Consider the following 57,671-nt stretch of genomic DNA (forward strand, 5'->3'; position numbering starts at 1 on the left):
CGGTGTCCGTCACCAGGCTGGTGACCAGACCGGACCGGAGTACGGCCCCGATCGCCGCCGCCTTGCGCAGGCCGCCCGCGATCGCCACCACCTCGGGAATCCGGCGCAGCCGGTCCGCCTCCACGGTGATGCAGCGCTCGCCCAGGTCGCGGCCGACTCTTCGGCCGTCGGAGTCGAAGAGGTGCGCGGACATCTCGGCGGCGACGCCGAGCGAGGCGTAGTGGGCGCGCTCCTCGTCGGAGAGCATGTCGTGGACCGTGGAGATGCCCGGCTCCCAGGAGCCGATGGACACGGCGGCGACCGTCACCTTGTCGAAGTACTCGAAGGCGCGGGCGATGCCCGTCTGCTCGCGGAGCGCGGCGGCCGTCGCCGGGTCGGGCAGCAGCATCGGGGCGTAGATGGGGTGGGCCTCGCCGCCGGAGACCTGGGCGGCCCGGCGGACCGCCTCGACGGAGCCGCGCTCGGCGGTGCCCGCGTCGTAGACCCCGGTCAGCTGGACGACCGTGCAGGGCGGCAGCCGGTCGAGCGCCGCCGCCATGTGGATGGTGGAGCGGCCCCAGGCCAGGCCGAGCACATCGCCCTCGGCCACCAGCTCGCCCAGGAGGTCGGCCGCGACCTCGCCGAGGTTCTCCGGGTCGGGGGCGTCGTCCTGCTCCTCGGCCGGGGACTCGACGACGACCGCGTGGCGCAGCCCGTAGCGGGCCCGGAGCGCGTCGGAGCGTTCGGCGTCCAGCTCGGCCGGCACCCGGATCTCGATCCGTACGAGATCACGCTCGAGGGCCGTCTCCAGGACCCGGGCCACCTTGAAGCGGCTGACGCCGAACTCCTCGGCGATCTGGATCTTGGACTTGCCCTCCAGGTAGAACCGGCGGGCCATGGCCGCCGCCTGCACCAGCTCCGCGGGTCCCATCCGCATGGCTGACCGACCCGCCGAGATGCCAGACACCGCGATCTCCTCACTGCTGTTCACACGCCCGATACGCCTTCATCCTGTCAGATCCGGCGATCCTTGATCAGCCCCGTCGGGCCGCGTTCATCTGCCCTTTGCTCAGTGGCCGCACGCCCAGGGCGCGGCGGCCGTGACCGCCTCCGCCTGGGCCCGCAGACCCCGCACCGCCGCCGCCGGGTCCTCGGCCCCGTACACCGCCGAACCCGCGACGAACACATCCGCGCCCGCCTCGGCGCACCGCTCGATCGTGGCAGTGGAGACCCCGCCGTCGACCTGGAGCCACAGCTCCAGGCCGTGCTTGGCGATCAGCTCCCGGGTGCGGCGGATCTTCGGCAGCATGATGTCCAGGAACGCCTGGCCGCCGAAGCCCGGTTCGACCGTCATGATCAGCAGCATGTCGAGCTCGGGGAGCAGGTCCTCGTACGGCTCGATGGGCGTCGCGGGCTTGAGCGCCATCGACGCCCGCGCCCCCTTCGCCCGGATCTCCCGCGCCAGGCGCACCGGCGCCGCCGCAGCCTCCACATGGAAGGTGACCGAGCCCGCACCGGCCTCGACGTACTGCGGGGCCCAGCGGTCCGGGTCCTCGATCATGAGGTGGCAGTCCAGCGGGGTGTCCGTGGCCTTGCCCAGCGCCTCGACGATCGGCACGCCGAGGGTCAGGTTGGGCACGAAGTGGTTGTCCATCACGTCGACATGGAGCCAGTCCGCGCCTTCGACGGCCTTCGCCTCCTCGGCGAGACGCGCGAAATCGGCGGACAGGATGCTGGGGTTGATCTGCGCCATGACCCAAGCCTGCCACGTTCCGCGCCGGTTCCCCGCCTCGGCGGTCACCAAAGCCTCACCGGGCCATCACAGTTCACGCATTCCCGGCATTTTGCCTGCGCTTTGCCGTTCTTTGCTGTGCGGGAGGCTGAACGGGGAGGCTTCCGCCGAGGCTGTACGCGGCGGTATTCAGCCGGTCCTGCGCAGCAGAGCGAGATACATGGCGTCGGTCCCGTGCAGATGCGGCCACAGCTGGACGTCGGGCCCGTCGCCCAGCGCGGACACCCCCGGCATCAGCGGGCGGGCGTCGACCCACTCGGCCTCCACCGGCTCCCCGCCGCGCCCCTTCAGTACGTCCTCGACGACCACCCGGGTCTCCGCGAGGTGCGGCGAGCAGGTCGCGTAGCCGACGATCCCCCCGACCCGTACGGCCTTCAACGCCTCGCGCAGCAGGCCGCGTTGGAGCGGGGCGAAGTTCTCCAGGTCCTCGGCGCGCCGCCGCCAGCGGGCCTCCGGGCGGCGGCGCAGCGCGCCCAGGCCGGAGCAGGGCACGTCCATCAGGACGCGGTCGAAGGTGCCGGGGAGCCACGGCGGGCGGGTGCCGTCGGCGGTGACCACCTGGTACGGCCCCGGGTTCCCGGCGAGCGCCCGCTCGACCAGCCGGGCCCGGTGCGGCTGCTTCTCGGCGGCCAGCAGGGTCGCGCCCCGCTCGGCGGCGAGCGCGGCCAGCAGGGCGGCCTTGCCGCCGGGGCCCGCGCAGCCGTCCAGCCAGCGGGTGTCCCGGCCCTCCACGGGGGCGGCGGCGAGCGCGGCGGCCACCAGCTGGCTGCCCTCGTCCTGGACGCCCGCCCGGCCCTCCTGGACCGCCGTCAGCGCGCCGGGCTCGCCGCCCTCGGCCATCCGCACGGCATACGGCGACCAGCGGCCCGGCAGCGCGTTCTCGTCGCCGAGCGCCTTGACCAGCTCATCGGTGGTGGAGCGGCCGGGGCGGGCCACCAGCGTCACCTCGGGCCGCTCGTTGTCGGCCTCCAGCAGGTCCTCGATCCCGGCCCGGCCCCCGCCCAGCGCGTCCCAGAGGGCCGAGACGATCCAGCGCGGGTGGGAATGGACGACCGCGAGGTGGTCCTCGGCGTCCTCCTCGTACGAGGGAGCGACCTTCTCCACCCAGCCGTCCAGATCGTGCGCGGAGACCTTGCGCAGCACCGCGTTGACGAACTTCGCCCGCCCCTCGCCCAGCACCACCCGGGCCAGCTCCACACTGGCGGAGACGGCCGCGTGGGTGGGGATGCGGGTGCCCAGCAGCTGGTGGACCCCCATGTTGAGGACGTCGAGCACCGGCGGGTCGACCTCGCGGAGCGGCCGGTCGATGCAGGCCGCGACGATCGCGTCGTACGTGCCCTGGCGGCGCAGCGTCCCGTAGACCAGCTCGGTGGCCAGCGCCGCGTCCCGCCCGTCGAAGTCGCCCTTGGCGCGGGCCTTCTTCAGCAGCGGGGGCAGCACGAGGTTGGCGTACGCGTCCCGCTCGTCGACGGCCCGCAGCGCCTCGAAGGCGAGGAAGCGGACGGGGTCCTTCTTGGGGCGGCGGTGGGGCTTGGCGGGACGGCGACGCGGCTGGTCGTTCACGTGAAAGGTGCTCCGCGGGAAGGTGAGGGGGCGAACCCTCCCAGCGTACGTCGCCGTCATCAGGCCCTCGAACGAGAGGTTCCGCGCGAGGTGCTACGCGCCCAGCAGCTCACCGTGGACGATCCGCACGCCGCGCGCCCAGTCGGCGGCCTTCATCGGCTTCTTGCCCTGCGGCTGGACCCAGAGCAGCTCGACGGCGTGCGAGCCGGTGCCCACGTACACGTTGTTCTTCGCCGCCGACAGTTCGCCGGGCGCCAGGTCGGTGCGGTCCAGGACGGGCGTCGCCTGGACGAGCTTGAGCCGCTCGCCCCGGAACAGGGTCCAGGCGCCGGGCGCGGGGGTGCAGCCGCGCACCACCCGGTCCACGCGCAGGGCGGGGGCCGACCAGTCGACCCGGGCGTCCTCCACCGTGATCTTCGGGGCCAGGGTGACGCCGTCGTGGGGCTGCGGAACGGCGTGCAGGGTGCCGTCCTCGATGCCGTCCATGGTGGCCGCGAGCAGCCCGGCCCCGGCGAAGGCGAGCCGGGTGAGCAGGTCGCCGCTGGTGTCGGTGGGGCGGATCTCCTCGGTGAGGACCCCGTAGACCGGACCGGAGTCGAGCCCCTCCTCGATCAGGAAGGTCGAGGCGCCGGTCACCTCGTCCCCGGCCATCAGGGAGTGCTGTACGGGCGCGGCGCCGCGCCAGGCGGGCAGCAGCGAGAAGTGCAGGTTGACCCAGCCCCGGGCGGGCACGTCGAGGGCCGCCTTGGGCAGCAGGGCGCCGTAGGCGACGACCGGGCAGCAGTCCGGGGCGATCTCGCGCAGCCGGGCGAGGAAGTCCTCGTCACGGGGCTTCACGGGCTTGAGGACCTCGATCCCCGCCTCCGCCGCCCGCTCGGCCACCGGGCTGGCCACCAGCCTGCGGCCGCGCCCGGCGGGGGCGTCGGGCCGGGTCACGACGGCGGCCACCTCGTGGCGGTCGGAGGCGATCAGGGCGTCCAGGGCGGGGACGGCGACCTCGGGGGTACCGGCGAAGACGAGCTTCATGGGTGGCTGACTGCCTCTCGGGCTTCTCGGACTCCTGCGCCTCTCGGCCGGGCCAGGACGTACGGTGACGAGCAGCACACCAGTCTAAGGGGTGGCCTCCGGGGCGCACGGGGGGCTCAGCCGCTGGGAGCGCACCGGTGATCAGGGGACTCGACCGGCGTGGCGCACGGGCGGTCAGGGGGCCGCTCGCCGTGGGCACACTGGTGAGTCAGAGGACTCAACCCCTTTGAGCGCACTGGCGGTCGAAGGGGCGCAGTCCTTCCGCCCGCACGGCGATCAGGGGGCGCGCGTGCGCCGCGCACGCCCCGTGCATATGCACATACGCCCCGATAGCGTGACCACATACCCGGCTCGGGCGTTGGTCAAAGGAGATTGACCGAAGCGGGTCGCCCCGATGCGGCCCGATCCCTTTCAACGCCGGTTCGAGAGGCTTCTTCATGGCCGACCACGCAACCCACGACGCCCAAGCGCGGGCCAGCCTGCATCTCCTGGTGCGGGACATCGAGCGGGTCCGGCGGCAGGTGGACGCGCTGCGCACACTCACCGCCCAGCTGGGCAACGTCTACCGCCCGCGCCGCTCCGGCCCCTCCGCGGGCTTCGTCGTCTACGGCAGGGCCCCGGCCCCCACCGTCCGCCTCGCCCAGGAGCTGCGGGACAGCGTCGAGACCCTGGTCACCGCGGCGGTGGACTTCGACCGCTCACTCGGCTTCTCCTGGGACGCGGTGGGCTCGGCGCTGGGGGTCACCAAGCAGGCGGTGCACCGCCGTTACGGAACGCGCCGGGCCACCGCGCAGAACGCGGCCACCGAGACGAAGACCGAGGCCCCGTCGACGCCCCGCCCCCTCTCCGTGGGCCCCGGCCTGCCGGGATCGCCCGCGGGCTCCCCGGTGCCTTCCGTGCCCGCGGCCCGCTCCATGCCGCCGCAGCCGTCGGCGGCCAAGCAGCCGGTCCGTGAGGAGCTGCGCCCCGGAGCCTTCCCGGGCCCGCGCAACGGCTGACGGTCCGCACACGCCCCCGGAGCGGCGGTCTCCCCGGCCCGCCGCCCCGCTCGCGCCCGAGGCCGACCGGGCACTCGAGCGATACGGGGCAGGCTGTCGGCCCTCAAGCGATACGGGACAGGCCGTCAGCCACCGCAGCCCCGGCAGACCCCCACCCGGATACCCCGGCAGCCGGAGGTCCGGCGGGGCGGTTCACCCGATGTCCGGCGGGTCGATCCTGATCCGCACCTGCTGCTCTCCCCCGCCCTTGGCCGTACGCGCCGCCTGTGCCTTCTTCAGGGCACCCGCCAGCGCCGCCCCGCGTCCCGGCACCACCCGGATCAGGGCCCGCTCCCAGCTCTCGCCGGGCGGGGCGTCCGACGGTCTGCGCGGGCGGCCCGGCGCGGGCGGCGGGACCGGGACCGGGCCCAGGATCTCGGCCTCCGGCGGGAGTCCGGCCGTGGCGAGGAAGGATGCCAGGGCCTCGGCGGGGCCGGTCACCGAGGCCATCCGGGAGACCGGCGGGAAGCGCAGCTCGGCCCGGTCCGCCAGCTCGCGGCGGGCGAAGCCGGCCGGGTCCCAGCGGACCAGTGCCTGCACCGGGCGCAGCGTCGGCTCGGCCACGATCACCACCGTGCCGCCCTCCTCCTGCCCCCGTACGAGTGCGCCCGCCGCCGTCCACCGGCGCAGCGCCTCCTCCCCCGCCCGCAGGTCGGGCCTCCCGAGCATGGCCCAGCCGTCCAGGAGCAGCGCCGCCGCGTACCCGCCCTCGGCGACGGGCTCCGCGCCGGGCGTCGAGACGACCAGTGCGGGGGCGGCCGGGACCGCGTCCAGGATGTGGTCCCGGCCCGAGGTGCGGACGGGCACGGCGGGGAAGGCCCGGCCCAGCTCCTCGGCGGTGCGGCGGGCCCCGACGATCTGCGCGCGGAGCCGGTGGGAGCCGCACTCCGCGCAGTGCCAGGCGCGCTCGGCCTGCCCGCACCAGGCGCAGTTCAGGTCCTGCTGGTCCGGTGCCTCCAGGGGCCCGGCGCAGTGGCGGCAGCGGGCGGGGGTGCGGCAGCGTTCGCAGGCGAGGCGGGGCGCATACCCCCGGCGGGGCACCTGGACCAGCACCGGGCCGCTGCGCAGGCCGTCGCGCACGGTCTGCCAGGCGAGGCTGGGCAGCCGGGCGGAGCGGGCGGCGCCGTCCCGGGCCAGCTCGCCGTCGCCGACCGTACGGATGAGGGGCGCGGCCCGCCGCAGCTGCTCCCGGTCCGCGAGGAGGGGCAGCGCCCAGCCGCTCTCCACGAGCTGGGCGGCCTCGACCGTGCAGCTCGTGGAGCCGAGCAGGAAGGCGCACCGGCCCTGGGCGGCCCGCAGCTCCAGGACCTCGCGGACGTGCGGGAAGGGGGCGTTGGTGTCGCTGTGGCTGGAGTCCCCGTCGTCCCAGACGGCGACCAGGCCGAGGTCCCGGACGGGGGCGAACATGGCGGCCCGGGTCCCGACGACCGCCCGCACCGAGCCCCGGCGCACCGCGAGCCACTGGCGGTAGCGCTTCTCGGGGCCGGATTCGGCGGTGAGCAGGGCGTGCCGCCCCGTACCGAGCACCTCGGTCAGGGCCGCGTCGACCCGTCCGGCCGCCCGACCGTCCGGGACGACGACGAGCGCGCCGCGCCCCGAGGAGAGCGTCGCCGCGACGGCGCGGGCGATCTCGGCGGGCCAGTGGGGTCCCGGGAGGGCCGTCCAGACGGCCCGGGGCGCACCGCCCTCGGCCAGGGCCCGGAGGAAGGCGGGGCCCTGCCCGTACCGCTCCCAGGTGCCCGGCTCGGGGGGCGGGGGCGGGGGCAGCGGCTCCGGGGAGGGCCTGGACTCGGCGCGGCCGTTGCGGGGCGGGACGGCGAGCTGGAGGACGTCGGCGAGGCTGCCCGCGTACCGGTCGGCCACGGCGCGGGAGAGGGCGAGCAGCTCGGGGCCGAGGACCGGCTCCGGGGAGACCACATAGGCGAGGGCGGCCAGCGTGCCCTCGTAGTCGGACTCGGCGCGGCGCCCGACGATGAACCCGTCGATCAGGCCGCCCCCCTCGCGCCGCCCGCCCTGGACGTTGTGGCGCCCGGCGCCGAACCGCACCCGTACCCGGACACCCGGCTGCGCGTCGGCGTCCAGCTCCTCGGGGACCGCGTAGTCGAAGTACTGGTCGAGGTGGAGGACCCCCTTGTTGACCAGGACCCGGGCCACGGGCAGCTCCTTGGCGAGCGGGGCGCCGCGCCAGGTGCGCGGCTTGGCGCGGGGGACCTTGGCCCGGCGCACGGTCTCCCGGATCAGCGCAAGCTGCTCCGGCGCCCCGGCACCGGGCTCGGGCGCCCCCGCACCGGGCTCGGCGGACTGCTCGTTCTCGCTGCTCACAGCCAAATTCCTACCAGACGGCACTGACAGCGTCGGCCCGCGCGAAGAAGCAGAGCAGCGGGGCCCGGCCACCGCGTTCGGTGTCCGGGCCCCGCTGTCGCTCGCTGGTGACGCCTTGCGGTCCTTACAGACCGGCGGCCGCGCGGAGGGCGTCCACGCGGTCGGTGCGCTCCCAGGTGAAGTCGGGGAGCTCGCGGCCGAAGTGTCCGTACGCGGCGGTCTGGGCGTAGATCGGGCGCAGCAGGTCGAGGTCGCGGATGATCGCGGCCGGGCGGAGGTCGAAGACCTCGGCGATCGCGTTCTCGATCTTCTCCGTGTCGATGGCGGCGGTGCCGAAGGTCTCGACGAAGAGTCCGACGGGCTCGGCCTTGCCGATCGCGTAGGCGACCTGGACCTCACAGCGGCTGGCGAGCCCGGCCGCGACGACGTTCTTCGCGACCCAGCGCATCGCGTACGCCGCCGAGCGGTCGACCTTGGACGGGTCCTTGCCCGAGAACGCACCACCACCGTGACGGGCCATCCCGCCGTAGGTGTCGATGATGATCTTGCGGCCGGTCAGCCCGGCGTCACCCATCGGGCCGCCGATCTCGAAACGCCCGGTCGGGTTCACCAGGAGCCGGTAGCCCTCGGTGTCCAGCTTGATCCCGTCCTCGACCAGCTGCCCGAGCACATGCTCGACCACGAACTCCCGGATGTCCGGCGCAAGGAGGGAGTCCAGGTCGATGTCGCTGGCGTGCTGCGAGGAGACGACCACGGTGTCCAGACGGACCGCCTTGTCACCGTCGTACTCGATGGTCACCTGCGTCTTGCCGTCCGGGCGCAGGTAAGGGATCGTCCCGTTCTTCCGGACCTCCGACAGGCGCCGCGAGAGACGGTGCGCGATGTGGATCGGGAGCGGCATCAGCTCCGGCGTCTCGTCGCAGGCATACCCGAACATCAGGCCCTGGTCGCCCGCACCCTGCTTGTCGAGCTCGTCCTCATCACCCTCGACCCGCTTCTCGTACGCGGTGTCGACACCCTGGGCGATGTCCGGCGACTGCGCGCCGATGGAGACCGAGACGCCGCAGGACGCACCGTCGAAGCCCTTCTTCGAGGAGTCGTAGCCGATCTCCAGCACCTTGTTGCGCACGAGGTTGGGAATGTCGGCATACGCCTTGGTCGTCACCTCGCCCGCGACATGCACCAGACCGGTGGTGATCAAGGTCTCGACCGCGACACGCGAGGCCGGGTCCTCACGCAGAAGCGCATCGAGAATCGTGTCGCTGATCTGGTCAGCGATCTTGTCGGGGTGACCCTCGGTGACAGATTCCGAGGTGAACAGACGGCGGGACACATCGCTCCCTGGGGTTGCAGCGGCTGCTGGCTGATCATGGGTGGTACGGCCGAGAGCTGCGCTCGGCGCGTGCCGTGGACCAGTTTATCGGGCGCGCCCGGCGGCCGGGGCATGCGTCTCGCCCTTTGGAGCGCGACAGCCCGTGACACAGCGGACACCTGAAGGAAAATCGACCCCTCAGGAGGGTCATTCTGCCCCGGTACGATCCACTTTGGCTCGCCCGGAGGGTTGATTGTCACATCTCCTGGAACCTGCCCGAAACCAGATCCCAGACCGTGTCGGCCAGGGCTTCCTTGGGCCCGTACGGCACCGGGGTCTCCGTTCCGTCCGCCCCGAGGACGACCGCCTCGTTCTCCTCGGAGCCGAAGGTCCGGCGCTCCCCCACCTCGTTGACCACGAGCAGATCGCACCCCTTGCGGCGGAGCTTGGCCCGGCCGTTGGCGAGGACGTCGTCGGTCTCGGCGGCGAAGCCCACCACGACCTGGCCCTCCCGGGGCCGCTCGGAAGCGACCTCGGCGAGGATGTCGGGGTTCCGGACCAGGGTGACGGCGGGCGCCTCCTCGCCGTCCTTCTTCTTGATCTTGCCCGGCGCGTACGCGGCGGGCCGGAAGTCGGCCACCGCCGCCGCCATCACCACGACGTCCGCGTCGGCGGCCGCCTTCAGGACGGCCTCGCGCAGCTGGACCGCCGTCCCCACCCGTACGACATCGGCCCCGGCCGGGTCGGGCAGCTGGGTGTTGGCCTCGATCAGGGTGACGCGGGCGCCCCGGGCCACGGCGGTGCGCGCGAGCGCGTACCCCTGCTTGCCGGAGGAGCGGTTGCCGAGGTAGCGCACCGGGTCCAGGGGCTCGCGGGTGCCGCCCGCGCTGATCACCACATGGCGGCCCGCGAGATCGGGCTCGGTGACCCCGCGCGCCAGCACCCGGCGGCAGACCTCGAAGATCTCGCCCGGGTCGGGCAGCCGCCCCTTGCCGGTGTCGACGCCGGTGAGCCGCCCCACGGCGGGCTCGATGACGACGGCGCCCCGGCGGCGCAGGGTCGCCACGTTCTCCTGGGTGGCCGGGTGCTCCCACATCTCGGTGTGCATGGCGGGGGCGAAGACCACCGGACAGCGGGCGGTCAGGAGCGTGTTGGTGAGCAGGTCGTCGGCGAGCCCGTGGGCGGCCTTGGCCAGCATGTCGGCGGTGGCCGGGGCGACCACGACGAGGTCGGCGTGCTGCCCGATCCGGACGTGCGGAACCTCGTGGACATCGTCCCAGACCTGGTCGGAGACGGGGTGGCCGGAGAGCGCCGACCAGGTGGCCGCGCCCACGAAGTGCAGCGAGGAGGCGGTCGGGACGACCCGTACATCGTGCCCGGACTCGGTCAGTCGGCGCAGCAGCTCGCACGCCTTGTAGGCGGCGATGCCCCCGCTGACCCCCAGGACGACCTTCGGCTTGTCCACTGCGTCTCCCCGCACTCGGCAACGTAAGAACGTAGCTCCATGCTGCCTCACCGCGCGGAACGTGTTCACCCGGCCCCGGACACACCTCAGGCCCGGCGGACGGGCCGCCGGGCCTGGGAGTGAAGGTGCTTGTCCTGCTTACTGGGCGGGGCCCTCGATGGCCTCGGAGGTCAGCAGGCCCGCGTTGATCTCGCGGAGCGCGATCGACAGCGGCTTCTCGTGCACGTGGGTGTCGACGAGCGGACCGACGTACTCGAGGAGACCCTCGCCGAGCTGCGAGTAGTACGCGTTGATCTGACGCGCGCGCTTGGCGGCGTAGATGACCAGGCTGTACTTCGAGTCGGTGGCCTCGAGGAGCTCATCAATCGGCGGGTTGATGATGCCCTCGGGCGTGGTGATGGAAGAGGACACTCTCTGCCTTCCGAAGGGGGTATAGATCAAAGATCAGGGGATCTGAACGATCACGGAGATCTAAGCCTGAAGCATCAAGGCTAGCAGCTCACGGGCCACGTCCTCGACGGAGGTGTTGACGAGCGTCGTATCGAACTCGGCCTCGGCGGCCAGTTCGACCTTGGCGGCGGCGAGCCGGCGCTCGATGACCTCGGGCGCCTCGGTGCCCCGGCCGGTGAGCCGGCGGACCAGCTCCTCCCAGCTCGGCGGGGCCAGGAAGACCAGGCGCGCGTCGTCCATCGACTGGCGGACCAGCCGGGCGCCCTGGAGGTCGATCTCCAGCAGGACCGGCTCGCCCGCCTCCAGGCGGTCCAGTACGGCGCGGCGCGGTGTGCCGTAGCGGTTGCCCGCGAACTCGGCCCACTCCAGCAGTTCACCGTTGGCGACGAGCTTGTCGAACTCCTCGTCGTCCACGAAGAAGTAGTGGACACCGTTGCGCTCCCCGGGGCGGGGCTTGCGGGTCGTCGCCGACACGGAGAGCCATACCTCGGGGTGCACGGTGCGCATATGGGCGACGACCGTGCTCTTGCCGACCCCGGAGGGGCCGGAGAGCACGGTCAGCCGCGGACGTACGTCCGGGGGTACGGGGGACGTCCCCCGGGATGTTGCAGCCATGGACCGATTATCCAGGTTCTCAGGGGTGCCTGAGAACGCGGGACGGAACGGCGGCCGGAACGTCAGGCGGCGCTGCCGCCGAACTCCCGCTCCAGGGATGCGATCTGGTTGGAGCCGAGCCCGCGGACCCGGCGGCTTTCGGAGATGCCGAGACGCTCCATGATCTGCTTGGCACGGACCTTGCCGACGCCCGGCAGGGACTCCAGGAGGGCGGAGACCTTCATCTTCCCGATGACGTCGTTCTCCTGGCCCTGCTTGATGACCTCGTGGAGGGAGGCTCCGGAGTGCTTGAGTCGATTCTTGACCTCGGCCCGCTCCCGGCGAGCCGCGGCGGCCTTTTCGAGCGCGGCTGCGCGCTGTTCAGGGGTAAGGGGCGGAAGAGCCACGCCTACGTCACCTCGGATGTCGATCTGTCGGATACGGACCGGTGGGAAAGCTGGACGCCCTCCACCAGGTGAGCGACGGGCACGCTGTGCTCGGCTGCTCTCGACGGAGACTAGCGGCCAGGGCCGCTGTAGTCAGCGAGAACAGACGAAAAGTCCTGGTCAGCCTTGGCCGACCAGGACATTTGCCGCATAACCACCGGGTTTCCGGTCAGTAATTCGTCAACGGCCGGGAAACGTGCCAGGGTCAACTGCCGGAGACGGCACCGCGGATCTCGTCCGCGAACCGCTCGGCCGCTTCGCGCAGCCCCGACGCGTCCGGACCGTGGCGCAGCACGCCCCGGCTCACGCTCGGCACGACGTTGCCGACCGCGTCGCCGAAGACCGCCGGAAGATCCGCCGGGGTCGCTCCCTGGGCACCGATGCCGGGCGCGAGGAGCGGTCCGTTGATCGCCAGATCCACGCCCGCGTCGCCGAGCGTCGCGCCGACCACCGCGCCGACCGAGCCGAGCGGGGCGGCCCCCTCGTTCTCCGCCGCCATGTGGTCCAGCATCAGCTGGGCCAGCGAGCGGCCGTCGGCGGCGGTGGCGCGCTGGACCTCGGCGCCCTCCGGGTTGGAGGTGAGCGCGAGGACGAAGACGCCCGCACCGGAGGCGGCGGCCGCGTCCAGCGCCGGGCGCAGCGAGCCGAATCCGAGGTACGGGGAGACGGTCACTGCGTCGGAGAAGAGCGGGGAGTCCTGGTCCAGGTAGGTCGCCGCGTAGGCCCCCATGGTGGAGCCGATGTCACCGCGCTTGGCGTCCATGAGGACCAGCGCCCCGGCGGACCGGGCCTCCTCGACGGCCTTCTCCAGTACGGCGATGCCGCGCGAGCCGAACCGCTCGAAGAACGCCGACTGCGGCTTGAGGACGGCCACCCGGTCGGCCAGCGCCTCCACGGTGGTCCGGGTGAAGCGCTCCAGGCCCGCGATGTCGTCGTCCAACCCCCAGGAGGTGAGCAGAGAGGCGTGCGGGTCGATGCCGACGCAGAGCGGCCCCCGGGTGTCCATGGCGTGGCGCAGCCGGGCGCCGAAGGGTTCGGGGGTCACAGGGCGGCCTTCTTCCGGGTCTCGGCGCCGACGGCCTCGGCGAGGGTGGCGTACGGGGATGCGGCGAGCCGGGCGGCGAGGCCCTTGTGGATGGCCCGGGCGTAGAAGGGGCCCTCGTAGATGAAGGCGCTGTAGCCCTGTACGAGGGTGGCCCCGGCCAGGATGCGCTGCCAGGCGTCCTCGGCGCTCTCGACGCCTCCGACGCCCACCAGGGTGATCCGGTCCCCCACACGGGCGTACAGGCGGCTCAGGACCTCCAGGGAGCGTTCCTTGAGGGGTGCGCCGGAGAGCCCGCCGGTCTCGCCCACCAGTTCGGGGGCGGACTTCAGGCCGAGCCCCTCGCGGGCGATGGTGGTGTTGGTGGCGATGATGCCGTCGAGGCCCAGCTCCACGGCGAGGTCGGCGACCGCGTCCACGTCCTCGTCCGCGAGGTCCGGGGCGATCTTGACGAGCAGCGGTACGCGCCGGGTGGTGACGGTGCGGTCGGCGGCCTCCCGTACGGCGGTCAGCAGGGGGCGCAGCGACTCGGTGGCCTGGAGGTTGCGCAGGCCGGGCGTGTTGGGCGAGGAGACGTTGACGACCAGGTAGTCCGCGTGGGCGGCCAGCCGCTCGGTGGACTTCACGTAGTCGGCGGCTGCCTCGGCCTCCGGGACGACCTTGGTCTTGCCGATGTTGACGCCGACCGTGGTCCGGAAGACCGGGTTACGGGCCGCGAGCCGGGCGGCGACGGCGGCGGAGCCCTCGTTGTTGAAGCCCATGCGGTTGATCAGCGCGCGGTCCGCGACGAGGCGGAAGAGGCGCTGCTTGGGGTTGCCGGGCTGCGGTTCACCGGTGACGGTGCCGATCTCGACGTGGTCGAAGCCGAGCATCGCCATGCCGTCGATTGCGACGGCGTTCTTGTCGAAGCCCGCGGCGAGTCCGAAGGGGCCGTGCATCCGCAGGCCGAGGGCCTCGGTGCGCAGCTCCTTGTAGCGGGGGGCGAGAGCGGCGGCGACGAAGGTGCGCAGGACCGGGACGCGGGCGGCGAGGCGGATCCAGCGGAAGGCGGCGTGGTGGGCCCGCTCGGGGTCCATCCGCTTGAAGACCAGCCGGAAGAAGAACTTGTACATGGGGAGGTGTCCTCAGGTGCTCGGTGGGGCTCGCAGAGAGGGGGACACCGTTTCCGGTGTCCCCCTGCTGGGCTGCTAGCGCGTCGCGGTCAGGTGTTCGGCGTGTTCCTGGAGGGAACGGACGCCGACATCGCCGCCGGTGAGGGCGTCGATGCCCTGGACGGCCGCGGCGAGCGCCTGGACCGTGGTCAGGCAGGGCACCGACCGGGCGACGGCCGCCGTGCGGATCTCGTAGCCGTCGAGCCGGCCGCCGGTGCCGTAGGGGGTGTTGACGATGAGGTCGACCTGACCGTCGTGGATGAGCTGGACGATGGTCTTCTCACCGTTCGGCCCCTCCCCCTCGGACTGCTTACGCACGATCGTGGCGTTGATCCCGTTGCGCTTGAGGACCTCGGCGGTGCCGGAGGTGGCCATCAGCTCGAAGCCGTGGGCGACCAGCTCACGGGCCGGGAAGATCATCGAGCGCTTGTCCCGGTTGGCGACCGAGATGAACGCCCGCCCCGATGTCGGCAGCGGCCCGTAGGCACCCGCCTGCGACTTCGCGTACGCCGTCCCGAAGACGGAGTCGATGCCCATGACCTCGCCCGTGGAGCGCATCTCCGGGCCGAGGACGGTGTCCACGCCCCGGCCGTGGATGTCGCGGAACCGCGACCACGGCATGACGGCCTCCTTGACGGAGATCGGCGCGTCCAGCGGCAGGGTGCCGCCGTCGCCGGTCTTCGGCAGCAGGCCCTCCGCCCGGAGTTCGGCGACGGTGGCGCCCAGCGAGATGCGGGCGGCGGCCTTCGCGAGCGGGACGGCGGTCGCCTTCGAGGTGAAGGGGACCGTGCGGGAGGCGCGCGGGTTGGCCTCCAGGACGTAGAGGATGTCCCCGGAGAGCGCGAACTGGATGTTGATCAGTCCGCGGACGCCGACGCCCTTGGCGATGGCCTCGGTCGAGGTGCGCAGCCGCTTGATGTCGAACCCGCCGAGCGTGATCGGGGGCAGGGCGCAGGCGGAGTCGCCGGAGTGGATACCGGCCTCCTCGATGTGCTCCATGACGCCGCCGAGGTAGAGCTCGGTGCCGTCGTAGAGGGCGTCGACATCGATCTCGATCGCGTCGTCCAGGAAGCGGTCGACCAGGACGGGCCGGGTCGGGCTGATCTCGGTGGACTCCGCGATGTAGGCGGCGAGGCGCGTCTCGTCGTACACGATCTCCATGCCGCGCCCGCCGAGCACGTAGGAGGGGCGGACCAGGACCGGGTAGCCGATCTCGTCCGCGATGGCCTTGGCCCCGGCGAACGTGGTCGCGGTGCCGTGCTTCGGCGCGGGCAGTCCGGCCTCGGCGAGGACCTGGCCGAAGGCGCCACGGTCCTCGGCGGCGTGGATCGCCTCCGGGGACGTACCGACGACGGGGACGCCGTTGTCCTTGAGCGCCTGGGAGAGGCCCAGCGGGGTCTGGCCGCCGAGCTGGACGACGACACCGGCGATCGGGCCCGCCAGCGACTCGGCGTGGACGATCTCCAGGACGTCCTCCAGGGTGAGCGGCTCGAAGTAGAGCCGGTCGGAGGTGTCGTAGTCCGTGGAGACGGTCTCCGGGTTGCAGTTGACCATGACGGTCTCGTACCCCGCGTCGCTCAGCGCGAAGGAGGCGTGCACACAGGAGTAGTCGAACTCGATGCCCTGGCCGATCCGGTTGGGGCCCGAGCCGAGGATGATCACCGCGGGCTTGGTGCGCGGCGCGACCTCGCTCTCCTCGTCGTAGGAGGAGTAGAAGTACGGCGTCTTCGCCGCGAACTCCGCCGCGCACGTGTCAACCGTCTTGTACACCGGCCGGATGCCCAGCGCGTGGCGGACCTCGCGGACGACGTCCTCGCGCAGCCCGCGGATCTCACCGATCTGGGCGTCGGAGAAGCCGTGCCGCTTGGCCTCGGCGATCAGACCGGCGTCCAGGCGCTCGGCGGAGGCCAGCTCGTCGGCGATCTCCTTGATCAGGAAGAGCTGGTCGACGAACCAGGGGTCGATCTTCGTCGCGTCGAAGACCTCCTCCTGGGTGGCTCCGGCGCGGATCGCCCGCATGACGGTGTTGATCCGGCCGTCGGTGGGCCGGACCGCCTCGGCGAGCAGCTCGGCCTTGTCCCCCACCGGGCCGGTGAAGGCGAACTGCGAGCCCTTCTTCTCCAGCGAGCGCAGGGCCTTCTGGAGGGCCTCGGTGAAGTTCCGGCCGATCGCCATGGCCTCGCCCACCGACTTCATGGTGGTGGTGAGGGTGGAGTCGGCGGAGGGGAACTTCTCGAAGGCGAACCGCGGGGCCTTGACCACGACGTAGTCGAGGGTCGGCTCGAAGGACGCCGGGGTCTTCTCCGTGATGTCGTTCGGGATCTCGTCCAGGGTGTAGCCCACGGCCAGCTTGGCGGCGATCTTGGCGATCGGGAAGCCGGTGGCCTTGGAGGCGAGCGCCGAGGAGCGGGAGACGCGGGGGTTCATCTCGATGACGATGACCCGGCCGTCGGTGGGGTCGATCGCGAACTGGATGTTGCAGCCGCCGGTGTCGACGCCGACCTCGCGGATGATCGCGATGCCGATGTCGCGCAGCCGCTGGTACTCGCGGTCGGTCAGCGTCATCGCGGGGGCGACGGTGATCGAGTCGCCGGTGTGGACGCCCATCGGGTCGAAGTTCTCGATGGAGCAGACGACCACGACGTTGTCGTTGCGGTCGCGCATCAGTTCCAGCTCGTACTCCTTCCAGCCGAGGATGGACTCCTCCAGGAGCACCTCGGTGGTCGGGGAGAGCGTGAGGCCCTGTCCGGCGATGCGGCGCAGTTCCTCCTCGTCGTGGGCGAAGCCGGAACCGGCGCCGCCCATCGTGAAGGAGGGGCGTACGACGACGGGGTAGCCGCCGAGGGTGTCGACGCCCTTGAGGACGTCGTCCATGGAGTGGCAGATGACGGAGCGGGCGGACTCGCCGTAGCCGGTCCTGGCCTTGACGGCCTCGACGACGCCCTTGAAGAGGTCGCGGTCCTCGCCCTTGTTGATCGCCTCGACGTTGGCGCCGATCAGCTCGACACCGTACTTCTCCAGCACGCCCTGCTCATGCATGGAGATCGCGGTGTTCAGCGCGGTCTGGCCGCCGAGGGTGGGCAGGAGGGCGTCGGGGCGCTCCTTCGCGATGATCTTCTCGACGAACTCGGGGGTGATCGGCTCGACGTAGGTGGCGTCGGCGATCTCCGGGTCGGTCATGATCGTCGCGGGGTTGGAGTTCACCAGGATGACCCGCAGGCCCTCGGCCTTGAGGACGCGGCACGCCTGGGTGCCGGAGTAGTCGAACTCGGCTGCCTGGCCGATGACGATCGGGCCGGAGCCGATGACCAGGACGGACTGGATATCGGAGCGCTTAGGCACGCTGGCCCTCCATCAGGGTGACGAAACGGTCGAAGAGGTACGCGGCGTCGTGCGGGCCGGCGGCCGCCTCGGGGTGGTACTGGACGCTGAAGGCAGGGCGGTCGAGGAGCTGGAGCCCCTCGACGACCTGGTCGTTCAGGCAGACGTGGGAGACCTCGGCCCGGCCGAACTCCGTGTCGGAGACCCGGTCCAGGGGGGCGTCCACGGCGAAGCCGTGGTTGTGCGCGGTGACCTCGACCTTGCCGGTGGTGCGGTCCTGCACCGGCTGGTTGATCCCGCGGTGGCCGTACTTCAGCTTGTACGTGCCGAAGCCGAGCGCGCGGCCGAGGATCTGGTTGCCGAAGCAGATGCCGAAGAGCGGGGTGGACCGCTCCAGGACGCCCCGCATGAGGGCGACCGGGTGGTCGGCGGTGGACGGGTCGCCGGGGCCGTTGGAGAAGAAGACGCCGTCCGGCTTCACCGCGTACACCTCCTCCAGGGTGGCGGTGGCGGGCAGGACGTGCACCTCGATGCCGCGCTCGGCCATCCGGTGCGGGGTCATGCCCTTGATGCCGAGGTCGATCGCGGCGACGGTGAACTTCTTCGTGCCGATGGCGGGGACGACGTACGTCTCCTTGGTGGCGACCTCGGCGGAGAGGTCGGCGCCGGTCATCTCGGGGGCCTGACGGACCTTGGCGAGGAGGGTGTCCTCGTCGGGGATCCCCGCGGCGGAGCCGCTGGTGAGCGCAGGGCCGGAGAAGATCCCGACGCGCATGGCGCCGCGCTCGCGCAGGTGGCGGGTGAGGGCGCGGGTGTCGACCCCGCTGATCCCGACGACGCCCTGGGCGGTCAGCTCCTCGTCCAGCGAGCGCCGCGAACGCCAGTTGGACGGCTTGCGGGCGGGGTCGCGGACGACGTAGCCGGAGACCCAGATGCGGGCCGACTCGGGGTCCTCGTCGTTCACCCCGGTGTTGCCGACGTGCGGGGCCGTCATGACGACGACCTGGCGGTGGTAGGAGGGGTCGGTCAGCGTTTCCTGGTAGCCGGTCATGCCGGTGGAGAACACCGCCTCGCCGAAGGTCTCCCCCACGGCCCCGTAGGCACGGCCGCGGAAGGTGCGGCCGTCCTCCAGGACGAGTACGGCGGGGGCCTGGGCCCCCCGGGTGGAGATCGTCATCGTGCGGTGCCTTCCGTAGGGGTGGTGGTGAGTTCCGCGGCGGCGGGGGCGCCGGCCAGCCGGTTGACGGCGTCGACCCAGGCCGGGTGCTCGGCGGCGTGGTCGGAGCGGAAGCCGGAGTCGATCAGGGTCCCGCCGTGGGCCCAGGTGACGATCAGCAGGCCGCCCTCGGGGAGGACCTTGCCCGCGAGCGCCTTGTCGAGGCGGGCCTCGCGCAGGGCCGTCGCCGGGATGAAGAAGTCGCTCGCACCGGGGCGTACGACGTCCAGGCCGCGGGCGGTGAGCCTGAGCTCGGCCCGGCTGCGGGTGCCGAGGCCGTGCGCGACGATCCGGTCGAGCCACTGCCCGGCGGTGGTGGAGGCGTGGTAGCGCCCCTCCAGCGTCAGCAGCGTCTCGTCGTCGGCGAAGCCCTCGGGGGTGGCCGCCAGACCGGGCAGGTCGGACTGGAGGCTTGCGCGCCACTTCCAGCCCTGGCGCATCAGCCAGTAGACGAGGGCGATGAAGAGCAGCAGCCCGATCACCCAGGCGATGCGGGCGGACCAGTCCGTCACTTCCGCCGACTTCTTCTCGGCGGCCAGCAGGTACAGGGGGGTCAGTGTTGTCACGCGAGCTTCCCGTCGACGACCGTGGCACGGCCCCGCAGGAAGGTATGGGTGACGCGGCCCGGCAGCTCGCGCCCCTCGTAGGGGGTGTTACGGCTGCGGGACGCGAAGCCCGCGGGGTCCACGGCTCCACGGTATGCCGGATCGACCAGCGTGAGGTTGGCGGGCTCACCCGCCGAGACGGGGCGGCCGTGTCCTTCGAGCCGGCCGATGGCCGCGGGGCGGAAGGACATGCGGTCGGCGACGCCCGCCCAGTCGAGCAGACCGGTGTCCACCATCGTCTGCTGGACGACGGAGAGCGCGGTCTCCAGGCCCACCATGCCCATGGCGGCGGCAGCCCACTCGCAGTCCTTGTCCTCGTGCGGGTGGGGGGCGTGGTCGGTGGCGACGCAGTCGATCGTGCCGTCGGCGAGGGCCTCGCGCAGGGCCAGGACGTCGGCCTCGGTGCGCAGGGGCGGGTTCACCTTGTAGACGGGGTTGTAGGTGCGGACCAGCTCGTCGGTGAGGAGGAGGTGGTGCGGGGTGACCTCGGCGGTGACGTTCCAGCCCTTGGACTTGGCCCAGCGGACGATCTCCACGGAACCGGCGGTGGAGAGGTGGCAGATGTGGACGCGGGAGCCGACGTGGGCGGCGAGGAGGACATCGCGGGCGATGATCGACTCCTCGGCGACGGCGGGCCAGCCGCCGAGCCCGAGTTCGGCGGAGACGATGCCCTCGTTCATCTGGGCGCCCTCGGTGAGGCGGGGCTCCTGGGCGTGCTGGGCGACGACGCCGTCGAACGCCTTCACGTACTCCAGGGCGCGGCGCATGATCACCGCGTCGTCGACGCACTTGCCGTCGTCGGAGAAGACCTTCACCCCGGCGGCCGAGTCGTGCATCGCGCCGAGCTCGGCGAGCTTCTTGCCCTCCAGGCCGACGGTGACGGCGCCGACGGGCTGGACGTCGCAGTAGCCGGACTCCTTGCCCAGGCGCCAGACCTGCTCGACGACACCGGCGGTGTCGGCGACGGGGAAGGTGTTGGCCATGGCGTGGACGGCGGTGAAGCCGCCGACGGCGGCGGCCTTCGTGCCGGTGAGGACGGTCTCGGAGTCCTCGCGGCCGGGCTCGCGCAGATGGGTGTGGAGGTCGACGAGGCCGGGCAGCAGGATCTGGCCCGCGGCCTCGATCACGGTGGCGCCGGGGGCGTCGATGCCGGTGCCCACCTCGGCGACGGTCTCGCCGTCGATCAGGACGTCCTGCGGCTCGCCGCCGAGGACCCGCGCACCGCGGATAATGATCTTGCTCATGGTTACTTGGTCTCCTCGGTACGGGCGGGGGCGGCGGACAGGGCGGTGTCGGAGCCGCCGAGCAGCAGGTAGAGCACGGCCATGCGGATGGAGACGCCGTTGGCGACCTGCTCGACGACCGTGCAGCGGTCGGAGTCGGCGACCTCGGCGGTGATCTCCATGCCGCGGACCATCGGGCCGGGGTGCATGACGACGGCGTGCTCGGGCATCTTCGCCATCCGCCGGCCGTCCAGGCCGTAGCGGCGGGAGTACTCGCGCTCGGTCGGGAAGTAGGCGGCGTTCATCCGTTCGCGCTGCACACGCAGCATCATCACCGCGTCGGACTTCGCCAGCACGTCGTCCAGGCTGTAGCTGACGTCGCAGGGCCACTGCTCGACGCCCACGGGCACCAGGGTGGGCGGGGCCACCAGGGTGACGTGCGCGCCCAGGGTGGTGAGCAGATGGACGTTGGAGCGGGCGACCCGGCTGTGCAGGATGTCGCCGACGATCGTGATCCGGCGGCCCTCCAGGTCCCGGCCGAGCCCGGCGTCGGGGCCGACGAGGCGCCGCCGCACGGTGAAGGCGTCCAGCAGGGCCTGGGTGGGGTGCTCGTGGGTGCCGTCACCGGCGTTGACCACGGCCCCGTCGATCCAGCCGGAGGTGGCGAGCCGGTAGGGGGCACCGGAGGCGCCGTGCCGGATGACGACGGCGTCGGCGCCCATCGCCTCCAGGGTCAGCGCGGTGTCCTTCAGGGACTCGCCCTTGGAGACGGAGGAGCCCTTGGCGGAGAAGTTGATGACGTCGGCGGAGAGCCGCTTGGCGGCGGCCTCGAAGGAGATGCGGGTCCGGGTCGAGTCCTCGAAGAAGAGGTTGACGACGGTACGGCCGCGCAGGGTCGGGAGTTTCTTGATCGGCCGGTCCGCGACCCGGGCCATCTCCTCGGCGGTGTCGAGGATCAGGACGGCGTCGTCGCGGGTGAGGTCGGCGGCCGAGATGAGGTGACGCTTCATCTGGGGTTCTCCGGTGGCTGGAGGGGGTGTTTCACGGCATGCGGGCGCGCGGGAGCGTCCGTACGGTCCCCCGGAAGGGCGTACGGGAGGGCTCGGGCTTACTGCGCGTCCGCGGGAGCGGCCTGCTGGACACCGAGCAGCACGGCGTCGCGGCCGTCCTCCTCGGAGAGCTGGACCTTGACCGTCTCCCGCAGCGACGTGGGGAGGTTCTTGCCGACGTAGTCGGCGCGGATCGGGAGTTCCCGGTGGCCGCGGTCGACGAGGACCGCGAGCTGCACGGCGCGCGGGCGGCCGATGTCGCCGAGCGCGTCGAGCGCGGCGCGGATCGTGCGGCCGGAGAAGAGCACGTCGTCGACCAGGACGACCAGGCTGCCCTCGATCCCCTCGCCGGGGATGTCGGTACGGGCCAGGGCCCGGGCGGGGCGCAGCCGCAGGTCGTCGCGGTACATGGTGATGTCGAGGGAGCCGACGGGGATCTTCCGGCCGGTGATCTCCTGGAGTTTGTCGGCGAGCCGGCGGGCGAGGAAGACGCCCCGCGTCGGGATGCCGAGCAGTACCACGTCGTCGGCGCCCTTGGCGCGTTCGACGATCTCGTGGGCGATACGGGTCAGAACACGGGCGATGTCGGGGGCCTCGAGAACGGGGCGCGCCGCGTTGCCGGTGTCGTCGTGCTGTGCGTCCATAAGAAACGGACCTCCTTCTCCGCCTCACGGGACGGACCTTAAAGGACGTCGAAATTACGTCATCCACGGTACCAGGGCTTGCGTGAGGCCCCGGCCCCGCCCCCTGGAGGTACGGGGTCCGGACCATTCGGCTTGACGCATCCAAGTAACGCTGCGTAACCTCACAGTGAGTTACCAGCCACGCGGCGGAGCCGCACACTGTTCCAGCGTCCGGGGAGCCATATGTCCAGCGAATACGCAAAACAGCTCGGGGCCAAACTCCGTGCCATCCGCACCCAGCAGGGCCTCTCCCTCCACGGTGTGGAGGAGAAGTCACAGGGCCGCTGGAAGGCCGTCGTGGTCGGTTCGTACGAGCGCGGCGACCGCGCCGTGACCGTACAGCGCCTCGCCGAGCTGGCGGATTTCTACGGGGTCCCCGTGCAGGAGCTGCTGCCCGGTACGACGCCGGGCGGAGCCGCCGAGCCGCCGCCGAAGCTCGTTCTGGACCTGGAGCGCCTCGCCCATGTCCCGCCGGAGAAGGCCGGTCCGCTCCAGCGCTACGCGGCGACCATCCAGAGCCAGCGCGGTGACTACAACGGCAAGGTGCTCTCGATCCGCCAGGACGACCTGCGCACGCTCGCCGTGATCTACGACCAGTCGCCGTCCGTGCTGACGGAGCAGCTGATCAGCTGGGGCGTCCTGGACGCAGACGCGCGCCGCGCGGTCTCCCACGACGAGAGCTGAGACCACAGGGGTCCACCGCCCACGGCGGACCCCGCAGCAGAAACGTGCCGCCGGTCCGGCGGGAGCCTTCGGGTTCCCGCCGGACCGGCGTTTTTCGTCGCCCGCGTCCGTGTCCACGCCGAAGGGCCCACGGTCGGCTGACCGTGGGCCCTTCTCGTGGCGTGCGTGCCGAGCGGCCCACCGGGGGCCTCCCTCCTCGCCGGGGGCTACTGCTCCCGGCGGAGGTTCGGCTTGAGGTCCTTGAAGCGGGCCAGCATGCCGTTCACGAACGACGGGGAGTCGTCGGTGGAGAACTCCTTGGCGAGCTGGACCGCCTCGTCGATCACCACGGCGTCCGGGGTCTCGTCCATCCAGATCAGCTCGTACGCGCCGAGCCGGATGATGCTGCGGTCGACGACCGGCATGCGGTCGATCTCCCAGTCCACGGCATAGGTGACGATGAGGTCGTCGATCCGGTCCGCGTACTGCGCGTACCCCTCGACGAGCTCCATCGTGAATTCGCCGACCGGCGGCTGACGGTCGTCGGTCCGCGAGTGCCGGACCCAGTCCGCGAGGACGCTCTGCACGGACTCACCGCGCTGGTCGGCCTCGAAGAGGATCTGGAAGGCGCGCTTGCGGGCCTTGTTCCGGGCGGCCACGGTTAGCTGTTCACCCGGCCGAGGTAGTCGCCCGTGCGGGTGTCGACCTTGATCTTCTCGCCGGTGGTGATGAAGAGCGGCACGCCGATCTCGTAACCGGTCTCCAGGGTGGCGGGCTTGGTGCCGCCGGTGGAGCGGTCGCCCTGGACGCCCGGGTCGGTGTGCTGGATGGTCAGCTCGACGGCGGCGGGCAGCTCGACGTAGAGCACCTCGCCCTCGTACTGGGCGACGGAGGCGGTGAAGCCCTCGATCAGGAAGTTGGCGGCGTCGCCGACGGCCTTGCGGTCGACCATGAGCTGGTCGTAGGTGTCCATGTCCATGAAGACGAAGTACTCGCCGTCCATGTACGAGAACTGCATGTCGCGGCGGTCAATGGTGGCCGTCTCGACCTTCACACCGGCGTTGAACGTCTTGTCGACGACCTTGCCGGAGAGCACGTTCTTGAGCTTGGTGCGCACGAAGGCGGGGCCCTTGCCGGGCTTGACGTGCTGGAACTCGACGACGGACCAGAGCTGGCCTCCGTCGAGCTTGAGCACCAGGCCGTTCTTGAGGTCGTTCGTGGAAGCCACGGTTGCGGAATCTCCTGGACTGAAGCTGGTGGAACGACCGGGAACGCGCGCTAGAGCGCGAGCAGCTCCTTGGTCGTCATGGTGAGTAGCTCGGGTCCGCCGTCCGCCTCGGGGCGCACGACGAGCGTGTCATCGATCCGGACACCGCCCCGGCCCGGGAGGTGGACCCCCGGTTCGACGGTGACCGGCACACAAGCGTCCAGTTTACCCATGGCTGTCGGTGCCAGTTGCGGGTCCTCCTCGATTTCGAGCCCCACACCGTGCCCGGTCCACGGCTGGAGCCCCTCTCCGTACCCCGCGGACTCCAGTGGATGCCGGGCGGCCCGGTCCACGTCCCGGTAGGCGGTGCCCGGCGCCAGGGCCTCCCGGCCGCCCCGCTGAGCGGCGAAAACGAGGTCGTACAGCTCGATCTGCCACTCGGCGGGGGCGGTGCCGATGACGAAGGTCCGGCCGATCTCGCAGCGGTAGCCGTGGTAGCTCGCGCCGAGGCGGACGGAGAGGAAATCGCCCTCCTCCACCCTGCGGTCCGTGGGGCGGTGGCGCCCCTGGCCCGCGTTGGGGCCGGTGGCGACGGAGGTGGCGAAGGCGGGGCCGTCCGCCCCGTGGTCGACGAGGCGGCGTTCCAGTTCCAGCGCGAGATGGCGTTCGGTGCGGCCGACCAGGATCGATTCGAGGAGCTCGCCGAGGGCCTGGTCGGTGATCTCGGCGGCGATCCGCAGACAGCCGATCTCCTCCTCGTCCTTGACGATCCGCTGCTGCTCCACGGTGAACCCCAGATCGGCCAGGAGCAGGCGCGGGGCGGCCTTCCCCATGGCCCGGTGCCGGGCCACGGTCAGGTCGTGCTCCTCCACGGCGAGCGAATCGGCGCCCGAGGCGGCGGCGAGACCGGCGGCGGCCACCACCGGATCGCCGTCCGGGACGGGCAGGACGTCGACCCGGAGCGCCTCGTCGGGCCGCCCGTGGCCGCCCTCGCCGGTGGGGGCGCGGGGGCAGAGCAGAACGTCCTCGCCGGGGCCGAGCAGCAGCACGGCGCCGGGAGGCGCTCCGCCCGCGAGATAGCGGACGTTGGCGGGGCGGGAGACCAGGGCGGCCGCGGACCCCGCGGCGGCGCACCGGTCGCGGAGCAGCCCGCGTCGGACGGCGTGCACCTCAGACATGCTTCGAGCGTACGAGCGGGGGCCGCTGCCCGCCCGGTCAGCGCATCCGACCGGGGGGACGGGTGCCGGGGCACCGACGGGGAGGCGCTACCAGGCGGGCGGGGACGCGATGGAGCGGGCCAGCACGTCGTCCAGGACGCGGGCGGTGGTCTCGACGTCGTACGTGGAGTTGTCGATGATCGGCAGCCCGGAGCCGTACCAGCCGGCCATCCGGCCGTGGATGCGGGCGACCTCCTCGTCGGAGAGCCTGCGGTTGCCGCTGCGGGCCGCGTTGCGCTCCAGGACGATCTCCAGGCCGGGCAGCAGGACGACGGGCAGCAGCCCGGGGCCCACATGGCGCTTCCAGCCGCCGAGGCCGACGACCGGGCGGTCGGGGAAGACGGCGTCGTCGAGGATGCAGGAGATGCCGTTGGCGAGGAAGTTACGGGCGGCGAAGCCGCAGGTGCGGCGGGCCAGCCGGTACTGGGCCTCGGAGTGGTCGTTCCAGCCTGCCTGCGGGTCGGCGAAGCCGGAGCAGACCCATTCGCGGACGTCGTCCAGGGAGACATGGGCGGTGGGCACCCGGCGGCGGGCCGCCCAGAGCCGGGCCACGGTGGTCTTGCCCGCTCCGGCCGGGCCGATCAGCAGCACGGCGAGCGTGGCGCCGCCGGTGCCGGGCTCGGCGGGCGGTGCGGGCAGCGGCACGGGGCCGCCCGGGGGGCAGCTGGACGTGTCCGGTGGGCTGGCCGCCGGAGGGCGGCGGGGTGGGCCCGGTGCCGCTCCAGCCGTACTGGGGGGGCCTGGCCCGGGGTGGGCGGGGCCGGAGGGGCCGGGGGCTGGGGCGCCTGGCCGGGGGCGGGCGGGGGCGGCGGTACGTGGCCCGGGCCGGGAGACTGCGGGGCCTGTCCCGGAGCCGGAGGTCGGGGCGCCTGTCCCGGAGTCGGGGGTATCGGGGGCGGTCCGGGGGGACCGGGGTGCTGGGCCTGGTGCGACCAGCCGGCAGGACCGTTCCCGGGTCCCTGGGGCGGCGGCAGCGGGGCCCCCACTGCGTGCTGCATCCGGTGCCACTCCGTCTCGTAACTGCGACTGACGCTGATGGGACGGCTACCGTACCCTCCCGGGCCGTCTCGGGGTGAACGGCCCGGGAGGGCACGAAGTGCCCGTACCCTCCCGGGACTGTCAGTCCGTCAGTTCGTCGGCCAGGGCGCGCAGGGCGAGCCGGTAGGAGCCGATGCCGAACCCGGCGACCGTGCCGGTGGCCACCGGGGCGACCACCGAGGTGTGCCGGAACTCCTCGCGGGCGTACGGGTTGGAGATGTGCACCTCGATCAGCGGGGCGGTGCGCTGGGCCGCCGCGTCCCGCATCCCGTACGAGTAGTGCGTGAAGGCGCCCGGGTTGAGAACGACCGGAATCGAACCGTCCGCCGCCTCGTGGAGCCAGCGGATCAGTTCGCCCTCGTCGTTGGTCTCGCGTACGTCGACGTCGAAGCCGAGCTCCTTGCCGAGCGCTGTGCAGGTCTCGACGAGTCCGGCGTAGGAGGTGGCTCCGTAGACGTCGGGTTCGCGGGAGCCGAGGCGGCCGAGGTTGGGGCCGTTGAGGACGAGGACCCTGCGGGTCACGCGGAGACCTCCCCGTAGGCGGCGAGCAGCACGGCCGGGTCGGGGCCCTCCAGGACGGTGGGCTTGCCGAGGGCGTCCAGGACGATGAAGCGCAGGAGGTCGCCGCGGGACTTCTTGTCGACCTTCATGTTCTCCAGCAGCTTGGGCCACTGGTCGCCCCGGTAGGTGAGCGGCAGGCCCACCGACTCCAGGATCGTCCGGTGCCGGTCGGCGGTGGCGTCGTCGAGGCGTCCGGCGAGGCGGCCCAGCTCGGCGGCGAAGACCATGCCGATGGAGACGGCGGCCCCGTGGCGCCACTTGTAGCGCTCGTTCTTCTCGATGGCGTGGCCCAGCGTGTGGCCGTAGTTGAGGATCTCGCGGAGGCCGGACTCCTTGAGGTCGCTGGAGACGACCTCGGCCTTGACCCGGATGGAGCGCTCGATCAGCTCGGCGGTGTGCGGTCCGGCGGGCGTACGGGCGGCCTCCGGGTCGGCCTCGATCAGGTCGAGGATGGCCGGGTCGGCGATGAACCCGGCCTTGATGATCTCGGCCATACCGGAGACGTAGTCGTTGACCGGCAGCGACTCCAGCGCGGCGAGGTCGCAGAGGACGCCTGCGGGCGGGTGGAAGGCGCCGACCAGGTTCTTGCCCTCGGCGGTGTTGATGCCGGTCTTGCCGCCGACGGCCGCGTCGACCATGCCGAGCACGGTGGTGGGGATCGCGATCCAGCGCACCCCGCGCAGCCAGCTGGCCGCGACGAACCCGGCGACGTCCGTGGTGGCGCCGCCACCGATGCCGACGATGACGTCGGTGCGGGTGAAGCCGGTCTGGCCGAGCGCCTTCCAGCAGTAGGCGGCGACCTCGACGGTCTTGGCCTCCTCCGCGTTCGGCAGCTGGATGGCGATGGCCTCGTACCCCTGGTCGGCGAGGTCCTCACGGACCGCCTCACCGGTCTCGGCGAGCGCCTCGGGGTGCAGGACGGCGACCCGCTTCGCGCGGTCGCCGATGAGCTGGGGCAGCTCGCCGAGGAGCTGGTGGCCGACGAGGACCTCGTACGGGTCGGAGCCCGCCGAGCCTGCGACCTGGATACGGGTGGGGGCCTGCTGCGTCATGCCGGTGATCTCCACGCCGGGGGCCGCGTCGCCCTCCGGCAGTTCCAGTGCGTCGATGATCGCCTGGGCGACCTCTTCGGGGGTGCGGTCGTCGGTGGCGACGACCGCACGGGCCACCTCTTCGTAGAGGTGGCGGCGGGCGTCCATCAGCTCGCGCCACTGCCGGCGCGGGTTGACCGCGAGGAGCGGGCGGGCTGCGCCGAGACCGACCCGGCGGACCGCCTCCTCCACGTCCATGGAGAGGTAGACGACCGGCCGGCCGGCCAGCAGTTCCCTGGTCGTCCCGTCCAGGACGGCCCCGCCGCCGAGGGAGAGGACGCCCGTGTGCCCGGTGACGGCCGCGGCGACGGCCCTGCGCTCCAGGGCGCGGAAGTGGTCCTCGCCCTCGTCGTAGAAGATCTCCGCGATCGGCTTGCCCGCCTCGGCGACGACGTCCGCGTCGGTGTCCCGGTAGGTGGTGCCCAGCCGGGCGGCGAGCAGTTCGCCGACGGTGGACTTGCCGACGCCCATCGGGCCGACGAGGACGACCAGGGGGCCGCTCATCGGATCTGGAGGTGGTCGAGGTACGACTGGACGTTGCGGTGGGTTTCGGCCACGCTGTCGCCGCCGAACTTCTCCGCGACCGCGTCGGCCAGGACCAGGGCGACCATCGCCTCCGCGACGATGCCCGCGGCCGGGACGGCGCAGACGTCGGAGCGCTGGTGGTGGGCCTTGGCGGCCTCGCCGGTGACGACATCCACGGTGGCCAGGGCGCGCGGCACGGTGGCGATGGGCTTCATCGCGGCGCGGACCCGCAGCAGCTCACCGGTGGTGAGCCCGCCCTCGGTGCCGCCGGAGCGGCCGGAGGTGCGCCGGATGCCGTCCTCGGTGGCGACGATCTCGTCGTGCGCCTGGGAGCCGGGGACCCGGGCCAGCTCGAAGCCGTCGCCGACCTCGACGCCCTTGATGGCCTGGATGCCCATGAGCGCGGCGGCGAGCCGGGCGTCCAGACGGCGGTCCCAGTGGACGTGCGAGCCGAGCCCGACGGGCACGCCGTACGCGAGCACCTCGACGACCCCGCCGAGGGTGTCGCCGTCCTTGTGGGCCTGGTCGATCTCGGCCACCATCGCCTTGGAGGCGTCGGCGTCCAGGCAGCGGACCGGGTCGGCGTCCAGCTTGTCGACATCGGCGGGGACCGGGAGGACACCGTACGGCGCCTTCGCGGCGGCCAGTTCGACGACATGGCTGACGATCTCGATGCCCGCGGTCTCCTTGAGGTAGGAGCGGGCGACGGCGCCGAGGGCGACGCGGGCGGCGGTCTCCCGGGCGCTGGCGCGCTCCAGGACCGGCCGGGCCTCGTCGAAGCCGTACTTCTGCATCCCGGCCAGGTCGGCGTGGCCGGGGCGGGGCCGGGTCAGCGGGGCGTTACGGGCCGATTCGGCCAGCACGTCGGGGTCGACCGGGTCGGCCGACATGACCTGCTCCCACTTGGGCCACTCGGTGTTGCCGACCATGACGGCGACCGGGGAGCCCATGGTGAGGCCGTGCCGTACGCCGCCGAGGAAGGTGACCTCGTCCTGCTCGAACTTCATCCGCGCACCGCGGCCGTAACCGAGCCGTCGCCGGGCGAGCGCCTCCGCCACCATCTCCGTGGTGACCGGGACACCGGCGGGAAGACCCTCCAGCGTCGCCACCAGTGCGGGGCCGTGGGACTCCCCCGCCGTCAGCCAGCGCAACCTGCTCAACGGTGTGCTCCTCATGCTCGCGCCTGAAAATCCAACGGCGCGACCGGGTGCGCGGCCCTGGCCCGCCGCCTTTGATCCTCCCACGACTGGGGGCGATGTCCGGCCGCCGGTCCAGCAGACGGACGCCGTGCCGGGTCAGCGGGCCGCGAGCGCCGCTTCCCCGGCCAGCCGCATGGCACCGAGGGGGCCGGGAACCCGGCCGGTCATCCGCTCGACCTGGAGCAGCGCCTGATGGACGAGGAGGTCGAGCCCGCCGACGACCGCGCCGCCGCGCGCGGACCAGGCCGAGGCCAGCGCGGTCGGCCAGGGCTCGTACAGCACGTCGAAGAGGATGCCGGGGTGCTCCGGTACGTCGGTGGCCACCGCGTCGGTCGTGCCCGCCGGGGTCGTGGCGATGACGAGCGGCGCGGTGAGTGCCCGCGCCCCCTCGGCCCAGTCCGCCACCCGGACGTCCACGCCGAGCCGCTGCCCCCAGCCCCGCATCTCGTCGCCGCGCTCCCGGCTGCGTACGTAGGCGGTGACCGGTCCGGCGCAGATCACCGCGAGCGCGGCGAGGGCGGAGGAGGCGGTGGCGCCCGCGCCGAGGATCGCGGCGGACTCGACCTTCTCGACGCCGCGTTCCCGCAGGGCGGCGATCATGCCGGGGATGTCCGTGTTGTCGCCGAGCCGCCGCCCGTCCTCGGTGAACACGACCGTGTTGACGGCCTCCACGGAGGCGGCGGTCGGGCTGATCTCGTCCAGCAGCGGGATGACCGCCCGCTTGAGCGGCATGGTGAGGGAGAGCCCCGCCCAGGAGGCGTCCAGCCCTTCGACGAAGCCGGGCAGCGCCGCCTCGTCGACCTCGAACCGGTCGTAGGACCAGTCGTCGAGGCCGAGCTCGGCGTACGCGGCGCGGTGCAGCACCGGGGAGAGCGAGTGGGCGATGGGCGAGCCGAGGACGGCCGCCCGGCGCGCCCCGGCCGGATCAGTCGAGGTCATCGAACTTCTTCTTGAGCTTGAGGTGCTCATCGTACGTCTTGGCGAACTCGGTCTTGTTCATGCCGTCGGTCGCCACGAAGTACAGCCAGCCGTCCGCCGTGGGGTTCAGGGCCGCGCCCAGCGCGTCGGAGCCGGGGTTGCTGATGGGTCCCGGAGTGAGCCCCTTGCGCGTGTAGGTGTTGTACGGGTCCTTGTTGTTGAGGATCTCGGACTCGCTGATCTTGATGTTGCTCTGCTGCTTGAGGTAGTTGAACGCAGAGTCGAACTGGAGCAGCTGGTTCGTCTCGGTGTTGGTGGGCTTGAGGCGGTTGTAGACGACCTCGGCCATCTTCCGGAAGTCGTCGTGGGTCTTGCCCTCCACCTGCACCAGGCTCGCCACCGTGATCACCTGCCACGGCCCGTCGAGCTTGTACCTCTTGGCGGCGGCCTCCAGGTCGAGCTTGTCGTACTCCTTGTTCGCCCGGGTGACCATGCGCTTCAGCGCGTCCTCGGGCTTCGAGCCCTTGGCCACCGGGTAGGCCGCCGGATAGAGGAAGCCCTCCAGCGGGTCCTTGACGTCCGGGTTGTCGTCCACCCAGTCGGGCAGGCCCAGGGATTCCGCCTTGGTCTTGGCGACCTTCTCCGTGGTGCCCTTCTCCAGGCCGAGCCGTTCGTCGATCTTCTCGTAGACCTTGACGTTGCGCCATCCCTCGGGGATCACCATCGCGTTCTGGCTCTTCGGGTCCAGCATCAGCGTGACCGCGCTGGCCGCCGACATCTCCTTGTTGAGGAGGTAGACGCCGGCCTGGATCGACTTGCCCTTGGGGTTGTCGCTCTGGGCCGCGACGAAGGCGTCGGAGGACTTCACGACGCCCTGCTTGCGCAGGATGTTGGCGATGTCGTAGCCGAGCGCCCCCTCGGGGATCTCGACCTCGACCTGTTCGCCGTTGCCCGATCCCGCGTAGTCGGCCGGGGCGCCGAACTTGTCCTTCCAGAAGTTGTAGCCGACGTACGACACTCCCCCGAGGCCGCCGACCAGGACGAGGGAGACGACCAGGCAGGCGCAGCCGTTGCGGCTCTTTTTCTTCTTGGTCTTGCCGCCCCGGCGTTCACCGGCACCCCGGTCCCGGCGCGCGGAGCGCGAGGTGTCGTCGTCCGGATCGTCATCGTCGTCGCGGGGCTCGCGGGAGTCGCGGTCGGCGGGCTCGTCGGCGCCGGTGAAGAAAGGATGCGTCTCTTCCCGCTGCTCGTCCGGGTCCCAGTCCGGCGACGGCTTCCCCTGCTGCTCGGGCTGCCCGTGCTGCGGGGCCTGCTGGGACTGCGGCTGCTGCTCGGGCGCCTCGCGGCGGCCCGGCGGCTGCGGCGGCGGGTAGGCGTCGGGCGTGCCGTAGTAGTCGTGCGATTCGCCGTAGCCGGGCGGGGGCTGCTGGGCGTACGGGTCCTGGGGCTCGGCCCCGTACGGCATGGCGGTCCCCTGCCCGGTGTCCCAGCCGCCGTCGTACTGCGGCTGGGCGGAAGGCTGCTGACCGTACGGGTCCTGCTGCGGCGTGCCGTACTGCTGCTGGTGCGAGGGGTCGTACTGCTGCTGCCCGTACTGCTGGTCGTACGACGGCTGCTGCGCGTACGGCTGATGCTGCTGGTTGTTCTGGTGCTGCTGGGCGTACGGGTCCTGCGGATAGGACTGCTGCTGGTCGCCGTACTGACCCTGGCCGTGGGCGGCCTGACGGCCTCCCCATCCCTGGTCCCCGTACAAGGGGTCCTCGGGATGCCACGGTTCGGAGCCGGGGCCCCGGCCATACTCAGTCATCGATCCCCTAGAGCCGCGAGACGAGGTTCCGTCTCTTCGCTGTGCGGTGTTTGTTCGAATCACCGCCGCATCGCGCGGAACGTTACCGTATCGCGATCAGACAACCACTTCGACGCCCTCGCCCGGCGGATTGCCTGACGCCCGTTCGGACTCCAGAGCGTTCTGAAGGATCACCACAGCGGCAGCCTGGTCGATGACAGATCGGCCCTTCTTGGACTTCACGCCCGAGGCACGCATGCCCTGAGCGGCCGTCACTGTGGTCATCCTCTCGTCCACCAGCCGCACCGGAACGGGTGCGATCGAACGGGCGAACGCCTGGGCGAAGTCGCGGACCTTGGCTGCCGCCGGGCCCTCGCCACCGCCGAGGGAACGCGGCAGGCCGAGGATGACCTCGATCGGCTCGTACTCCTCGACGATGGCCACCAGCCGCCGGTGGGCGGCCGGGACATCGCGTCCCGGCACGGTCTCCACCGGCGTGGCCAGGATGCCGTCGGGGTCGCACGAGGCGACCCCGATCCGGGCGTCCCCGACATCGACGGCGAGCCGTCGTCCGCGGCGCATCTGTGTCATCCCGTCCGTCACGCGGTCTCGGTGACGAGGCGTTCGACCGCGGCGACGGCGTCGCCGATGGCGGCCGGGTCCGTACCGCCGCCCTGGGCCACGTCCGGCTTGCCGCCGCCACCGCCGCCGAGCGTCTTGGCGGCCGTACGGACGAGGTCACCGGCCTTGAGACCGCGCTCACGGGCGGCCTCGTTGGTGGCGATGACCGTGAGCGGGCGGCCGTTGGCCGTGGTGAACAGGGCCACCACGGCCGGGCGGCCGCCCTGGATGCGGCCGCGCACGTCCAGGACCAGCTTGCGCAGGTCGTCGGCGGAGGTGCCGTCGGGGACCTGGCCGGTGACCAGGGCGACGCCCCGGACGTCCTTGGCGGAGTCGGCCAGTCCGGCGGCGGCGGCCAGCACCTTCTCCGCGCGGAACTTCTCGATCTCCTTCTCGGCGTCCTTCAGCTTGCCGAGCATGCCCGCGATCTTCTCCGGCAGCTCCTCGGGACGGCCCTTGACCAGCTCCTGGAGCTGGGCGACGACCGTGTGCTCCCGGGCGAGGAAGTTGTACGCGTCCACGCCGACGAGGGCCTCGATGCGGCGCACGCCGGAGCCGATGGAGGACTCGCCGAGCAGCTTGACCAGGCCGAGCTGGGCGGTGTTGTGGACGTGGGTGCCGCCGCACAGCTCCTTGGAGAAGTCGCCGATGGTGACGACCCGGACCCGCTCGCCGTACTTCTCGCCGAACTCGGCGATGGCGCCCTGCTTCTTGGCCTCGTCGATCGACATGACCTCGGCCTGGACGTCGAGTTCACGCGAGAGGACCTCGTTGATCCGCTGCTCGACATCGGTGAGGACCGTGCCGGGAACGGCGGCGGGCGAACCGAAGTCGAAGCGGAAGCGGCCCGGGGAGTTCTCCGAACCGGCCTGGGCGGCCGTCGGGCCCAGCGCGTCGCGCAGCGCCTGGTGGGTGAGGTGGGTGGCGCTGTGGGCGCGGGCGATGGCCCGGCGGCGGGTGGCGTCGATGGAGGCGAAGACGGGGGCCCCGACCGTCACCTCCCCGACCTGGACGACACCCTTGTGGACGTGGACGCCGGGGACCGGCTTCTGGACGTCGCGGATCTCGATCACGGCGCCGGTGTCCAGCCGGATGCGGCCGGTGTCGGCGAGCTGGCCGCCGCCCTCGGCGTAGAAGGGGGTGCGGTCGAGGACGACCTCGACCTCGTCGCCCTCGGTGGCGGCGGGCGAGGGCACGCCGTCGACCAGCAGGCCGACGATGGTGGACTCACCGGCCACGCTGGTGTAGCCGGTGAACTCGGTGGCGCCGGAGGCGTCGGCGACCTCGCGGTACGCGGACAGGTCGGCGTGGCCGGTCTTCTTGGCGCGGGCGTCGGCCTTGGCCTTGTCGCGCTGCTCCTGCATGAGGCGGCGGAAGCCGTCCTCGTCCACGGAGAGCCCCTGCTCGGCAGCCATCTCCAGGGTCAGGTCGATCGGGAAGCCCCAGGTGTCGTGGAGCAGGAACGCCTTGTCGCCGGGGAGGACCCGGCCGCCGGCGGCCTTGGTCTCGGTGACGGCGGTCTCCAGGATGTTGGTGCCGCCCTTGAGGGCCTTGAGGAAGGCGGCCTCCTCGGCGAGCGCGACCGTCTCGATGCGTTTGCGGTCGGTGATCAGCTCGGGGTACTGGAGCCCCATCGTGTCGATCACGACGTCGACCAGGTCCTTGACGACCGTGCCGGTGGCGCCCATGAGGCGCATGTTGCGGATGGCGCGGCGCATGATGCGGCGCAGCACATAGCCGCGGCCCTCGTTGCCGGGGGTGACGCCGTCGCCGATGAGCATCACCGACGTACGGATGTGGTCGGCGACGACGCGGAGCGAGACGTCCGTGCCCTTCTCCGCGCCGTAGCGGACGCCGGTCAGCTCGGTGGCCTTGTCCATGACGACGCGCAGGGTGTCGGTCTCGTACATGTTCTGTACGCCCTGGAGGATCATCGCCAGGCGTTCCAGGCCGAGACCGGTGTCGATGTTCTTGGACGGCAGGTCCCCGAGGATCGGGAAGTCCTCCTTGCCGTCGCCCGCGCCGCGCTCGTACTGCATGAAGACCAGGTTCCAGATCTCCACGTACCGCTCGTCGTTGACGGCGGGGCCGCCCTCGACGCCGAACTCGGGGCCGCGGTCGTAGTTGATCTCCGAACAGGGGCCGCAGGGTCCGGGGACGCCCATGGACCAGAAGTTGTCCTTCTTGCCCAGGCGCTGGATGCGCTCGGCCGGGACACCGATCTTGTCGCGCCAGATGGCCTCGGCCTCGTCGTCGTCGAGGTAGACCGTGATCCAGAGCTTCTCGGGCTCCAGGCCGAAGCCGCCGTCCTCGACGGAGTTGGTCAGGGCCTCCCAGGCGAGCTGGATGGCGCCTTCCTTGAAGTAGTCCCCGAAGGAGAAGTTCCCGCACATCTGGAAGAAGGTGCCGTGGCGGGTGGTCTTGCCGACCTCTTCGATGTCCGGCGTACGCACGCACTTCTGCACGCTGGTGACGCGCGGGGCGGGCGGCTTGACCTCGCCGAGGAAGTACGGCTTGAAGGGAACCATGCCCGCGGGGACCAGCAGCAGAGTCGGGTCGTCCGCGATGAGCGACGCCGAAGGCACGACGGTGTGACCGCGCTCCTCGAAGAAGCTCAGCCAGCGGCGGCGGATTTCAGCCGACTCCATTAGTGGTCCTCATTCCGGTTGTTCGATGTGTAGGGGAGCGTGCGGTACGTGTTCGGGCGGGCGGCGGGCTCGGCCCCCGCCTCCACGGCGTAGTGCCGCTGGACGGGGAGGTCGGGGTCGACCGGTGCCTCCAGGCCCAGGGCGCCGCCCAGTTCGGCTTCGCGCCGGACCATTCCCTCACGGACGTCGAGGGCGAAGTCCTTGAGCTTGTGGCCGGTCTCGATCGCCTTGTCGGCGGCCTGCGCCGCGAGGCTCTCGGGCGTCAGCTGCCTGAGCTTGCGGTTGACCTTGGTGGTGGCCCAGACACCGGCGGCTGCGCCGGCGGTGAACCAGAAGGTGCGGCGGAACATCGCTGGATCAGTCCTTCTGTCCGCGGGGGTTTCGGCGTTCGCGCTTGCGTCCGCGCGCCGAGGGTACGGTCCGGCCGACGATCACCGTACGGCGGACGGAGGAGCGGCCCCGCGCCGGTTCCGGTTCGGGCTCGGGGGCGGTGCGGCGGCCGAGGGCCTGCCGGACGCCGTAGCCGAAGGCGGCGACCTTGACGAGCGGTCCGCCGAAGGTGGAGGCGACGGTGGTGGAGAGCGCGGAGGCGTTGGAGGTGACCTCCTGGACGTCGCTCGCGATGGCGTCGACCTTGTCCAGCTGGGTCTGCGCGGACCGCACGGTGGCCGAGGCGTCGGCCAGCAGCGGAACGGCCTGTTCGGTCACGTCCGCCACGAGCTTGGTGGTCGCCCTGAGCGTCTGGGCGAGCCTCACCAGCACCACGGCGAGGAACGAGACCAGGATCGCCCAGAAGACGGCCACCAGAATCCCGGCCACCTCTCCACCGGACACTGTGCACCGCTCTCTGCTCGTCGCTCGGCCCCCTCGGGGGCTTGTCCCTGTTCGGTGCGGCCGGCCTTCCGCCCGCGCGCCCGATCGTCGTCCCACGAGCCTATCGCGCCGGGCATCTCCTCCCCTACCGCATTCCCGGTGGGCAGGGCGGGAGTTGTCCCGGGGAATTGTACGGAGCGCTTCCGGGCCAGTACTCTGCGTGTCTCATGCGACGCCTGCGGCCCTCCTCCACGAACCCGGACGATCCGGGACCCCGCCCCTCCGCGCCGACCGGCAACATCCCGGCGGAGCTGAACCGGTTCGTGGGCCGTGAGGACGAACTCGCCGCGCTGGGCGGGCTGTTGGAGGAGTCCCGGCTCGTCACCGTCGTCGGGGCGGCGGGGGTGGGCAAGAGCCGGTGCGTCAGCAGAATCGCCGCGCTGCTGGGGCAGTCGTTGGAGAAACGGTACTGCGACGGGGTCTGGCTCGCCGAGCTGTCCCCCGTGCACGACCCCGCCCTGCTGGAACACACCGTGGCCGAGGCGCTGGGTCTGACCGATCACACCGGCCGGCCGCCGCGCACCGCCCTCGTCGAACACCTCCGTGAGCGCCGTGCCCTGCTGGTGCTGGACGGCTTCGAACACCTCGTGGACGCCTGTGCCGATCTCGTACGGGAGTTGCTGCGCCGGGCGCCGGGGCTCCGGGTGCTCGCGGCCGGGCGCCGCCCGCTCCTGGTGGACGGTGAGGTGACGTTCACCCTCGCGCCCATGGGCGACGAGGACGCGGTGGAACTCTTCACCGAGCGGGCCCGTTCGGTGCGGCCGGACCGGGAGCCGACGGCCGGGGAGCGGGCGGCGGCCCTGGAGCTCTGCCGCCGCCTCGACGGGGTTCCGCTGGCGCTCGAACTGGCGGCGGGGCGGCTGCGGGCCCTCTCCGTCGACCAGGTGCTGCTGCGCCTGGACGACCGGTTCCGGCTGCTGACGGGCGGCAGCCGGGGCGCTCCGCCCCGGCACCGGGCGCTGCGTACGGCCATCGGCTGGAGCCATGAGCTGTGCACCCCCGCGCAACGGCTGCTCTGGGCGCGGCTCTCGGTCTTCGCCGGGCAGTTCGACCTGGAGGCGGCGGAGTACGTCTGCGGCGGTGCCGGGCTGCCGGCCGACGCGGTGCTCGACGTCCTGGACGAGCTGCTGGCCCAGTCGGTGGTGGAGCGCGAGGACGGGGTGACCGGGACCCGCTACCGGCTGCTGGAGTCGGTCCGCGAGTACGGCGCCGAGTGGCTGGCCGCGACCGGCGACACCCGGCGGATGCGGCGCCGCCACCGGGACTGGTTCCTGGGGCTCGCCACCTGGTGCGAACTGGACTGGTTCTCCCCGCGCCAGGCGGAGGTGGCGGCCCGGATCGACAGCGAGCTGCCCAACCTGCGCCGGGCGATGGAGTGCTCCATGGAGAGCGCCGACGAGGTCCACCTGGCGCAGCACCTGGCGGGCTCGCTCTGGTTCTACTGGGCCGGGTGCGGCCGGCTCTCGGAGGGGCGGTACTGGCTGGAGCACGTACTGGAGGAGCCGACCCCGTACGACGCCTCGCGGCTCAAGGTGCTGTGGGTGCTGGGTTATGTGGCGGTGCTCCAGGGGGACGCGGTCGGGGCGGTCTCGGCGCTCCAGGAGTGCCGGGAGGAGGCCGAGCGGTCCGGGGACGCCACGGCGATGGCGTACGCGGTCCACCGCACGGGCTGTCTGGCGATCGTGACGGACGACCCGGCGCGCGCAGAGGAGCTGCTGCGCGACGCGCTCGGCCGCTACCGGGAGATCGGCGAGCTGAACAGCAATGTGGTGATGGCGCAGGTCGAGCTGGCGATGGCGGTGGCGTTCCAGGGCGGTCTGGACGCGGCGGCGGACATCTGCGAGGAGGTCCGGGAGGTCTGCGAGGACCACGGGGAGCGGTGGGCGCTGGCGTACGCGCTCTACGTCCTGGCGTACGCGGCGCTGCGGCGGGGGCGGCCGGAGCGGGCGCGGCGGATACTCGGGGAGTGCCTGTCGATCGGCCGGACCTTCGACGATCTGCTGGCCACCGCGCTCTCGCTGGAGCTGCTGGCACTGGTGACGGCGGTGGAGGGCGATGCCGGGGAGGCCGCGGTGCTCCAGGGGGCGGCGGAGCGGATCTGGCCCTCGGTGGGGCTGCCGCTGTTCGGCTCGGTGTACTTCGGGCGGCCCCGGGTGGAGTGCGCGGAGCAGGTGCGGCGGGAGCTGGGGGAGGCGGCGTACGAGGCGGGGCTGCGGGCCGGGAGGCGGCTGGAGCGGGCCGCCGCCGTCGAACGGGCGCTGGGCGGGGGCGGGTCCCGGGAGCACCGCGACACGCCCGGGGCGGAGAGCGGACCGGCGGCCGGCGGAACGCGAAGGCCCGCCGCCTCCCGGATGACCGGGAGGGGCGGGCCGGAGCGCTGGTGAGAGCGGCTGCGCCTGGATCAGCGGGCGTAGTACTCGACGACGAGCTGCTCGTCGCAGATCACCGGGATCTCCTTGCGGTTCGGGTCCCGGTCCAGGCGGAAGGCCAGGGCCTTCAGGTTCACCTGGAGGTAGCGCGGGGTCTCGCCCTCGGTGTCGTAACCACCCTCGCGGGCCACCTGGAAGGGGACCTTGGAGCGGCTGCGCTCGCGGACCTGGACGATGTCGTCCGGGCGCACGCGGAAGGACGGCTTGTCGACCTTGCCGCCGTTGACCTCGATGTGGCCGTGGACGACCATCTGGCGGGCCTGGTAGATGGTGCGGGCGATGCCCGAACGCAGGACCAGGGCGTCGAGGCGGCGCTCGAGCTCGACGACCAGCGCCTCGCCCGTCTTGCCCTCGGCCTTCTTGGCGCGGTCGTAGGCGCGCGCCATCTGGCGCTCGCTGATGTCGTACTGCGCACGCAGGCGCTGCTTCTCCAGCAGACGGACCTTGTAGTCCGAGTTCTGCTTGCGGCCACGGCCGTGCTCGCCCGGCGGGTACGGACGCGCTTCGAAGTACTTGACAGCCTTGGGCGTCAGGGCGATGCCGAGGGCACGCGACTTCTTGACCTTGGGACGCGACTGGTTAGGCACGTTCTCCAGACCTCCGTTGTAGGTTAGGTTAGGCTTACCTTACTCAAGGAGATCGCATGTCTCGCCCTGGGAACACCACTCACGTCACGGACAGCACAGACAGCGGCAGCACCTCTTCTGAGGATGCTGCTACGACGGAAGGCCGATCTGATCGTGGTCAGCCGCGTCCCAGCGGGCTTGATACCACTCGGATGCCGTCAGCAGCCGAGCGCACACGAACTCTCGTACAGAGTACCTGCTCCGCACTGCTGGTCGTACCGGGGCTCGATCTGGCCCGCGCCGAACCCCTGGTCCCGGACGCCCGGAGCGTGGGGCCCGAGGGCGATCTGTTCCTCGAATTCCCCGCGGACTCCCCGGCCGTACGGGCCGCGACCCACGCGCAGGGCGACGAGCTGACGGCCGTGCTGGAGATCACGGACGTCGCCCCGGTCTCCGTACCGCACCGCATCCGGGGCCGCGCCTGGATCTCCGGCTGGCTCACCTCCGTACCCGGACTCGCCGAACCGGGCCGGATGATGCTGCGGCTGGAGTTCGGAGAGGCGTACGTCGACGACCTCTGGGGCGCCGAGGACATCGAGGCGGAGGACTTCCGGGACGCGGCCCCCGATCCGCTGGCCGGCCACGAGGCGGAGCTGCTCCAGCACCTGGCCGCCGCCCACGACGAGCAGATGCGCACCCTGTGCGGGCTGCTCGGCGAGCGCACCGCCCGGACCTGCTCCTCCCACCAGCCCGCCGCGGTGCCCGTGGCGCTGGACCGCTTCGGGCTGCGGGTGCGCTTCGTGGAGGACAAGGGGTCCTGCTTCGACGCCCGCTTCGAGTTCCCGGACCCGGTGCGGGACGTCACCGAGCTGCGCCGGGCCATGCACACCCTCTTCGAGGCGGCCGCGTCCTGATCCCGGGACCGCTTCCGGCGGGTCAGGACGGGGCCGCTCCCCGGGCGGAACGGCGCGGGACGGCTTCCCGGGCGGATCAGGAAGGGTCCGCGCCGCTGCCCGTACGGCCCAGACGCTCGCGGACCCGCTCGACCACGTCCGCGTACCGTGCCTCGGCGCCGTGCCGGGTCGGGGTGTAGTACCGCCGGTCGCGGACCTCGTCCGGGGCGTACTGCTGGGCGGCGATGCCGCCCTGGACGTCGTGCGGATACACATAGCCCTGGGCGTGGCCGAGCTTGGCCGCGCCCTTGTAGTGGCCGTCGCGCAGATGCGCCGGGACGGGACCCGCGAGCCCCTTCCGCACGTCCTCCTGCGCGGCCGATATCGCGAGCGTCGCCGCGTTCGACTTGGGCGCGAGCGCCAGGGCGATCGTGGCGTGGCTGAGGGTGAGCGCCGCCTCCGGGAAGCCGATCATGGCGACGGCCTGGGCGGCCGCCACCGCCGTCGGCAGCGCGGTGGGGTCGGCGAGGCCGATGTCCTCGCTGGCGGAGATCATCAGCCGCCGGGCGATGAACCGGGGGTCCTCCCCCGCCTCGATCATCCGGGCCAGATAGTGCAGGGCGGCGTCCACGTCGGAGCCGCGGATGGACTTGATGAGCGCGCTGGCCACGTCGTAGTGCTGGTCGCCGTCGCGGTCGTACTTCACGGCGGCCCGGTCGACGGTCGCCTCGACCGTCTCCAGCGTGATCTCCGCCTCGTGCGTGGCGAGCGCCGCACCGGCGGCCGCCTCCAGGGCGGTGAGCGCCCGGCGCGCGTCGCCGCCCGCGATCCGCAGCAGATGCGCCTCCGCGTCCTCGGGCAGCGTGACGGCGCCGCCGAGCCCGCGCTCGTCGGTCAGCGCCCGACGCAGCAGATCACGCAGGTCGTCGTCGGTGAGCGGCTCCAGGGTGAGGAGCAGCGAGCGCGAGAGCAGCGGCGAGATGATCGAGAAGTACGGGTTCTCCGTGGTGGCGGCAATCAGGGTCACCCAGCGGTTCTCCACGGCGGGGAGCAAGGAGTCCTGCTGGGCCTTGGAGAAGCGGTGGATCTCGTCCAGGAAGAGGACGGTCTCCTTGCCGAAGCCGCCGGTGGCGCGGCGCGCGCTCTCGATAACGGCCCGGACCTCCTTGACGCCCGCGGTGATCGCGGAGAGCTCCACGAAGCGCTTGTTGGTGGCCTTGCTGACCACGTACGCCAGGGTCGTCTTCCCGGTGCCGGGCGGGCCCCACAGGATCACCGACGAGGCTCCGGCCGGGCCGCCGCTCCCCTCGACGAGCCGGCGCAGCGGCGATCCCGGCTTGAGCAGGTGCTGCTGGCCGACGACCTCGTCCAGGACGCGCGGACGCATCCGGACAGCGAGGGGGCTGCTGGACGGGTCCTTCTCCTGGCGGTCTTCGGCGGCTGCGGTAAAGAGGTCGGGCTCCACGTCATGAAGCCTATGCGACCCCACTGACAACGCCCCCGGCCGCCTGCGGAGAGGCTGCCGGGGGCGTCGGGTCGACGGTCGGGCTCAGCTGGTCCAGAAGTCCCACCAGCGGGTCAGGATCAGCATGCCGATGATCCCGGTCCACATCACCGGCAGCACCCAGTGGAACTCGGTCAGCCCGTTCCGCAGCCAGGCGGGCGCGGGGAGGATGCGGTGCTTGACGTTGTGCGTGGTCACGTAGCAGAACATGACGATGGTGGCGACCCAGGCCAGGCAGCACCAGAGGCAGAGCGAGTTGATGTTGTACAGCGACTGGTACTGGAGCCAGGTGCAGAAGCCGACGCCGAACAGGGTCCCGGCGTTCAGCCCGAGCCAGAACCAGCTGCGGTAGCGGGCCCCGGCGAGCAGGCCCATCCCGATGGCGATGACCATGCCGTACGTGACCAGGCCGAGCATCGGGTTGGGGAACCCGAAGGCCGACGCCTGCTCGCTCTTCATGATGTTGCCGCACGCGACGACCGGGTTGAGGCTGCACCCCGGCGTGAAGGAGGGGTCCTCCAGCAGCTTGAACTTGTCGATCGTGATGACCCAGGAGGCCAGCAGCCCGGCCGCGCCGGTGATCACCAGGAGCAGGGCGAGACCGCGTCCGGCCCCGAAGGTGCGCTTTCCGCCGTCCTCGTCCTGGCCGGAGGAGAGGTCGTGGTCTACCGCTGCAGTCGTCATATCGCCGTTCCGTCACCGAGTGGTCAGCCGGGCAAGGTCATTGTGCCGCACCCCCGTACGGGTCAACCGTTCGGTGGACATAAAGGTGTACGCCCGGTGGGCAGGGAAACGTCGGCTCTGCGGAATGCTCGGAGCCATGACGGAACTCGTGGTGAACGTGCGCGGCCTGCGCAAGAAATACGGCGGCACGGTGGCGCTGGACGGCCTGGACCTGGGCATCCGGCGCGGTGAGGTGTGCGGACTGCTCGGACCGAACGGCGCGGGGAAGAGCACGTGTGTGGGGGTGCTCCAGGGGCAGCGGTCCCGGGACGGCGGGAGTGTGGAGGTCCTCGGCGCCGATCCCGCGACGGCCGGCCGCCGGTGGCGGTCCCGGGTCGGGATCGTCTGGCAGGATGAATCCGCGCCCGCCGAGTTGACGGTACGGGAGACGGTCCGGCATTTCGCCCGCTACTACCCGCGCCCGCGCGACCCCGAGGAGACCATCGCCCTCGTCGGTCTGGAGGCGAAGGCGGAGTCCCGGATCAAGGCGCTCTCGGGCGGTCAGCGGCGCCGCCTCGATGTGGCGCTCGGGGTGATCGGCTCCCCCGAACTGCTCCTCCTCGACGAGCCGACCACCGGTTTCGACCCGGCGGCCCGGCACCAGTTCTGGGAGCTGATCCGGCTGCTCGCGGACGACGGCACCACCATCCTCCTCACCACGCACTACCTGGAGGAGGCCGAGGCGCTCGCCGACCGGCTCGTCGTCGTCGCGGCGGGCACCGCGGTCGCCGAGGGGAGCCCCGAGGAGCTGCGGGCCCGGTTCGGCACCCGGGCGACGGTCCGGTGGACGGAGCCGGACGGAGCCCCGCGCTCGGAGGAGACCGAGACCCCTACCCGTACGATTTCCGCGCTCGCCGACCGCTTCGGCGGCGAGGTCCCCGGGCTGTGGGTCACCCGGCCCACGCTGGAGGACGTCTATCTGCGGCTCACCGGCCAGTCGGAGGTGACCCGATGACGACGCCGAGCACTCCGTTCACGACCGGCCTGCCCGGTGCGTGGGGGCTGGGCCTGCTGCGCGGCGGGCTGGAGCTGAAGCAGTTCTTCCGCCAGCGCGACCAGGTCGTCTTCACCTTCGCCTTCCCCATCGTCTTCCTGGTGCTGTTCGCCTCGATCTTCAGCGGGACGGCGGGAGACACCGGCGTCCCCGTCTCGCAGCTCTATGTGGCCGCGATGCTCGGGGCGGGCATCATGGCGACCAGCTTCCAGTCGCTCGGCATCTCCATCGCGATCGAGCGCGACGAGCGGCAGCTGCGCCGGCTGAGCTCCACCCCGATGCCTCCCGCCGCCTACTTCCTCGGGAAGGTGTGGCTGGTCCTGGTGACCGGGGTGATGGAGGCGGTGCTCCTGCTGCTGGTCGGGGTGGGCCTGTTCGATCTCACCCTGCCCCGGGACGTGGTCTCCTGGCTGACGTTCGGCTGGATCTTCCTGCTCGGGACGGCCGGGTGCGCGCTGCTGGGCATCGCGATCAGCAGTGTGCCCCGGTCGGGGCGGAGCGCGGGGTCGGTGGTCATCCTGCCCTTCCTGGTGCTCCAATTCATCTCCGGTGTCTACATCCCGGCGAGCGAGCTGCCCGGCTGGATGCTGAACATCGGCGCGCTGTTCCCGCTGAAGTGGATGTGCCAGGGCTTCCGCGGGGTGTTCCTGCCCGACTCGGCCGCCGTGCTGGAGCAGGCGGGCAGCTGGGAGTTCGGACGGATCGCCCTGGTACTGGGCGCCTGGTGCATCGGAGGATTGCTGCTGTGTCTGCTGACGTTCCGCTGGAAGAGCCGGCGCGACGGCTGACCGGGGCGGACGGGGCCCGGGACTCCGACGTCTGGGTCAGGTCGCTGCGCCCCTGGGACGGCTATTTCGCCGTCGTCTGGGTCGTCACGCTCGCTGTGGTGCTGGAGGCAGCCCAGCCGTCCTGGCCGGTCCGGGCCACGGCGGCGGCGATAGTGGCGCTGAACCTGCCGTGGTACGTCCTGGTCGGCCGCCCGGCCGTGCTGGACGACACGAGGGCCGAGGGCCCGGCCCGCTGCTATGTGGTGGGGGCGATGCTGCTCTTCCTGCCCACGGCGATGCTGGTGGGCGAGACACAGCTCGTCACGTTCGCGCTGGCCCCGCAGTGCTTCATGCTGCTGCGGCTGCGGGACGCGCTGTGGGTGCTGGGCATCATGGGCGCGGTGCCGTTCGCCGGGTGGGCGCTGCTGTGGCGGCCGACGGTGGGCGAGGCGGGGTTCCGGTTCCTGCTGGCGGTGGCGACCTTCGCGTTCAGCGCGTTCCTGGGGCAGTGGACGATGCGGATCATCGCCCAGAGCCGGGACCGGGCCGCGCTGATCGCCGAGCTGGAGGCGGGCCGCGAGGAGATCGCCCGGCTGTCGACGGCCCACGGGGCGCTGGCGGAGCGGGAGCGGATGTCGCGGGAGATCCACGACACGCTGGCCCAGGGCTTCACCAGCCTGCTGATGCTCTCCCAGGCCGTCGAGTCCGAGCTCGACCACGATCTGCCGCAGGCCCGGCGGCATGTGGCGCTGATGACGCGGACCGCGCGGGAGAACCTCGCCGAGGCACGGGCGCTGGTGGCCGACGGCTCCCCCGCCGATCTGGCCGGCACCTCGCTGCCGGACGCCCTGTGCCGGCTGGCCGACCGGCACACCGCGCAGACCGGTGCCCCGGCCCCGCTGACGGTGACCGGCGTGGTCCGGCCGCTGCCGACCGCGTACGAGGTGGTCGCCCTGCGCTCCTGTCAGGAGGCCCTCGCCAACACCCGTAAGCACGCGGGCCCGTCCGTGCCGGTGTCGGTGGTGCTGGAGTACGCCCCCGACGCCCTGACCCTGTCCGTACGGGACGAGGGGTGCGGCTTCGACCTCCGGAAGCGGCGCGAGGGCTACGGTCTGGACGGGGTGCGGGCCCGTGCCGAGGAGGCGGGCGGCGGCGCGGCGGTCCGCAGCGCCCCGGGCGCGGGGACCTCGGTGACCGTGACCCTGCCGCTGCCCCTGCCGTCGGCCGCCCCGGCCCCGGACGCCTCCCGAAGGAGTACCCGATGATCCGTGTCCTGTTGGCCGACGACCACCCCGTCGTACGGGAGGGGCTGCGCGGGATGCTCGACGCCGAGCCGGACCTGAGCGTGGTGGGCGAGGCGTCCAGCGGTCCCCGGGCCGAGGCCCTGTGCGCCGAGCTGCTGCCGGACATCGTGCTGATGGACCTGCGGATGCCCGGCGGCGGGGGCGTCGAGTCGATCCGCCGGATCAGGGCGGCCGGGCTGCCCTGCCGGGTCGTGGTGCTGACCACGTACGAGAGTGACGGCGACATCCTGCGGGCGGTGGAGGCGGGGGCGTCCGGCTATCTGCTCAAGGATCTGGGCCGGGGTGAGCTGGCGGAGGCGATCCGGGCCGCGGCCCGGGGAGAGACGGTGCTCGCGCCGACGGTGGCGACCCGGCTGGTGGACCAGTTGCGCGGGGTGCCGGAGCTGCCCCGGCTCTCGGAGCGCGAGACGGAGGTGCTGCGGCTGGTGGCGGAGGGGTGCACCAACGCGGAGATCGGGCGGCGGCTGTTCATCGGGGAGTCGACGGTGAAGACCCATCTGCTGCGGATCTTCGGCAAGCTGGGGGTGAGCGACCGGACCGCCGCGGTGACCGGGGCGATGCGCCACGGCCTGCTGTGAGCGGCCGGGGCACGCACAACGGACTGCTGTGAACAGGCCCGGGCACGCGCAACGGACTGTTGTGAGCGGCCGGGGCACACACAACGGACTGCGGTGAACCGCCCGGGCAGGTGACGCGGACTGCTGTGGAACGGCTGCGGCGCGGGCGGGGGGACCTGGGGTCCTTCCCGCCCGCGCCGCTTCCGGTGCTTCCTCAGCCGGTGCTTCCTCAGCCGAGCCGGGCCGTCAGCTCCGCCACGGCCCCGGCCAGCGGCACCGCGCTCTGCTCGCCGGACTCCATGTCCTTGAGCTGGACGACGCCCTCGGCCAGATCGCGTTCACCGGCCACCAGGGTGTAGCGGGCGCCCGAGCGGTTGGCGCTCTTCATCGCGCCCTTCAGGCCCCGGCCGCCGAACGCGAAGTCGGCGGCGATGCCCGCCCGGCGCAGCTCGGTGACGAGGGCGAACAGGGTCCGGCGGGCCTCCTCGCCGAGCGGGACCGCGTACACGCTGGTGGTGACGGGCAGATCGAGCTCGACGCCCTCGGCCTCCAGCGCGAGGACCGTGCGGTCCACGCCGAGGGCCCAGCCCACGGACGGCAGCGCGGGGCCGCCGATCATCTCGGAGAGCCCGTCGTAGCGGCCGCCGCCGCCCACCGCGGACTGGGAGCCCAGCCCGTCGTGGACGAACTCGAAGGTGGTGCGGGTGTAGTAGTCGAGGCCGCGGACGAGCTTCTCGTCGTCCTCGTACACGACTCCGGCCGCCGTCAGCAGCGCGCGGACCTCCTCGTGGTACGCCTTGCAGGCGTCGCACAGGTAGTCCCGGAGCCGGGGGGCGTCGGTGAGCTGCTTCTGTACGTCCGCCCGCTTGTCGTCCAGGACGCGCAGCGGGTTGATCTCGATGCGGCGGCGGGTCTCCTCGTCGAGGTCGAGGTCGCGCAGGAAGGTCTGGAGCGCCTCGCGGTAGACGGGACGGCACTCCTTGTCGCCGAGCGAGTTCAGCAGGATGCGGAACTCGCGCAGGCCCAGCGAGCGGTACGCCTGGTCGGCGAGGATGATCAGCTCGGCGTCCAGGACCGGGTCCTCGGTGCCGATGGCCTCGGCGCCGACCTGCGAGAAGTGGCGGTAGCGGCCCTTCTGCGGGCGCTCGTAGCGGTAGTACGAGCCGGAGTACCAGAGCTTGACGGGGAGGTTGCCGGCCTTGTGGAGGTTGGCCTCCAAGGCGGCGCGCAGGACGGAGGCGGTGCCCTCGGGGCGCAGCGCCAGCTGGTCGCCGCCCTTGGTGGTGAGGGTGTACATCTCCTTGGTGACGATGTCGGTGGACTCGCCGACACCGCGCGCGAACAGCTCCACGTTCTCGAAGCCGGGCGTCTCGATGTAGCCGTAGCCGGAGTCGCGCAGGGGTGCGGAGATGGCCTCGCGCACCGCCAGGAACTTCGCGGAGTCCGGCGGGGTCAGGTCGTAGGTGCCCTTGGGGGCCTGGAAGGTGCTCACGTGGTTACGTCTCTCGTCTACAGTCCTCGGCGCGGCGAGGCGTCCAGACCGTTCATGAACGGGTTGGTGGCGCGCTCGCGGCCGATGGTCGTCTGGGGGCCGTGGCCGGACAGCACCACGGTCGAGTCGTCGAGCGGCAGGCACACACGGGCCAGCGACTTCAACAGCTCGGCGTGGTCGCCGCCGGGCAGGTCGGTGCGTCCGACGGAGCCGGCGAAGAGCAGGTCGCCCGAGAAGAGGACCGGCGGGATGTCCGCGGCCTCGGGCATCCCGAACGTCACCGACCCCTTCGTATGGCCGGGCGCGTGCGAGACACCGAACTCCAGACCGGCCAGGGTCAGCTTCGACCCGTCGGTCAGCTCCTTGACGTCGTCCGGCTCCCCCACGGTCAGCTCGCCCATGAGCGGCATCCCGATGGAGCGGCCGAGCGCCTTCTCCGGGTCGCTCATCATGTAGCGGTCCTCGGGGTGAATCCAGGCGGGGACGTCATGGGCGCCGCAGACGGGGACGACCGAGGCGACATGGTCGATGTGGCCGTGGGTGAGCACGACGGCGACGGGCTTGAGCCGATGCTTCTTCAGCGCTTCCTCGACGCCCTGGGTGGCCTGGTGGCCCGGGTCGATGATCACGCACTCCTCACCGGCGGCGGGGGCGACCAGATAGCAATTGGTCCCCCAGGCCCCGGCGGGGAACCCGGCAATGAGCACGATCGTCCTTAATGTTCGTCCGGAGGATGCGTCCGCAGCGATGGATGCGGTGGATCAGAGCCTACCGGCGCTCCTCATGACACAGGTAACCCATATACGGTACGGGCAGCCCAGCCCCCGATCCCATGATGTGACAAGGAGCCCAACCGGTGTCCAGCAGCGAACAGCGGCGGCGGCAGAACGCCCGGCTGAAGTACGAGCGCCAGCAGAAGCGCCGGGAGGAGGCCCGCCGCAGGACGAGGCGGATCACCGTGATCGTCGCGTCGGCGGTGGCCGTGACCGCCGTGGTGGGCGTGAGCGCCTTCGTCGTGGCGGACAGGTTCGGCGACGACGAGGACAAGAAGAAGGACACGGCGGCGAGCCAGAGCCCGGAGCCGACGCCGGAGGAGAGCGAGAGCAAGGCTCCCGAGCCTCCGATGACGATCGACAAGAAGGCGTCGTACACGATGTCGCTCGCCACGAGCCAGGGGGACATCGCGTTCTCCATGGACGCGGCGAAGACCCCGCACACGACGAACTCCTTCAAGGCGCTCGCCGACAAGGGCTACTTCGACGAGACGAAGTGCCACCGGCTCACCACCCAGGGCATCTTCGTCCTCCAGTGCGGCGACCCGAAGGGCGACGGCACGGGCGGCCCCGGTTACAACATCCCGGACGAGAACCTCACCGCGCTCGGCGAGGCGGGGGCCGACGGGACGGTGACGTTCCCCGCGGGCACGGTGGCGATGGCCAACACCGGTCAGCCGGGCTCCGGCGGCAGCCAGTTCTTCCTGGTCTACAAGGACACGAAGCTGCCCCCCACCTACACCCCGTTCGGCACGCTCGACAAGGAGTCCCTGAAGGCCGTCGAGAAGGTCGGCGCGGCGGGGGTCGAGGGCGGCATGGGCGACGGTGCGCCGAAGAAGGCCGTGGAGATCGAGAAGGCGACCGTGAAGAAGGACTGATCCGGCCGGCGGCCCGGGGGCCGTGCTCCCGCCCGGAGCAGCCGGGCGGGGGCGGAGAATTTCGGCCGCGCTGAGTGCGGACAGCCGGGCGGCCGGTCGCCTAGATTGGCGTTGTGCAGGGCGGGCGAGGCCCGCCCGAGGAAACTGTGGACGATGCCCGGGGGGCGAACCCCCTCGCAGGCATCAGGTGGAGGAGGCGCTGTGAGCAGCGACCCGTGGGGCCGCGTCGATGAGACGGGCACCGTGTACGTGCGTACAGCCGACGGCGAGCAGGTCGTCGGATCGTGGCAGGCCGGTTCGCCTGAGGAGGCTCTGGCCTATTTCGAGCGCAAGTACGACGGCATTGTGGTCGAGATCGGCCTCCTCGAACGGCGGGTGAAGACCACCGATCTGTCGGCGAAGGACGCGACGACCGCGATCGACCATCTGCGGCAGCAGGTGGACGAGCACCACGCGGTGGGCGACCTGGACGCGCTGCGCAAGCGGCTGGACGCGCTCGTGGCGACGGTCGAGGCGCGGCGCGAGGAGCGCAAGGCCCTCAAGGCCAAGCAGACCGACGAGGCCAAGCAGGCCAAGGAAGCGCTGGTCGCCGAGGCCGAGGAGCTGGCCAGGAGCGAGCAGTGGCGCTCGGCGGGTGAGCGGCTGCGGGCGCTGGTGGACACCTGGAAGGGTCTCCCCCGGCTGGACCGCAAGTCGGACGACGAGCTGTGGCACCGCTTCTCGCACGCCCGCTCGGCGTTCTCCAAGCGGCGCAAGGCGCACTTCGCCGCGCTGGACGCCCAGCGCGAGGAGGCCCGCAAGGCCAAGGAGAAGCTGGTCACCGAGGCCGAGTCCCTCTCCGGTTCGACGGACTGGGTCGGCACGGCCGCGCGCTACCGCGACCTGATGACCGAGTGGAAGGCGGCGGGCCGCGCCCAGCGCGAGGCCGAGGACGATCTGTGGTACCGATTCCGCGGCGCCCAGGACGTCTTCTTCGCCGCCCGCGGCGAGGTCTTCGCGGAGCGGGACGCCGAGCAGGGCGAGAACCTCAAGCTGAAGGAGGAGCTCGCCGCCGAGGCCGAGAAGCTGGTGCCGGTGAAGGACCTGAAGGCGGCCCGCGCCGCGTTCCGGTCCATCAACGAGCGCTGGGAGGCCATCGGCCACGTACCGCGTGATGCCCGTCCCAAGGTCGAGGGCCGGATGCAGGCGGTGGAGCGGGCGCTCCAGGAGTCCGAGGAGTCCGAGTGGCGCCGGACGAACCCGGAGGCGCGGGCCCGCGCCGAGGGTCTGACCGGTCAGCTCCAGGCGGCCGTGGACAAGCTGCGCGGCCAGATCGACACCGCGCGCGCCCAGGGCAACAACGCCCGCGCGGACAAGCTGGCCAAGGAGCTGGAGGGCCGCCAGGCGCTGCTGGACCAGGCGCTGAAGGGCCTGGAGGAGTTCGGCGGCTGAGACCCCGCGCAAAAGCCCCGGTACGCATCGCGTACCGGGGCTTTTCCGTTGCCGCCGTTACGGCTCCGTTGTCGCTCCTACGGCCTGCGGGCCGAGGTGACCCGGTAGACGTCGTAGACGCCCTCCACGCCGCGTACGGCCTTCAGGACATGGCCCAGATGCTTCGGGTCGCCCATCTCGAAGGTGAAGCGCGAGGTGGCCACCCGGTCGCGGGAGGTCTGGACGGCCGCCGAGAGGATGTTGACGTGCTGGTCGGAGAGGATGCGGGTGACGTCGGAGAGGAGCCGGGAGCGGTCCAGCGCCTCGACCTGGATGGCGACCAGGAAGACCGAGGACTGGGTGGGGGCCCATTCGACGTCGAGGATGCGCTCGGGCTGCTGCGAGAGCGACTCCACGTTGACACAGTCGGCGCGGTGCACGGAGACGCCGCTGCCCCGGGTGACGAAGCCGATGATCGGGTCGCCGGGGACGGGCGTGCAGCAGCGGGCGAGCTTGACCCAGACGTCCTCGACGCCCTTGACAACCACACCGGGGTCCGCGTTGGCCCGGCGCTTGCTGCGGCCGCCGTGCGAGGGCGGGGTGGATTCGGCCAGATCCTCGTTGGCCTCGTCGTGGCCGCCGAGCGCCTGCACCAGCTTCTGTACGACACCGGCCGCCGCGACATGGCCCTCGCCGATCGCCGCGTACAGCGAGGAGATGTCGGGGTAGCGCATCTCGTGGGCGAGGGTGACCAGGGAGTCGCCGGTCAGGATGCGCTGGATCGGCAGGTTCTGCTTGCGCATGGCCCGCGCGATGGCGTCCTTGCCCTGCTCGATGGCCTCGTCACGGCGCTCCTTGGAGAACCAGGCGCGGATCTTGTTGCGGGCGCGGGGTGACTTGACGAAGCCCAGCCAGTCCCGGGAGGGGCCCGCCCCGGCCGCCTTGGAGGTGAAGACCTCCACCAGGTCGCCGTTGTCGAGCGTCGACTCGAGCGGGACGAGCCGCCCGTTGACACGTGCTCCTATGGTCCGGTGGCCGACCTCGGTGTGGACGGCGTACGCGAAGTCGACGGGGGTCGCGCCGGCCGGCAGCGCTATCACGTCGCCCTTCGGTGTGAAGACGAAGACCTCGTTGCGCGAGAGGTCGAAGCGCAGGGACTCCAGGAACTCGCTGGGGTCCTCGGTCTCCTTCTGCCAGTCCAGGAGCTGGCGCAGCCACGCCATGTCGTTGACGGTGTCCTGGCCGCGTCCGGTGTTCTTGGGGACGTCGGTACGGACCTTGGAGGCGCCCGCGACGGCCTCCTGCTTGTACTTCCAGTGGGCGGCGATGCCGTACTCGGCGCGGCGGTGCATGTCGAACGTACGGATCTGGAGCTCGACGGGCTTGCCGCTGGGACCGATCACCGTGGTGTGCAGCGACTGGTACATGTTGAACTTGGGCATCGCGATGTAGTCCTTGAACCGCCCGGGCACCGGGTTCCACCGGGCGTGGACGGTGCCGAGCGCCGCGTAGCAGTCGCGGACGGTGTCGACAAGTACCCGAATCCCCACCAGGTCGTAGATCTCGGCGAAGTCGCGGCCCCGCACGATCATCTTCTGGTAGACGCTGTAGTAGTGCTTGGGGCGGCCGGTGACGGTGGCCTTGATGCGGGCGGCGCGCAGGTCGGCCTGGACCTCGTCGGTCACTATGGCGAGGTACTCGTCGCGCTTGGGGGCCCGCTCGGCGACGAGGCGGACGATCTCGTCGTACATCTTGGGGTAGAGGATCGCGAAAGCGAGGTCCTCCAGCTCCCACTTGATGGTGTTCATGCCCAGCCGGTGCGCCAGCGGGGCGTAGATCTCCAGCGTCTCGCGGGCCTTCTTCTCCTGCTTCTCCCGCTTGAGGTAGCGCATGGTGCGCATGTTGTGCAGCCGGTCGGCGAGCTTGATGACGAGGACCCGGGGGTCCTTGGCCATGGCGACGACCATCTTGCGTACGGTCTCGGCCTGGGCGGCCTCGCCGAACTTGACCTTGTCCAGCTTGGTGACGCCGTCGACGAGCAGGGCGACCTGGTCGCCGAACTCGCGCCTGAGGGTGTCCAGGCCGTACTCGGTGTCCTCGACGGTGTCGTGGAGCAGCCCGGCCATCAGGGTGGCCGGGTCCATGCCGAGCTCGGCCAGGATCGTGGTGACGGCGAGCGGGTGCGTGATGTACGGGTCGCCGCTCTTGCGCTTCTGGCCGCGGTGCCAGCGCTCGGCCACCTGGTAGGCGCGCTCGATCTGGCGGAGGGTGGCCGTCTCGATCTTGGGGTCGTTGCCCCGGACCGTACGGAGGAGGGGCTCCAGAACCGGGTTGTACGGGCTGGAGCGCTGAACGCCCAGCCGGGCGAGGCGGGCCCGCACGCGGTTGGAGGAGCCGCCGGAGCGGGACGACGCGGAACCGGCCGGGGCGGCGGGCTTCACGGGCGCCGGGGGCGGGGTGGGGGCCGGGGGCTTCGGCGGGGGTGTGGCGGCCGGTTTCCCGGAGGTCCCGGAGGCGGGGGGTTCGGACGCCGGGCCCTTCCCGGATGCCTTCGGCGCCGGGCTCGCGGGCGTGGCCGGTTTCGGCTGTCCGGCGGGGGGCGCGGCGGCCCGGGGGCGCTCGGAGGTCGCGGCGGGCTCCGGGGGCGCGGGCTTCGGCGCGTTCGAGGGCGCGGCCGTCCGGGGCGTGGCGGGGGACGCCACGGGCTTGTCGGGCTGCGGGGCGGCGGCTGACTGGGCCTCGTCTGGCAAGAGCGCTCCTCGTGCGTGTCCGGGGTACCCGGAGAGCCCATGGTAACGATCCCCCGGCAGGTCCTCGCCCGGGGACGGTGAGAGCTTGGGCTGAGAGCTCGGACGACGAAGGACGTGTGCCCCCGGACCGGGCCCGGTCCGGGGGCACACGTTCAAGCGGGTCCAGCACACGTCATCGCCCGGCGGTACCGAGAATTTCGGCCATACGAACCGCTCTTCCCGAGGGCCCCATCCGATGATTCGGCTGTGCCTCGAACCCGCCGGAGAATGAGCGATGCACCCTGCGCACTGATCTCGGTCAGGGAATCCGCCACTCAATGGCTTGAATGAGGATTCCTTTCACCGGTCCCCCCGTCAGGCAACACCCTTGCTCGTCGCACAGAACTTGGGAGTGCCCGAATATCCGTCACGCAGACACACCTTGAAAGTGACCGTCCTGCCTTCGGGAATGTTGAAGGAACTCGTCGTGTGCTTGCACGTGCCCTTGCCGCTCGCGGCGTCCAGGCGGATGCTGCCGCCGGACCACGACGCCTCGACGGTGGCGCGGTACCCGTCCGCCTTCTGGTCACAGACCGAGAGGAACTCCTCCTCCGCCCCGGGCCCGTCGTGATCGAATCCGGCACGGCCCCCGGGGCTGCTGTCGGTGGTCAGCGCGTACGCGTTCGTCCCCGCGTAGGCAGCCGTGGACATCAGCGCCAGCCCCAGGGCACCGGCGAACACTCCCACGGTCTTCACGAATCGGCGATCGACAGCTTTCGACATTTCACTCCGCTCACAGAACATCACGTACGGAGTGATCATCACACGGCCCCTCGGAAAGATACAGCGATTTAATCCGCCGGGGAATATTCGGAATTCTTTGTTCCACCTCGCGACAAGTCGAAGTGAAGAAAAAGGGCGGGCAACATGCGTTGCCCGCCCTTTTTCTTCACAAGACGCTCAGACCGTGATCAGCGCCTCCAGCGGAGCGCCGCGCAGTCCCGGCTCCAGCCGGGCCCGGCCCGCGAGGAAGCCGAGCTCCATGAGGACCGCGACGCCCGCGACCTGGGCTCCGGCCCGCCGGATCAGCTCCAGCGAGGCTTCGGCGGTGCCGCCGGTGGCCAGGACGTCATCGATGACCATGATCCGGTCCTCGGCGGCGAGGTCCTCGGCGTGGATCTCGATCTCCGCGCTGCCGTACTCCAGCTCGTAGGACTGGCTGAGCGTGGCTCCGGGAAGCTTCCCGGCCTTGCGGACGGGGACGAAGCCGATGCCCGCCCGGACCGCGACGGGCGCGGCCAGGATGAAGCCGCGCGCCTCCAGGCCGACGATCTTCGTGGCGCCGTGCAGGGCGCACAGCTCCGCGAGGGCGTCGGTGAGGGCCGTGAAGGCCACCGGGTCCGCCAGGAGCGGGGTGATGTCCTTGAACATCACGCCCGGCTTCGGGTAGTCCGCGACATCGCGGATACGGCTGAGCAGCAGCTCCCTGGTGGACTCGGTGGTGCTGGTCATCAGCGCTTCCCCGGTGTGCGGCCGTGGCCCCGGGGCTGCCGGGGCCGGCCGACCGCGGCGCCCGCGGTCTCCGCGCCCTGACCGGCCCGGTCCTGCGGGCGGGCGGGACCGTCGTCCTCGGGGGAGTCGCCCCGGGCCTCGGCGGCGGCCCGCTTGGCGAGCACCCGCTTCTTCAGGGCCTTCATCTGCGGGTCGCGTTCCTTGAGGTCGGCGACGAGCGGTGTGGCGATGAAGATCGAGGAGTACGCACCGGCGGCGAGGCCGACGAACAGCGACAGCGAGATGTCGTTCAGCATGCCCGCGCCGAGGACACCGCCACCGATGAAGAGCAGACCGGCCACCGGCAGCAGCGCGACCACGGTGGTGTTGATCGAGCGGACCAGCGTGCTGTTGATCGACCGGTTGGCGATCTCGCTGTACGTGAAGCGGGTCTGCTGGGTGATGTCCTTCTGGCCCTCCTTGAGGCTGTCGAAGACGACCACCGTGTCGTACAGGGAGTAACCGAGAATGGTCAGCAGACCGATCACCGTACCCGGGGTGACCTCGAAGCCGACCAGGGCGTAGACACCGACCGTGATGGTGATGTCGTGGATCAGCGCGATGAGGGCGGCGACGGCCATCCGCCACTCGAACGCGATGGCCAGATAGATCACCACCAGGACCATGAAGATCCCGAGGCCCATCCACGCCTTGTTGGCGATCTGCTCACCCCAGCTGGGGCCGACCAGGTCCGCGTTGATCTCCTCGGCGGGGATACCGAGCTCGTCGGAGAGCGTCTCCTTGATCTCGTTCGCCTTTGCGGTGTCGACCTCGGTGATCTGGATGCGCAGACCGCCGTTGCCGAGCTCCTGGACGATGGCCATGTGGCCCGATGCCTCGGTCGCCACCTCCGTGGCCTGGGAGGTGGAGATCTTGGCCTTGGTGTCGGTCGTGAAGACCGCGCCGCCCTGGAACTCGATGCCCATGCGGAGGCCGCCGACCGCCACACCGATGATGGCGGTGATGGTGATCAGGATGGAGACGCCGTACCAGATCTTGCGGTTGCGGATGAAGTCGTAGCCGACCTCACCCCGGTAGAGCTTGGCGCCGAGATCGCCGAGTCGCGACATCTCACGCCTCCTTCGGTTCGGTGGAAGCGCTGACACGGCGCGAGCGGCGCAGCGGAGGCTGTGCGCCGAGCCGCTTCGGGTCCAGACCCGACCAGGGACCGCCCTTGGCGAAGAACTTCGTCCGGCCCATCAGCGTCATGAGGGGCTTGGTGAAGAAGAACACCACGACGACGTCGAGCAGCGTGGTCAGGCCGAGCGTGAACGCGAAGCCCTGGACCTTGCCGACAGTGACGAGGAAGAGCACGGCCGCCGCCAGGAACGACACGAAGTCGGAGACCAGGATGGTGCGCCGGGCGCGGGGCCAGGCGCGCTCGATGGCCGGGCGGAGCGTGCGGCCCTCGCGGATCTCGTCTCTCACACGTTCGAAGTACACGATGAACGAGTCCGCTGTGATACCGATCGCGACGATGGCACCACAGACCGCCGGTAGGTTCAGTGCGAAGCCGATGGCCGGGCCCAGCAAGGACATGATCGTGTACGTCAGGATGCCGGACACCAGGAGGCTCAGCAGCGCGATGAACGCCAGCCCCCGGTAGTAGGCGACCATGTAGATCACGACCAGCACCAGCCCGATGGCGCCTGCGATCAGGCCCCCCTTGAGCTGCTCGCTGCCGAGGGCGGCGGTCACGGTGGTGACGCTCATCTCCTTGAAGGTGAGCGGCAGCGCACCGTAGGAGAGGATGTTGCCGAGGTCCTCGGCGGACTGCTGGTCGAAGCTGCCGGAGATCTGGGCGTTCTTGCTGAGCGCCGTGCGCACCGAGGGCGCGGAGACGACCTCGCCGTCGAGGACGATGGCGAACTGGTTCATCGGCGGCTGCTGCTGCGAGAGCCGGCTGGTGATCGTCTGGAACTTCTTGGCGCCGGCGGAGGTGAACTCCATCGACACGATCCACTCACCGGTCTGCTGGTCGATGGCGCCCTGGGCGTCGTCGACGTCGCTGCCGGAGACCTCGGCGGGGCCGAGCACGTACTTCTCGTAGCTGCCGGGGACGTTCGAACCGCAGGCGATGATCGGCTCGGTGGCCAGGGCGTTCTTGCCCGCCTCCGCGCGCTGCTCGGGGTCCGTGCAGTCGAGCTTGGCGAACTCCTCCTGGAGCTTGGCCATCGCAGGGTCCGCGGAGGGCTGGGCCTCCGGGCTGTCGGACGGCTTCGGCTCGCCGGAGCCCGTGGGGGTCGGCGTGGGGTCCTTCTTCAGGGCCCCGGTGACCGCGCGGCCCTGGGTGGTGGCGCTCGCTGAGGGGGTGGCCTCCGTACCGGTGGCCTCCTCGGGCTTGTCCTCGGGCTTCGCGGAGGCGTCGGCGCTCGGCGAGGCGCTGCCCGACGGGGTCGGGGAGGCGGAGGGCGCGGGCTGCTCGGGACCGCTGGCCGCCACCGTCAGAACGGGCCGGAAGTAGAGCTGGGCGGTGGT

51 protein-coding genes and 1 pseudogene (2 of these 52 only partly in view) are annotated in these 57,671 nt (G+C 71.7%); 11 read left to right on the forward strand and 41 right to left on the reverse strand.

Features of this window, described 5'->3' with window-relative positions; translation table 11 throughout:
• The 4 genes from B7C62_03870 to B7C62_03885 form a co-directional block, all read right to left on the reverse strand.
• Positions 1–970, reverse strand: the 5' portion of a protein-coding gene (locus B7C62_03870) for a transcriptional regulator (protein ARF71489.1). It extends 80 nt beyond the left edge of the window; 970 of the gene's 1,050 nt are visible here — the first part of the coding sequence; it begins with the start codon at positions 968–970; the stop codon falls past the left edge of the window.
• Positions 971–1,048: 78 nt separating this feature from the next.
• Positions 1,049–1,732, reverse strand: coding sequence for a ribulose-phosphate 3-epimerase (locus B7C62_03875; GenBank protein ARF71490.1), 684 nt, complete (start codon positions 1,730–1,732; stop codon positions 1,049–1,051).
• A gap of 168 nt (positions 1,733–1,900) precedes the next feature.
• The gene (locus tag B7C62_03880) at positions 1,901–3,334 is read right to left on the reverse strand and encodes an rRNA cytosine-C5-methyltransferase (GenBank protein ID ARF71491.1); all 1,434 of its coding nucleotides are present in this window, start codon (positions 3,332–3,334) and stop codon (positions 1,901–1,903) included.
• A 93-nt stretch (positions 3,335–3,427) separates the two neighbouring features.
• The gene (locus B7C62_03885) at positions 3,428–4,360 is read right to left on the reverse strand and encodes a methionyl-tRNA formyltransferase (protein ID ARF71492.1); all 933 of its coding nucleotides are present in this window, start codon (positions 4,358–4,360) and stop codon (positions 3,428–3,430) included.
• A gap of 437 nt (positions 4,361–4,797) precedes the next feature.
• Here B7C62_03885 and B7C62_03890 point away from each other — a divergent pair, with 437 nt between their 5' ends.
• The gene (locus B7C62_03890) at positions 4,798–5,358 is read left to right on the forward strand and encodes a hypothetical protein (protein ARF71493.1); all 561 of its coding nucleotides are present in this window, start codon (positions 4,798–4,800) and stop codon (positions 5,356–5,358) included.
• A 192-nt stretch (positions 5,359–5,550) separates the two neighbouring features.
• Here B7C62_03890 and B7C62_03895 read toward each other — a convergent pair whose 3' ends face one another.
• The 14 genes from B7C62_03895 to B7C62_03960 all read right to left on the reverse strand — a co-directional run bounded on the left by B7C62_03895 (position 5,551) and on the right by B7C62_03960 (position 22,237).
• Positions 5,551–7,719, reverse strand: coding sequence for a primosome assembly protein PriA (locus B7C62_03895; protein ARF71494.1), 2,169 nt, complete (start codon positions 7,717–7,719; stop codon positions 5,551–5,553).
• 124 nt (positions 7,720–7,843) lie between these two features.
• Positions 7,844–9,052, reverse strand: a complete 1,209-nt coding sequence (locus tag B7C62_03900; protein ID ARF71495.1) for a methionine adenosyltransferase — start codon at positions 9,050–9,052, stop codon at positions 7,844–7,846.
• A 235-nt stretch (positions 9,053–9,287) separates the two neighbouring features.
• Entirely contained in the window at positions 9,288–10,496 is a 1,209-nt protein-coding gene (locus tag B7C62_03905) for a phosphopantothenoylcysteine decarboxylase (GenBank protein ID ARF71496.1), read from the reverse strand.
• Between the two features lie 138 nt (positions 10,497–10,634).
• Positions 10,635–10,907, reverse strand: coding sequence for a DNA-directed RNA polymerase subunit omega (locus B7C62_03910; GenBank protein ARF71497.1), 273 nt, complete (start codon positions 10,905–10,907; stop codon positions 10,635–10,637).
• A 60-nt stretch (positions 10,908–10,967) separates the two neighbouring features.
• Positions 10,968–11,561 carry a guanylate kinase gene (locus B7C62_03915; protein ID ARF71498.1) on the reverse strand — a complete coding sequence of 198 codons (594 nt, stop codon included), beginning with the start codon at positions 11,559–11,561 and terminating at the stop codon, positions 10,968–10,970.
• A gap of 62 nt (positions 11,562–11,623) precedes the next feature.
• The gene (locus tag B7C62_03920) at positions 11,624–11,947 is read right to left on the reverse strand and encodes a 30S ribosomal protein S13 (GenBank protein ARF71499.1); all 324 of its coding nucleotides are present in this window, start codon (positions 11,945–11,947) and stop codon (positions 11,624–11,626) included.
• 244 nt (positions 11,948–12,191) lie between these two features.
• Complete coding sequence (locus tag B7C62_03925) at positions 12,192–13,031, reverse strand: orotidine-5'-phosphate decarboxylase (protein ARF71500.1); 840 nt, start codon at positions 13,029–13,031, stop codon at positions 12,192–12,194.
• Positions 13,028–14,140, reverse strand: a complete 1,113-nt coding sequence (locus tag B7C62_03930) for a dihydroorotate dehydrogenase (quinone) (GenBank protein ID ARF71501.1) — start codon at positions 14,138–14,140, stop codon at positions 13,028–13,030. The genes B7C62_03925 and B7C62_03930 overlap by 4 nt, the downstream gene beginning before the upstream one ends.
• A 75-nt stretch (positions 14,141–14,215) precedes the next feature.
• A complete protein-coding gene (gene carB / locus B7C62_03935) occupies positions 14,216–17,521 on the reverse strand; it encodes a carbamoyl phosphate synthase large subunit (protein ID ARF71502.1) in 3,306 nt (1,101 codons plus the stop codon).
• On the reverse strand, positions 17,514–18,677 hold the full coding sequence (locus B7C62_03940) for a carbamoyl phosphate synthase small subunit (GenBank protein ID ARF71503.1): 1,164 nt from the start codon (positions 18,675–18,677) through the stop codon (positions 17,514–17,516). Before B7C62_03940 ends, carB begins: the two co-directional genes overlap by 8 nt.
• On the reverse strand, positions 18,674–19,282 hold the full coding sequence (locus tag B7C62_03945) for a hypothetical protein (GenBank protein ARF71504.1): 609 nt from the start codon (positions 19,280–19,282) through the stop codon (positions 18,674–18,676). Before B7C62_03945 ends, B7C62_03940 begins: the two co-directional genes overlap by 4 nt.
• Positions 19,279–20,565, reverse strand: a complete 1,287-nt coding sequence (locus tag B7C62_03950) for a dihydroorotase (protein ARF71505.1) — start codon at positions 20,563–20,565, stop codon at positions 19,279–19,281. The genes B7C62_03945 and B7C62_03950 overlap by 4 nt, the downstream gene beginning before the upstream one ends.
• Before the next feature lie 2 nt (positions 20,566–20,567).
• Positions 20,568–21,554 (reverse strand): aspartate carbamoyltransferase, encoded by a 987-nt coding sequence (locus B7C62_03955; protein ID ARF71506.1) that lies wholly within the window; start codon positions 21,552–21,554, stop codon positions 20,568–20,570.
• A gap of 98 nt (positions 21,555–21,652) precedes the next feature.
• Positions 21,653–22,237, reverse strand: coding sequence for a bifunctional pyr operon transcriptional regulator/uracil phosphoribosyltransferase (locus tag B7C62_03960; GenBank protein ID ARF71507.1), 585 nt, complete (start codon positions 22,235–22,237; stop codon positions 21,653–21,655).
• 222 nt (positions 22,238–22,459) lie between these two features.
• Here B7C62_03960 and B7C62_03965 point away from each other — a divergent pair, with 222 nt between their 5' ends.
• Positions 22,460–22,960 carry a transcriptional regulator gene (locus tag B7C62_03965; protein ID ARF71508.1) on the forward strand — a complete coding sequence of 167 codons (501 nt, stop codon included), beginning with the start codon at positions 22,460–22,462 and terminating at the stop codon, positions 22,958–22,960.
• Positions 22,961–23,166: 206 nt separating this feature from the next.
• On the opposite strand, the gene B7C62_03970 is transcribed toward B7C62_03965, so the two are convergent.
• The 9 genes and pseudogenes from B7C62_03970 to B7C62_04010 all read right to left on the reverse strand — a co-directional run bounded on the left by B7C62_03970 (position 23,167) and on the right by B7C62_04010 (position 32,502).
• The gene (locus tag B7C62_03970) at positions 23,167–23,598 is read right to left on the reverse strand and encodes a N utilization substance protein B (GenBank protein ID ARF71509.1); all 432 of its coding nucleotides are present in this window, start codon (positions 23,596–23,598) and stop codon (positions 23,167–23,169) included.
• A gap of 2 nt (positions 23,599–23,600) precedes the next feature.
• On the reverse strand, positions 23,601–24,167 hold the full coding sequence (locus tag B7C62_03975; protein ARF71510.1) for an elongation factor P: 567 nt from the start codon (positions 24,165–24,167) through the stop codon (positions 23,601–23,603).
• Between the two features lie 50 nt (positions 24,168–24,217).
• Entirely contained in the window at positions 24,218–25,324 is a 1,107-nt protein-coding gene (locus tag B7C62_03980; GenBank protein ID ARF71511.1) for a peptidase M24 family protein, read from the reverse strand.
• A gap of 87 nt (positions 25,325–25,411) precedes the next feature.
• Positions 25,412–26,361 (reverse strand): annotated as a pseudogene (locus tag B7C62_03985) (hypothetical protein).
• Between the two features lie 121 nt (positions 26,362–26,482).
• Positions 26,483–26,923, reverse strand: a complete 441-nt coding sequence (locus B7C62_03990; GenBank protein ARF71512.1) for a type II 3-dehydroquinate dehydratase — start codon at positions 26,921–26,923, stop codon at positions 26,483–26,485.
• A complete protein-coding gene (locus B7C62_03995) occupies positions 26,920–28,557 on the reverse strand; it encodes a 3-dehydroquinate synthase (protein ARF71513.1) in 1,638 nt (545 codons plus the stop codon). The genes B7C62_03990 and B7C62_03995 overlap by 4 nt, the downstream gene beginning before the upstream one ends.
• Complete coding sequence (locus tag B7C62_04000; GenBank protein ARF71514.1) at positions 28,554–29,738, reverse strand: chorismate synthase; 1,185 nt, start codon at positions 29,736–29,738, stop codon at positions 28,554–28,556. The genes B7C62_03995 and B7C62_04000 overlap by 4 nt, the downstream gene beginning before the upstream one ends.
• 135 nt (positions 29,739–29,873) lie before the next feature.
• Positions 29,874–30,716, reverse strand: a complete 843-nt coding sequence (locus B7C62_04005; protein ID ARF71515.1) for a shikimate dehydrogenase — start codon at positions 30,714–30,716, stop codon at positions 29,874–29,876.
• Positions 30,703–32,502, reverse strand: coding sequence for a hypothetical protein (locus B7C62_04010; protein ID ARF71516.1), 1,800 nt, complete (start codon positions 32,500–32,502; stop codon positions 30,703–30,705). Before B7C62_04010 ends, B7C62_04005 begins: the two co-directional genes overlap by 14 nt.
• Between B7C62_04010 and B7C62_04015 the strand changes: the two genes are divergently transcribed.
• Positions 32,461–32,640, forward strand: coding sequence for a hypothetical protein (locus B7C62_04015; GenBank protein ARF76977.1), 180 nt, complete (start codon positions 32,461–32,463; stop codon positions 32,638–32,640). The genes B7C62_04010 and B7C62_04015 overlap by 42 nt on opposite strands.
• On the opposite strand, the gene B7C62_04020 is transcribed toward B7C62_04015, so the two are convergent.
• The 4 genes from B7C62_04020 to B7C62_04035 are packed head-to-tail and all read right to left on the reverse strand — an operon-like array spanning position 32,599 to position 36,569.
• Positions 32,599–33,084: a Holliday junction resolvase RuvX gene (locus tag B7C62_04020; GenBank protein ID ARF71517.1), complete on the reverse strand. Its 486-nt coding sequence runs from the start codon at positions 33,082–33,084 to the stop codon at positions 32,599–32,601. The two genes, B7C62_04015 and B7C62_04020, sit on opposite strands and share 42 nt — an antisense overlap.
• Entirely contained in the window at positions 33,081–35,750 is a 2,670-nt protein-coding gene (locus B7C62_04025; protein ID ARF71518.1) for an alanine--tRNA ligase, read from the reverse strand. Before B7C62_04025 ends, B7C62_04020 begins: the two co-directional genes overlap by 4 nt.
• A complete protein-coding gene (locus B7C62_04030; protein ID ARF71519.1) occupies positions 35,750–36,100 on the reverse strand; it encodes a hypothetical protein in 351 nt (116 codons plus the stop codon). The genes B7C62_04025 and B7C62_04030 overlap by 1 nt, the downstream gene beginning before the upstream one ends.
• A gap of 7 nt (positions 36,101–36,107) precedes the next feature.
• Positions 36,108–36,569, reverse strand: a complete 462-nt coding sequence (locus tag B7C62_04035) for a DUF948 domain-containing protein (GenBank protein ID ARF71520.1) — start codon at positions 36,567–36,569, stop codon at positions 36,108–36,110.
• Between the two features lie 221 nt (positions 36,570–36,790).
• Between B7C62_04035 and B7C62_04040 the strand changes: the two genes are divergently transcribed.
• Complete coding sequence (locus B7C62_04040; GenBank protein ARF71521.1) at positions 36,791–39,007, forward strand: regulator; 2,217 nt, start codon at positions 36,791–36,793, stop codon at positions 39,005–39,007.
• A 17-nt stretch (positions 39,008–39,024) separates the two neighbouring features.
• On the opposite strand, the gene B7C62_04045 is transcribed toward B7C62_04040, so the two are convergent.
• Positions 39,025–39,639, reverse strand: coding sequence for a 30S ribosomal protein S4 (locus B7C62_04045; protein ARF71522.1), 615 nt, complete (start codon positions 39,637–39,639; stop codon positions 39,025–39,027).
• 191 nt (positions 39,640–39,830) lie between these two features.
• On the opposite strand from B7C62_04045, the gene B7C62_04050 reads away from it, so the two are divergent.
• Positions 39,831–40,532, forward strand: coding sequence for a DUF2470 domain-containing protein (locus B7C62_04050; GenBank protein ID ARF71523.1), 702 nt, complete (start codon positions 39,831–39,833; stop codon positions 40,530–40,532).
• Positions 40,533–40,608: 76 nt separating this feature from the next.
• Here B7C62_04050 and B7C62_04055 read toward each other — a convergent pair whose 3' ends face one another.
• Positions 40,609–41,976, reverse strand: coding sequence for an AAA family ATPase (locus B7C62_04055; protein ARF71524.1), 1,368 nt, complete (start codon positions 41,974–41,976; stop codon positions 40,609–40,611).
• A gap of 84 nt (positions 41,977–42,060) precedes the next feature.
• Positions 42,061–42,699, reverse strand: a complete 639-nt coding sequence (locus B7C62_04060) for a hypothetical protein (protein ARF71525.1) — start codon at positions 42,697–42,699, stop codon at positions 42,061–42,063.
• A gap of 124 nt (positions 42,700–42,823) precedes the next feature.
• Between B7C62_04060 and B7C62_04065 the strand changes: the two genes are divergently transcribed.
• Genes B7C62_04065 through B7C62_04080 form a run of 4 tightly spaced genes read left to right on the forward strand, consistent with a single transcriptional unit; the run spans position 42,824 to position 46,381 of the window.
• Positions 42,824–43,693 (forward strand): ABC transporter, encoded by an 870-nt coding sequence (locus tag B7C62_04065; GenBank protein ID ARF71526.1) that lies wholly within the window; start codon positions 42,824–42,826, stop codon positions 43,691–43,693.
• Complete coding sequence (locus B7C62_04070; protein ARF71527.1) at positions 43,690–44,520, forward strand: ABC transporter; 831 nt, start codon at positions 43,690–43,692, stop codon at positions 44,518–44,520. Before B7C62_04065 ends, B7C62_04070 begins: the two co-directional genes overlap by 4 nt.
• Positions 44,454–45,764 carry a two-component sensor histidine kinase gene (locus B7C62_04075; GenBank protein ID ARF76978.1) on the forward strand — a complete coding sequence of 437 codons (1,311 nt, stop codon included), beginning with the start codon at positions 44,454–44,456 and terminating at the stop codon, positions 45,762–45,764. The genes B7C62_04070 and B7C62_04075 overlap by 67 nt, the downstream gene beginning before the upstream one ends.
• Positions 45,761–46,381 carry a DNA-binding response regulator gene (locus tag B7C62_04080; protein ARF71528.1) on the forward strand — a complete coding sequence of 207 codons (621 nt, stop codon included), beginning with the start codon at positions 45,761–45,763 and terminating at the stop codon, positions 46,379–46,381. Before B7C62_04075 ends, B7C62_04080 begins: the two co-directional genes overlap by 4 nt.
• Before the next feature lie 208 nt (positions 46,382–46,589).
• Here the strand turns inward: B7C62_04080 and B7C62_04085 are convergent, their stop codons facing one another.
• Positions 46,590–47,852, reverse strand: a complete 1,263-nt coding sequence (locus B7C62_04085; GenBank protein ID ARF71529.1) for a histidine--tRNA ligase — start codon at positions 47,850–47,852, stop codon at positions 46,590–46,592.
• 17 nt (positions 47,853–47,869) lie between these two features.
• Positions 47,870–48,559: an MBL fold metallo-hydrolase gene (locus B7C62_04090; protein ARF71530.1), complete on the reverse strand. Its 690-nt coding sequence runs from the start codon at positions 48,557–48,559 to the stop codon at positions 47,870–47,872.
• A gap of 149 nt (positions 48,560–48,708) precedes the next feature.
• Here B7C62_04090 and B7C62_04095 point away from each other — a divergent pair, with 149 nt between their 5' ends.
• Together B7C62_04095 and B7C62_04100 are read left to right on the forward strand one after the other, a co-directional pair.
• On the forward strand, positions 48,709–49,503 hold the full coding sequence (locus tag B7C62_04095) for a peptidylprolyl isomerase (protein ARF71531.1): 795 nt from the start codon (positions 48,709–48,711) through the stop codon (positions 49,501–49,503).
• A gap of 201 nt (positions 49,504–49,704) precedes the next feature.
• Positions 49,705–50,934 carry a DNA repair protein gene (locus tag B7C62_04100; GenBank protein ARF71532.1) on the forward strand — a complete coding sequence of 410 codons (1,230 nt, stop codon included), beginning with the start codon at positions 49,705–49,707 and terminating at the stop codon, positions 50,932–50,934.
• Positions 50,935–51,011: 77 nt separating this feature from the next.
• Here the strand turns inward: B7C62_04100 and B7C62_04105 are convergent, their stop codons facing one another.
• The 5 genes from B7C62_04105 to B7C62_04125 all read right to left on the reverse strand — a co-directional run.
• Positions 51,012–53,663, reverse strand: coding sequence for a GTP pyrophosphokinase (locus B7C62_04105; GenBank protein ID ARF71533.1), 2,652 nt, complete (start codon positions 53,661–53,663; stop codon positions 51,012–51,014).
• A gap of 354 nt (positions 53,664–54,017) precedes the next feature.
• Positions 54,018–54,464, reverse strand: a complete 447-nt coding sequence (locus B7C62_04110) for a hypothetical protein (GenBank protein ARF71534.1) — start codon at positions 54,462–54,464, stop codon at positions 54,018–54,020.
• Positions 54,465–54,602: 138 nt separating this feature from the next.
• A complete protein-coding gene (locus tag B7C62_04115) occupies positions 54,603–55,154 on the reverse strand; it encodes an adenine phosphoribosyltransferase (GenBank protein ARF71535.1) in 552 nt (183 codons plus the stop codon).
• Positions 55,154–56,263, reverse strand: a complete 1,110-nt coding sequence (locus B7C62_04120) for a protein translocase subunit SecF (protein ARF71536.1) — start codon at positions 56,261–56,263, stop codon at positions 55,154–55,156. The genes B7C62_04115 and B7C62_04120 overlap by 1 nt, the downstream gene beginning before the upstream one ends.
• A gap of 1 nt (position 56,264) precedes the next feature.
• Positions 56,265–57,671, reverse strand: partial view of a protein translocase subunit SecD gene (locus tag B7C62_04125; protein ID ARF71537.1) — the 3' portion only. The gene runs 363 nt beyond the window's last position; the window shows 1,407 of its 1,770 coding nt (coding positions 364–1,770); its start codon lies off the right edge, out of view; its stop codon occupies positions 56,265–56,267.

Source organism: Kitasatospora albolonga (assembly GCA_002082585.1).
In the GTDB taxonomy this organism is placed as follows: domain Bacteria; phylum Actinomycetota; class Actinomycetes; order Streptomycetales; family Streptomycetaceae; genus Streptomyces; species Streptomyces stephensoniae.

What these genes read in the sequence shown, in the direction of transcription:
- B7C62_03885 (ARF71492.1), bottom strand. Translation starts at nt 4,360, where the DNA reads ATGAAGCTCGTCTTCGCCGGTACCCCCGAGGTCGCCGTCCCCGCCCTG.
- B7C62_04025 (ARF71518.1), bottom strand. Translation starts at nt 35,750, where the DNA reads ATGGAGTCGGCTGAAATCCGCCGCCGCTGGCTGAGCTTCTTCGAGGAG.
- B7C62_04110 (ARF71534.1), bottom strand. Translation starts at nt 54,464, where the DNA reads ATGATCACTCCGTACGTGATGTTCTGTGAGCGGAGTGAAATGTCGAAA.
- B7C62_04080 (ARF71528.1), top strand. Translation starts at nt 45,761, where the DNA reads ATGATCCGTGTCCTGTTGGCCGACGACCACCCCGTCGTACGGGAGGGG.
- B7C62_04015 (ARF76977.1), top strand. Translation starts at nt 32,461, where the DNA reads ATGCCACGGTTCGGAGCCGGGGCCCCGGCCATACTCAGTCATCGATCC.
- B7C62_03875 (ARF71490.1), bottom strand. Translation starts at nt 1,732, where the DNA reads ATGGCGCAGATCAACCCCAGCATCCTGTCCGCCGATTTCGCGCGTCTC.
- B7C62_04005 (ARF71515.1), bottom strand. Translation starts at nt 30,716, where the DNA reads ATGACCTCGACTGATCCGGCCGGGGCGCGCCGGGCGGCCGTCCTCGGC.
- B7C62_03965 (ARF71508.1), top strand. Translation starts at nt 22,460, where the DNA reads ATGTCCAGCGAATACGCAAAACAGCTCGGGGCCAAACTCCGTGCCATC.
- B7C62_03995 (ARF71513.1), bottom strand. Translation starts at nt 28,557, where the DNA reads ATGAGCGGCCCCCTGGTCGTCCTCGTCGGCCCGATGGGCGTCGGCAAG.
- B7C62_03960 (ARF71507.1), bottom strand. Translation starts at nt 22,237, where the DNA reads ATGGACGCACAGCACGACGACACCGGCAACGCGGCGCGCCCCGTTCTC.
- B7C62_04060 (ARF71525.1), bottom strand. Translation starts at nt 42,699, where the DNA reads ATGACGACTGCAGCGGTAGACCACGACCTCTCCTCCGGCCAGGACGAG.
- B7C62_04010 (ARF71516.1), bottom strand. Translation starts at nt 32,502, where the DNA reads ATGACTGAGTATGGCCGGGGCCCCGGCTCCGAACCGTGGCATCCCGAG.
- B7C62_03915 (ARF71498.1), bottom strand. Translation starts at nt 11,561, where the DNA reads ATGGCTGCAACATCCCGGGGGACGTCCCCCGTACCCCCGGACGTACGT.
- B7C62_04065 (ARF71526.1), top strand. Translation starts at nt 42,824, where the DNA reads ATGCTCGGAGCCATGACGGAACTCGTGGTGAACGTGCGCGGCCTGCGC.
- B7C62_04070 (ARF71527.1), top strand. Translation starts at nt 43,690, where the DNA reads ATGACGACGCCGAGCACTCCGTTCACGACCGGCCTGCCCGGTGCGTGG.
- B7C62_03980 (ARF71511.1), bottom strand. Translation starts at nt 25,324, where the DNA reads ATGTCTGAGGTGCACGCCGTCCGACGCGGGCTGCTCCGCGACCGGTGC.
- B7C62_04050 (ARF71523.1), top strand. Translation starts at nt 39,831, where the DNA reads ATGCCGTCAGCAGCCGAGCGCACACGAACTCTCGTACAGAGTACCTGC.
- B7C62_04040 (ARF71521.1), top strand. Translation starts at nt 36,791, where the DNA reads ATGCGACGCCTGCGGCCCTCCTCCACGAACCCGGACGATCCGGGACCC.
- B7C62_04115 (ARF71535.1), bottom strand. Translation starts at nt 55,154, where the DNA reads ATGACCAGCACCACCGAGTCCACCAGGGAGCTGCTGCTCAGCCGTATC.
- B7C62_04030 (ARF71519.1), bottom strand. Translation starts at nt 36,100, where the DNA reads ATGTTCCGCCGCACCTTCTGGTTCACCGCCGGCGCAGCCGCCGGTGTC.
- B7C62_03955 (ARF71506.1), bottom strand. Translation starts at nt 21,554, where the DNA reads ATGAAGCGTCACCTCATCTCGGCCGCCGACCTCACCCGCGACGACGCC.
- B7C62_03890 (ARF71493.1), top strand. Translation starts at nt 4,798, where the DNA reads ATGGCCGACCACGCAACCCACGACGCCCAAGCGCGGGCCAGCCTGCAT.
- B7C62_03950 (ARF71505.1), bottom strand. Translation starts at nt 20,565, where the DNA reads ATGAGCAAGATCATTATCCGCGGTGCGCGGGTCCTCGGCGGCGAGCCG.
- B7C62_03940 (ARF71503.1), bottom strand. Translation starts at nt 18,677, where the DNA reads ATGACGATCTCCACCCGGGGGGCCCAGGCCCCCGCCGTACTCGTCCTG.
- B7C62_04120 (ARF71536.1), bottom strand. Translation starts at nt 56,263, where the DNA reads ATGTCGCGACTCGGCGATCTCGGCGCCAAGCTCTACCGGGGTGAGGTC.
- B7C62_03930 (ARF71501.1), bottom strand. Translation starts at nt 14,140, where the DNA reads ATGTACAAGTTCTTCTTCCGGCTGGTCTTCAAGCGGATGGACCCCGAG.